The 57,671-nt window shown below is 43.0% G+C and carries 47 protein-coding genes, 3 tRNA genes and 12 pseudogenes (2 of these 62 cut by a window edge); 26 read left to right on the forward strand and 36 right to left on the reverse strand.

Going from position 1 to position 57,671, the window contains the following annotated elements; translation table 11 throughout:
- Together G7Y90_RS16505 and G7Y90_RS16510 are read left to right on the forward strand one after the other, a co-directional pair.
- Nucleotides 1-140, forward strand: the final stretch of a protein-coding gene (locus tag G7Y90_RS16505) for a hypothetical protein (RefSeq protein WP_055125114.1). Its footprint begins 202 nt before the window's first position; 140 of the gene's 342 nt are visible here — the last part of the coding sequence; the start codon falls outside the window, past its left edge; it ends in the stop codon at nucleotides 138-140.
- 326 nt (nucleotides 141-466) lie between these two features.
- Complete coding sequence (locus tag G7Y90_RS16510; protein ID WP_201605054.1) at nucleotides 467-1,201, forward strand: hypothetical protein; 735 nt, start codon at nucleotides 467-469, stop codon at nucleotides 1,199-1,201.
- Nucleotides 1,202-1,321: 120 nt separating this feature from the next.
- Here the strand turns inward: G7Y90_RS16510 and G7Y90_RS16515 are convergent, their stop codons facing one another.
- From G7Y90_RS16515 to G7Y90_RS16540, 6 genes and pseudogenes are all read right to left on the reverse strand, one after another.
- Nucleotides 1,322-1,597: a hypothetical protein gene (locus tag G7Y90_RS16515; protein WP_250162958.1), complete on the reverse strand. Its 276-nt coding sequence runs from the start codon at nucleotides 1,595-1,597 to the stop codon at nucleotides 1,322-1,324.
- A 244-nt stretch (nucleotides 1,598-1,841) separates the two neighbouring features.
- Nucleotides 1,842-2,114, reverse strand: coding sequence for a hypothetical protein (locus tag G7Y90_RS16520; RefSeq protein WP_250162959.1), 273 nt, complete (start codon nucleotides 2,112-2,114; stop codon nucleotides 1,842-1,844).
- Between the two features lie 262 nt (nucleotides 2,115-2,376).
- Nucleotides 2,377-2,467: transfer RNA gene (locus G7Y90_RS16525), tRNA-Ser, on the reverse strand.
- An 83-nt stretch (nucleotides 2,468-2,550) separates the two neighbouring features.
- Nucleotides 2,551-2,641: transfer RNA gene (locus G7Y90_RS16530), tRNA-Ser, on the reverse strand.
- A gap of 162 nt (nucleotides 2,642-2,803) precedes the next feature.
- Nucleotides 2,804-3,994 carry a type I glyceraldehyde-3-phosphate dehydrogenase gene (locus tag G7Y90_RS16535; protein ID WP_250162960.1) on the reverse strand — a complete coding sequence of 397 codons (1,191 nt, stop codon included), beginning with the start codon at nucleotides 3,992-3,994 and terminating at the stop codon, nucleotides 2,804-2,806.
- Nucleotides 3,995-4,169: 175 nt separating this feature from the next.
- Nucleotides 4,170-6,091 (reverse strand): annotated as a pseudogene (locus tag G7Y90_RS16540) (DEAD/DEAH box helicase).
- 290 nt (nucleotides 6,092-6,381) lie between these two features.
- Between G7Y90_RS16540 and exaC the strand changes: the two are divergent.
- From exaC to G7Y90_RS16600, 13 genes and pseudogenes are all read left to right on the forward strand, one after another.
- Nucleotides 6,382-7,904, forward strand: a pseudogene (gene exaC / locus G7Y90_RS16545) (acetaldehyde dehydrogenase ExaC).
- A gap of 97 nt (nucleotides 7,905-8,001) precedes the next feature.
- Nucleotides 8,002-9,030, forward strand: coding sequence for an alcohol dehydrogenase AdhP (gene adhP / locus G7Y90_RS16550; protein ID WP_250162961.1), 1,029 nt, complete (start codon nucleotides 8,002-8,004; stop codon nucleotides 9,028-9,030).
- 206 nt (nucleotides 9,031-9,236) lie between these two features.
- Complete coding sequence (locus tag G7Y90_RS16555) at nucleotides 9,237-9,569, forward strand: DUF779 domain-containing protein (protein ID WP_250162962.1); 333 nt, start codon at nucleotides 9,237-9,239, stop codon at nucleotides 9,567-9,569.
- Between the two features lie 190 nt (nucleotides 9,570-9,759).
- Nucleotides 9,760-11,403 (forward strand): GMC family oxidoreductase, encoded by a 1,644-nt coding sequence (locus G7Y90_RS16560; protein WP_250162963.1) that lies wholly within the window; start codon nucleotides 9,760-9,762, stop codon nucleotides 11,401-11,403.
- A 456-nt stretch (nucleotides 11,404-11,859) separates the two neighbouring features.
- Complete coding sequence (locus tag G7Y90_RS16565; RefSeq protein WP_250162964.1) at nucleotides 11,860-13,128, forward strand: ABC transporter substrate-binding protein; 1,269 nt, start codon at nucleotides 11,860-11,862, stop codon at nucleotides 13,126-13,128.
- A gap of 99 nt (nucleotides 13,129-13,227) precedes the next feature.
- Nucleotides 13,228-13,494: a hypothetical protein gene (locus tag G7Y90_RS16570; RefSeq protein ID WP_250162965.1), complete on the forward strand. Its 267-nt coding sequence runs from the start codon at nucleotides 13,228-13,230 to the stop codon at nucleotides 13,492-13,494.
- A gap of 195 nt (nucleotides 13,495-13,689) precedes the next feature.
- Nucleotides 13,690-14,532: an ABC transporter permease gene (locus G7Y90_RS16575; RefSeq protein WP_284143773.1), complete on the forward strand. Its 843-nt coding sequence runs from the start codon at nucleotides 13,690-13,692 to the stop codon at nucleotides 14,530-14,532.
- Nucleotides 14,498-14,707 carry an ABC transporter permease subunit gene (locus G7Y90_RS19375; protein WP_284143774.1) on the forward strand — a complete coding sequence of 70 codons (210 nt, stop codon included), beginning with the start codon at nucleotides 14,498-14,500 and terminating at the stop codon, nucleotides 14,705-14,707. Before G7Y90_RS16575 ends, G7Y90_RS19375 begins: the two co-directional genes overlap by 35 nt.
- A gap of 142 nt (nucleotides 14,708-14,849) precedes the next feature.
- Complete coding sequence (locus tag G7Y90_RS16580; RefSeq protein WP_087814459.1) at nucleotides 14,850-15,764, forward strand: ABC transporter permease; 915 nt, start codon at nucleotides 14,850-14,852, stop codon at nucleotides 15,762-15,764.
- Between the two features lie 72 nt (nucleotides 15,765-15,836).
- On the forward strand, nucleotides 15,837-16,847 hold the full coding sequence (locus G7Y90_RS16585) for an ABC transporter ATP-binding protein (protein ID WP_250162966.1): 1,011 nt from the start codon (nucleotides 15,837-15,839) through the stop codon (nucleotides 16,845-16,847).
- Nucleotides 16,844-17,512, forward strand: a complete 669-nt coding sequence (locus G7Y90_RS16590) for an ATP-binding cassette domain-containing protein (protein ID WP_284143775.1) — start codon at nucleotides 16,844-16,846, stop codon at nucleotides 17,510-17,512. Before G7Y90_RS16585 ends, G7Y90_RS16590 begins: the two co-directional genes overlap by 4 nt.
- Nucleotides 17,451-17,813 carry an oligopeptide/dipeptide ABC transporter ATP-binding protein gene (locus G7Y90_RS18225; protein ID WP_284143776.1) on the forward strand — a complete coding sequence of 121 codons (363 nt, stop codon included), beginning with the start codon at nucleotides 17,451-17,453 and terminating at the stop codon, nucleotides 17,811-17,813. Before G7Y90_RS16590 ends, G7Y90_RS18225 begins: the two co-directional genes overlap by 62 nt.
- A 10-nt stretch (nucleotides 17,814-17,823) precedes the next feature.
- Nucleotides 17,824-18,774, forward strand: a pseudogene (locus G7Y90_RS16600) (DUF4424 family protein).
- A 170-nt stretch (nucleotides 18,775-18,944) separates the two neighbouring features.
- Here G7Y90_RS16600 and G7Y90_RS16605 read toward each other — a convergent pair.
- The 6 genes and pseudogenes from G7Y90_RS16605 to serS all read right to left on the reverse strand — a co-directional run bounded on the left by G7Y90_RS16605 (nucleotide 18,945) and on the right by serS (nucleotide 24,444).
- Nucleotides 18,945-19,043: a hypothetical protein gene (locus G7Y90_RS16605; protein ID WP_250162968.1), complete on the reverse strand. Its 99-nt coding sequence runs from the start codon at nucleotides 19,041-19,043 to the stop codon at nucleotides 18,945-18,947.
- Nucleotides 19,044-19,223: 180 nt separating this feature from the next.
- Nucleotides 19,224-19,958 carry a nuclease-related domain-containing protein gene (locus tag G7Y90_RS16610; protein ID WP_250162969.1) on the reverse strand — a complete coding sequence of 245 codons (735 nt, stop codon included), beginning with the start codon at nucleotides 19,956-19,958 and terminating at the stop codon, nucleotides 19,224-19,226.
- Nucleotides 19,959-20,092: 134 nt separating this feature from the next.
- A complete protein-coding gene (locus tag G7Y90_RS16615) occupies nucleotides 20,093-20,260 on the reverse strand; it encodes a hypothetical protein (protein ID WP_250162970.1) in 168 nt (55 codons plus the stop codon).
- Nucleotides 20,261-20,310: 50 nt separating this feature from the next.
- Complete coding sequence (locus G7Y90_RS16620; RefSeq protein ID WP_250162971.1) at nucleotides 20,311-20,748, reverse strand: LysE family translocator; 438 nt, start codon at nucleotides 20,746-20,748, stop codon at nucleotides 20,311-20,313.
- Nucleotides 20,749-20,881: 133 nt separating this feature from the next.
- The gene (gene tkt / locus G7Y90_RS16625) at nucleotides 20,882-22,876 is read right to left on the reverse strand and encodes a transketolase (protein ID WP_250162972.1); all 1,995 of its coding nucleotides are present in this window, start codon (nucleotides 22,874-22,876) and stop codon (nucleotides 20,882-20,884) included.
- A gap of 280 nt (nucleotides 22,877-23,156) precedes the next feature.
- Nucleotides 23,157-24,444 (reverse strand): annotated as a pseudogene (serS, locus tag G7Y90_RS19380) (serine--tRNA ligase).
- A gap of 429 nt (nucleotides 24,445-24,873) precedes the next feature.
- Between serS and G7Y90_RS16635 the strand changes: the two are divergent.
- Nucleotides 24,874-25,533, forward strand: coding sequence for a YcxB family protein (locus tag G7Y90_RS16635; protein ID WP_045453124.1), 660 nt, complete (start codon nucleotides 24,874-24,876; stop codon nucleotides 25,531-25,533).
- Nucleotides 25,534-25,897: 364 nt separating this feature from the next.
- On the forward strand, nucleotides 25,898-26,374 hold the full coding sequence (locus G7Y90_RS16640) for a Dps family protein (protein WP_045453127.1): 477 nt from the start codon (nucleotides 25,898-25,900) through the stop codon (nucleotides 26,372-26,374).
- A gap of 37 nt (nucleotides 26,375-26,411) precedes the next feature.
- On the opposite strand, the gene G7Y90_RS16645 is transcribed toward G7Y90_RS16640, so the two are convergent.
- The 3 genes and pseudogenes from G7Y90_RS16645 to G7Y90_RS16660 form a co-directional block, all read right to left on the reverse strand.
- Nucleotides 26,412-27,158, reverse strand: coding sequence for a DUF2057 family protein (locus tag G7Y90_RS16645; protein ID WP_250162973.1), 747 nt, complete (start codon nucleotides 27,156-27,158; stop codon nucleotides 26,412-26,414).
- A 75-nt stretch (nucleotides 27,159-27,233) separates the two neighbouring features.
- A pseudogene (gene hda, locus G7Y90_RS16655) lies at nucleotides 27,234-28,036 on the reverse strand (DnaA regulatory inactivator Hda).
- A gap of 334 nt (nucleotides 28,037-28,370) precedes the next feature.
- Nucleotides 28,371-29,468, reverse strand: a pseudogene (locus tag G7Y90_RS16660) (AI-2E family transporter).
- 341 nt (nucleotides 29,469-29,809) lie between these two features.
- Between G7Y90_RS16660 and purM the strand changes: the two are divergent.
- Together purM and purN are read left to right on the forward strand one after the other, a co-directional pair.
- Nucleotides 29,810-30,858 (forward strand): annotated as a pseudogene (purM, locus tag G7Y90_RS16665) (phosphoribosylformylglycinamidine cyclo-ligase).
- Complete coding sequence (purN, locus tag G7Y90_RS16670) at nucleotides 30,858-31,550, forward strand: phosphoribosylglycinamide formyltransferase (RefSeq protein WP_250162976.1); 693 nt, start codon at nucleotides 30,858-30,860, stop codon at nucleotides 31,548-31,550. Before purM ends, purN begins: the two are co-directional and overlap by 1 nt.
- 150 nt (nucleotides 31,551-31,700) lie before the next feature.
- Here the strand turns inward: purN and G7Y90_RS16675 are convergent, their stop codons facing one another.
- Nucleotides 31,701-33,083, reverse strand: coding sequence for an NAD-dependent succinate-semialdehyde dehydrogenase (locus G7Y90_RS16675; protein WP_250162977.1), 1,383 nt, complete (start codon nucleotides 33,081-33,083; stop codon nucleotides 31,701-31,703).
- A gap of 413 nt (nucleotides 33,084-33,496) precedes the next feature.
- Nucleotides 33,497-34,486, reverse strand: coding sequence for a LysR family transcriptional regulator (locus G7Y90_RS16680; RefSeq protein WP_045444529.1), 990 nt, complete (start codon nucleotides 34,484-34,486; stop codon nucleotides 33,497-33,499).
- Nucleotides 34,487-35,176: 690 nt separating this feature from the next.
- Here G7Y90_RS16680 and G7Y90_RS16685 point away from each other — a divergent pair.
- Nucleotides 35,177-36,762, forward strand: a pseudogene (locus G7Y90_RS16685) (isocitrate lyase).
- Between the two features lie 137 nt (nucleotides 36,763-36,899).
- Here the strand turns inward: G7Y90_RS16685 and G7Y90_RS16690 are convergent.
- Entirely contained in the window at nucleotides 36,900-38,135 is a 1,236-nt protein-coding gene (locus tag G7Y90_RS16690) for a DUF4349 domain-containing protein (protein ID WP_250162978.1), read from the reverse strand.
- 250 nt (nucleotides 38,136-38,385) lie between these two features.
- On the opposite strand from G7Y90_RS16690, the gene G7Y90_RS16695 reads away from it, so the two are divergent.
- The gene (locus tag G7Y90_RS16695) at nucleotides 38,386-39,897 is read left to right on the forward strand and encodes a CYTH and CHAD domain-containing protein (RefSeq protein ID WP_250162979.1); all 1,512 of its coding nucleotides are present in this window, start codon (nucleotides 38,386-38,388) and stop codon (nucleotides 39,895-39,897) included.
- 286 nt (nucleotides 39,898-40,183) lie between these two features.
- On the opposite strand, the gene G7Y90_RS16700 is transcribed toward G7Y90_RS16695, so the two are convergent.
- From G7Y90_RS16700 to G7Y90_RS16705, 3 genes are all read right to left on the reverse strand, one after another.
- Nucleotides 40,184-40,621 (reverse strand): nitroreductase family protein, encoded by a 438-nt coding sequence (locus G7Y90_RS16700; RefSeq protein ID WP_502937376.1) that lies wholly within the window; start codon nucleotides 40,619-40,621, stop codon nucleotides 40,184-40,186.
- Nucleotides 40,539-40,799, reverse strand: a complete 261-nt coding sequence (locus G7Y90_RS19385; protein ID WP_502937377.1) for a nitroreductase family protein — start codon at nucleotides 40,797-40,799, stop codon at nucleotides 40,539-40,541. Before G7Y90_RS19385 ends, G7Y90_RS16700 begins: the two co-directional genes overlap by 83 nt.
- A gap of 213 nt (nucleotides 40,800-41,012) precedes the next feature.
- Nucleotides 41,013-41,552, reverse strand: coding sequence for a L,D-transpeptidase family protein (locus G7Y90_RS16705; protein WP_250162980.1), 540 nt, complete (start codon nucleotides 41,550-41,552; stop codon nucleotides 41,013-41,015).
- A gap of 144 nt (nucleotides 41,553-41,696) precedes the next feature.
- Between G7Y90_RS16705 and G7Y90_RS16710 the strand changes: the two genes are divergently transcribed.
- Nucleotides 41,697-42,995: a hypothetical protein gene (locus tag G7Y90_RS16710; protein ID WP_250162981.1), complete on the forward strand. Its 1,299-nt coding sequence runs from the start codon at nucleotides 41,697-41,699 to the stop codon at nucleotides 42,993-42,995.
- Nucleotides 42,996-43,143: 148 nt separating this feature from the next.
- Here the strand turns inward: G7Y90_RS16710 and G7Y90_RS16715 are convergent, their stop codons facing one another.
- Complete coding sequence (locus G7Y90_RS16715) at nucleotides 43,144-44,382, reverse strand: argininosuccinate synthase (RefSeq protein ID WP_055125142.1); 1,239 nt, start codon at nucleotides 44,380-44,382, stop codon at nucleotides 43,144-43,146.
- A 326-nt stretch (nucleotides 44,383-44,708) separates the two neighbouring features.
- Here G7Y90_RS16715 and pyrC point away from each other — a divergent pair, with 326 nt between their 5' ends.
- From pyrC to G7Y90_RS16735, 4 genes are all read left to right on the forward strand, one after another.
- On the forward strand, nucleotides 44,709-45,779 hold the full coding sequence (gene pyrC / locus G7Y90_RS16720) for a dihydroorotase (protein WP_201581772.1): 1,071 nt from the start codon (nucleotides 44,709-44,711) through the stop codon (nucleotides 45,777-45,779).
- 291 nt (nucleotides 45,780-46,070) lie between these two features.
- A complete protein-coding gene (gene rnt, locus G7Y90_RS16725; protein ID WP_250164023.1) occupies nucleotides 46,071-46,727 on the forward strand; it encodes a ribonuclease T in 657 nt (218 codons plus the stop codon).
- Nucleotides 46,728-47,023: 296 nt separating this feature from the next.
- A complete protein-coding gene (locus G7Y90_RS16730; protein ID WP_250162982.1) occupies nucleotides 47,024-47,257 on the forward strand; it encodes a hypothetical protein in 234 nt (77 codons plus the stop codon).
- Nucleotides 47,258-47,272: 15 nt separating this feature from the next.
- Nucleotides 47,273-47,348: transfer RNA gene (locus G7Y90_RS16735), tRNA-Glu, on the forward strand.
- A gap of 450 nt (nucleotides 47,349-47,798) precedes the next feature.
- Here the strand turns inward: G7Y90_RS16735 and G7Y90_RS16740 are convergent.
- From G7Y90_RS16740 to pyrG, 14 genes and pseudogenes are all read right to left on the reverse strand, one after another.
- Nucleotides 47,799-48,005, reverse strand: a complete 207-nt coding sequence (locus tag G7Y90_RS16740) for a hypothetical protein (RefSeq protein ID WP_250162983.1) — start codon at nucleotides 48,003-48,005, stop codon at nucleotides 47,799-47,801.
- Nucleotides 48,006-48,089: 84 nt separating this feature from the next.
- Nucleotides 48,090-48,308: pseudogene (locus tag G7Y90_RS16745) on the reverse strand (BLUF domain-containing protein); the annotation flags it as partial.
- Nucleotides 48,309-48,753: 445 nt separating this feature from the next.
- Nucleotides 48,754-49,520: pseudogene (ispD, locus tag G7Y90_RS16750) on the reverse strand (2-C-methyl-D-erythritol 4-phosphate cytidylyltransferase).
- Between the two features lie 123 nt (nucleotides 49,521-49,643).
- Nucleotides 49,644-49,952, reverse strand: a complete 309-nt coding sequence (locus G7Y90_RS16755) for an FtsB family cell division protein (RefSeq protein WP_055125147.1) — start codon at nucleotides 49,950-49,952, stop codon at nucleotides 49,644-49,646.
- Between the two features lie 124 nt (nucleotides 49,953-50,076).
- A pseudogene (gene eno / locus G7Y90_RS16760) lies at nucleotides 50,077-51,392 on the reverse strand (phosphopyruvate hydratase).
- Nucleotides 51,393-51,708: 316 nt separating this feature from the next.
- Nucleotides 51,709-52,383, reverse strand: coding sequence for an HAD-IC family P-type ATPase (locus G7Y90_RS19390; protein ID WP_502937378.1), 675 nt, complete (start codon nucleotides 52,381-52,383; stop codon nucleotides 51,709-51,711).
- Nucleotides 52,384-52,397: 14 nt separating this feature from the next.
- Nucleotides 52,398-53,810: an HAD-IC family P-type ATPase gene (locus tag G7Y90_RS19395; protein WP_502937379.1), complete on the reverse strand. Its 1,413-nt coding sequence runs from the start codon at nucleotides 53,808-53,810 to the stop codon at nucleotides 52,398-52,400.
- Nucleotides 53,711-54,065 (reverse strand): annotated as a pseudogene (locus G7Y90_RS19400) (cation transporter). The gene G7Y90_RS19395 and the pseudogene G7Y90_RS19400 overlap by 100 nt, the downstream one beginning before the upstream one ends.
- A gap of 218 nt (nucleotides 54,066-54,283) precedes the next feature.
- The gene (locus G7Y90_RS16770; protein ID WP_011280902.1) at nucleotides 54,284-54,508 is read right to left on the reverse strand and encodes a heavy-metal-associated domain-containing protein; all 225 of its coding nucleotides are present in this window, start codon (nucleotides 54,506-54,508) and stop codon (nucleotides 54,284-54,286) included.
- A 312-nt stretch (nucleotides 54,509-54,820) separates the two neighbouring features.
- Nucleotides 54,821-54,958: a hypothetical protein gene (locus G7Y90_RS16775; RefSeq protein ID WP_250162984.1), complete on the reverse strand. Its 138-nt coding sequence runs from the start codon at nucleotides 54,956-54,958 to the stop codon at nucleotides 54,821-54,823.
- Between the two features lie 175 nt (nucleotides 54,959-55,133).
- Entirely contained in the window at nucleotides 55,134-55,307 is a 174-nt protein-coding gene (locus G7Y90_RS19405) for a hypothetical protein (protein WP_502937446.1), read from the reverse strand.
- A 25-nt stretch (nucleotides 55,308-55,332) separates the two neighbouring features.
- Nucleotides 55,333-55,449: a hypothetical protein gene (locus G7Y90_RS19410; RefSeq protein WP_502937380.1), complete on the reverse strand. Its 117-nt coding sequence runs from the start codon at nucleotides 55,447-55,449 to the stop codon at nucleotides 55,333-55,335.
- A 67-nt stretch (nucleotides 55,450-55,516) separates the two neighbouring features.
- On the reverse strand, nucleotides 55,517-55,762 hold the full coding sequence (locus G7Y90_RS19415) for a hypothetical protein (protein ID WP_502937381.1): 246 nt from the start codon (nucleotides 55,760-55,762) through the stop codon (nucleotides 55,517-55,519).
- 371 nt (nucleotides 55,763-56,133) lie between these two features.
- A protein-coding gene (pyrG, locus tag G7Y90_RS16785) for a CTP synthase (protein ID WP_045444494.1) crosses the window boundary here: on the reverse strand, nucleotides 56,134-57,671 show its 3' portion. It continues 97 nt past the right edge of the window; only the last 1,538 of its 1,635 coding nucleotides appear in the window; its start codon lies beyond the right edge, outside the window; it ends in the stop codon at nucleotides 56,134-56,136.

Consider the following 57,671-nt stretch of genomic DNA (forward strand, 5'->3'; position numbering starts at 1 on the left):
ATGACGAGGTGTTCATCGAAAGCCTGCGTAAACGCGGGGTCAGCCAGCGTATTATTGATGAGGCTATTGTCGTGACCCACAATAATAATATTACTCACTCACTATCTGAGCTGCAAGAAAATGACCAAGCTCATGACTAACTATTCAAACAGTCGTTAGCTGTTACTGCTGTTAATAAAAAAGACTGAGTTTGCTTAACGGCACTCAGTCTTTTTTTTGTGGGCGTAATAAAAATATCTATTGTGAATAAAAATACCGATCATGATTGCTTGTCAGAACTTATTATAAATAGTACGTCTCCTGCCCTTTTTTGCTGTCATATAACAAAAATATGCCTATTTTGCTTGCGATACAGCATTTAGCGATAATTAAACACAACCTTTCATCAAACGAGGTATATTAAGAAAACGCTCATTATTTTGTTGTCATTCTTTATTATCCATAAAGATTTTTAAGGAGGTGTACGATGGCGAGTTTACATCAACGCTTGAATAAAGCTTTGTTATTGACGATTGCCTTAGCGATACTACCAATCGTTTCTGGTTGCTCACAGCCAACCGCGGATCCAACCAAAAAAACCATACCGACCAACTCAGATCAGTGGCAGAAAAAACTCGGCACCACTTTTGAGCAGTTACCTGAATCTGAGCAGCAATTACTCAGCCGCTACATGTTGCGAATGAAACTCAGCGGTGCCTATGAGTCGGGGGCGATGCCGCGTACCACTATCAAGCAAGCCCTTGTGCAACAGCGTGAATACGAACGACTACATCCAAACAATCCAACAGGTAAAAAAAGCCCCATCGTCAGCAGTCAGCCAGCTTATAGTGCCAATGCGCAGAACTATCCTGTCGCTCTACTACCAGTCAAAACCAGCGATAGTGACAGCTTAAATCAAGTAAAACTACAGTTTATGCTCTCTAATCACGGCAAGGTCGCCATTCAAAGCTTTAAGGGCACACTGACCATGCAAGATGCTAACTTGGCGCAGGGCAAAAGCTTTAACGTACCACTAACACAGTTTGACCCGCCTATTAAACCAGAGCAGTCTGGCAAGATCATCATCGAGAGCAGTATTGAAGACATCAACGTTATGCGTGCCATTAAAAACACCAAAGACTTGACCATCATGATCAGTAAAGGCACATTGATATTGGAGAATGGGCAGGAAATTAAGTTTGATGAGTCGCTAATGAAATAAAAAAACGCTACAGAATATTTATAAAATAATAGGATAAATATCCAGCATAAAAAAAGCCCCAATCATCACTGATTGGGATTTTTTAAATACGATCAAAGAGTATTGTTTTTTTTACTGATATTAGCTCCCAAAGGACATACCTATATCTCCACTACCATTGGTAGCACGAAGCAGTAGATTGTTGTCATTATCATCCAATATTGAATTACCTGTTAGAGTTTCTCCAGCAGCAGCACAGTTGATTTGGCCAAAAGTTATAGTGCTTATATAGTATCTTCCTGAAGCAGCTGGTGTGAACTTTCCTATCATATTACAACCTTTGCTATCCACACCATTAAAATTACCATTAGTAGTAAATTTAATGGTTGCAGAAATTATATTCGTTCCACTAGTCACATATAAAGGACCTGCGAATGTTTTATTATCAATCTGGTTAAAGTTATGCTTTTTAAATGATGCTTGATTAAAATTTAAATTATACGCTATTGAGTTTGAAGGTAATTCTATTAATTTGCCGTCGATAACACCTAACTTATAATCTCCACTAACGTTAATATCACGGGAAGGACGACTATCAAAAGAATAATTTTTTGCTGGAACATTAAATTTACTATTACTAATTAATACTGAGTTATTACTTTTAAAAACCTATAGGATTCTCGTCTTTATTTGAATCATCAATTTCTATATATGTAAGCCACAAGTTACTATCGTCATCTACGAGAGCGTCTAAAAGCTCACCTTCATTGTTACTACCTGCATAAAAGCCTGGTATTAACTTAACGCTCGGTGTCGGTGTCGGTGTCGGTGTCGGTGTCGGTGTCGGTGTCGGATTAGAGTTAAACTCAGAATCATCACCGCCGCAACCTAAAAGTAGAGTGCTAGCCAATAAGTATAATGCTATTTTATTCATTAGATTATCCTCAGGTTATTTAGCTACAAGGCGATATTAGGCATATTAAATACAACTTTATTATATTTACTTATTAGAATATATACTATATTTTTTAACTGATGCTTTTCACAATTTTGTAACCACAGAGTATGTCTATCAATATAATCCACTAATTAAAAAGATGATAATCCAACGATAATCAATACAGAAACTATATAAAAATTGCTTTTTGAACATAAAAAAAGCCCCAATCATCACTGATTAGGGCTTTTTTCGAATTTGGAGGAGACGGAGAGATTCGAACTCTCGAAGGGCTACAAACCCTTGTCGGTTTTCAAGACCGGTGCATTCAACCACTCTGCCACGTCTCCATTTGTGCATTATTATAACGATATAAAATAAAAATGCAACAAAAAAAGCCGCAATCATTAATAATGATTGCGGCTTTCGAATTTGGAGGAGACGGAGAGATTCGAACTCTCGAAGGGCTACAAACCCTTGTCGGTTTTCAAGACCGGTGCATTCAACCACTCTGCCACGTCTCCATTTGTGCGTTATTATAGCGATATAACGTAAGAATGCAAGCAATTAATTGCACGAATTTAAATTATTTTGATGCTATCGTTGATTCCGTTTAAAAGAGAGTCAAGGCAACTGCATGCAGAGGTATATGTAATACTTCAAGCAAGGTTAACACGGTCACTCTTTTATAGAGGATTGACGATAGGTTTTTCATAAGAAGCCAGATGTAGACACATATCTAGTAGTCTATTGGCATAACCCCATTCGTTGTCATACCATGCAAAAACCTTGTATTGACTACCCACTTGCATGAGTTGCTGACCATCAATGATCAAAGACTCAGTCTGATGGATAAAATCACTGGATACCAATGGCTCATCCGTATAAGCCATGATGTCACGCAAATGTGCCTGACTGGCAGATTTGAGTGCCTCGCGGACTGCCTCGACAGACACATCGGGCGTATCAAAAACAAAGGTCACATCAATAGCTGCGACATCAATGGTAGGCACTCGTATCGAATGCCCATTTATCTTGCCTACCATAGCAGGTAGCACACGCTCTGTCGCCGCGATACTGCTAGAGGTGGTTGGGATAATATTATAACCAGACGCGCGCGCGCGTCTTGGGTCACGGTGCGCTTGATCAAGCACTGTCTGATCAGCGGTGACCGCATGAATCTCCGTCATCATCGCTGACTTTACCCCAAATGCGGTATCAAGCGTCGCAATCAAGGGAACCAAGGCCTGCGTGGTACAAGAAACGCTCGATATAATCGGCAGCTCACGTGTTAGCTCATCAGTATTAACGCCCATAACGATACAAGCATCGACATCATCGAATGGTGCCGCACCGATAATCACCTGCTGCGCCCCAGCCACTATGTGCAGTTGTGCTTGCTCATAAGAGCGAAAATGTCCGGTACACTCTAGTACCACATCGACACCCAGCGCCTGCCAAGGCAACTGCGCAGGGTTACGTTCTGAGAATAAATTGATACAATAGGTATAATTGTTTTTTGTCAGACAAAGCTGTGTGGCGCTGTCATTGTTACCGTCATCGCTCGCTTCATCGTTGCTACTCGCCACAATATCAGCACTGACCCCAAGGCGACTTAGGCGACCATGCGTGCTGTCAAACTTTAATAAGTGCAACAGAATGTCAGCAGGGGCTAAATCATTGATTGCCACGACATGGATCGCACGGCCTAATACCTCAAAGCGCTCTAGCAATGCCCGCAAAACGTTGCGCCCTATACGTCCAAAACCATTGATAACAACCCTCAGTGGCTGTGTGTCATCACTAGATGCATAAAACGCCGCTGCTGCTACTGGGTCAGACGTTAATTGATAAGTGGCGCTCGAAAAATCAGGCATAAAAAGATATCGCTATAAAGGGATAAAAAATTGAGCACTACAAAGTCAGCGCTACAATGAAACAAAACCAACAAGTTGTTAATCGGCTCTAAGAATTGTTATATAAAAGCTAAATGGCTTTGGTGAATGCTTGAACCCTGAATTGTCATACTCAGTATCAAGACGCCATTCGGCATTAAGGCGTTATAAAAATCAGTGCTAAGCGAATGGTGTTGTAGTCGATACTTTGTTTAAGATAATCAAATATCGGGCGCAGTTTGATACTACCATCATCATTAAAGTCGTTTGGATTATTGGCAACCTTGATGGCGACATAAGCATTACCAACAGCAGTCATCACCTCATCCTCTGGACGCAAGTGATCGCAGGCAAGACTTTGATCTTGTGATTTTAGATCAGCAATATGACGCATAATCGTTGATTGTGAAAGCTGACGGGCTTGCGAGATTTCTGCAATCGACAAGCTTTCCTCTAATAATAATCGCGTCGCAAGCAAGGTACTGTCCGACTTATCTGAAACTTGATTGCCCAGTTTCTGTTTTTTGTCTATTTGCGCCTGTTGTTGCTCGCGGCGCTTTTTTTGCAAAGTGGAGTAAGCGTCAATCACTGACTTACTCAGCGTACCGCCCGATTTTAAAAAATTTCTCATGTGCCTGCGTCATGCTCTTCATCAAGCATTGAATAATTGGCATCAGCCTCATCGGACAGCACCAAAAACCGTTTGTCCGCGCCGCGTGCTAGCGGATCAAGCTGCAAACTCATGTCGTTCATACCCAGCAACTGCAAACCTGCCAGCGACTTTAATCGTGATAATGCCACATAGCCCTGCCCCAACTCAAAAGTACGTGATAAGTCAATCTCAGCAGCTTCAAGCGTCATGCCTTGCGACTTATGAATGGTAATCGCCCAAGCTAGACATAATGGCACTTGCTCATAGCTTGCGAGCACATCGCCCGTCTCATCTTCGATGATCCATTCTTCAGGCTCAGCGACAACTTCACGCCCTGAATTGAGCCGAACCACGGGCATTTTTTGCGTCGTTGGCTTTTTAGATTTTGGTTTTTCTTTTATGGCTTTTTTACTTTTGCCTTTTACATTCTTATCATTCTCACTTTCAGCACTGTCGTCATCGTCTTCGATTAAATCGTCACTACTGTCTTTGCTATCATCGATTTTAACAGCGGCAAAACCAATCAATTCACCCATCGTACCGTTGGACACGCCAAGTTCGGTATTGTTTTTGATAAACATTACCTTGGCACCGACTTTTAATACCAAATCATCTTGGGTACGGACGGTCTTTTTAAGGGTCTCAACCAGTTTACTGTCGCCCGTAGATGTGGCGGTAAAGCGCATCATCTCGCCCTCTAACGCCGCAAGCTCTTTATCATTGATACTATTAACGTTGAGATTGTGGGTATAAAGACGGGTACGTTTGATATCGACATTTTGGTCAAAAGTCGCCTCCAGCGCGGCAATCGATTCAAAAGTGACTTCCTGACGACGAATTTGGTTGAGAATATCGTCCAAATCAAGCCCGCCATTTGCCGCTTCACTAACCTGCCTATGTTGCTCAGACAGATAGCAAATATGGAACTTGGCATCAAGCCACGCTTCAGACATAAAGGCAAATTTTTCACGGTTGGTTTCACCCTTACTACCAATCGGTGGCAGCTGGAAAAAATCGCCCGCCACGACCACTTGAATGCCACCAAAGGCTTTGTCATTTTTGCGGACATGCTTGAGTACTTGGCTGACCAAATTGAGCTGCTTAGCATGCAACATCGATATCTCATCAATGACCAATACCGCGGTATCTTTTAGTCGGTCTGCCAAAAACTGCTTGCGTGATAACGTAGTCAAGTCGCGGTCGCTTAACTCATCTTTGATACCGATGCCGGACCAGCTATGAATCGTTGTGCCATTCATGTGTGTGGCAGCAATACCGGTACTCGCAGTGACGGCGACAGGCACACGGCGCGCGCGCAGGTAGTCGATATATTGATTGAGAGTATAAGTCTTACCTGAACCTGCTGAGCCAGTCAAAAAGACATTTTGACCCGTTTTTAAGATATCAAGAGCAGAAGATTGACGCATATATCTAAACCAATTAAGTTAATAGTAATAAGAAAAACAGCTTAAGAGCAAATAATAAGAGAAAAAGCTGCCAACAATTATAGCAGCTACATCCGTTTCGCGGACGACTTTAACCCTGATAAGCCACATAACTTAAAGTTATACGATACGAAATATATCATTATAAAAAGTCATTATCGCTCATCGCTAAAGCTCAGTACGATAGGGTCATAGCTTGGTCAGGATGGCCAAATATTTATGCTTAAGTCGTTTGTTCTTAACTAGCCATAATACACAACAAGGAGTCGTTAATGTTATACGCCTATCCCAATACTGAAAATAGTCCTGTTCAATTCCGCAAAAAATATGACAACTTCATCAATGGTGAGTGGGTCGCACCAATCGATGGTGAATACTTTGACAACTCAAGTCCAATCGATGGTAAAACCTTCTGTCAGATTGCGCGCTCTAAAGCTGCCGATGTCGAAGCGGCGCTAGATGCGGCTCATGCAGCAAAAGACGCATGGGGCAAAACTAGTGTCACTGATCGCTCTAATATGTTGCTCAAACTTGCTGATGGTATCGAAGCCAATTTAGAGGCAATCGCTATCGCTGAAAGCTATGAAAACGGTAAACCAGTTCGCGAAACCCTTGCCGCTGATATTCCAATCGCCATCGACCATTTACGTTATTTTGCGGGCGTTATCCGCGCACAAGAAGGCGGCATTAGTCAAATTGATGAAGACACCGTTGCCTATCATTTCCATGAGCCTCTAGGCGTCGTCGGTCAAATCATTCCTTGGAACTTCCCTATTCTAATGGCGATTTGGAAAATCGCCCCAGCACTTGCTGCGGGTAACTGTATCGTCCTCAAGCCTGCCGAGCAAACTCCAGCTTCTGTTTTATACATGCTTGACATCATAGGCGCGGCGGATATTTTACCTAAAGGCGTACTAAACGTCATTAACGGTTTTGGCGTAGAAGCCGGTAAACCAATCGCTTCCAACCCGCGTATCGATAAAGTGTCCTTTACTGGTGAAACCACCACTGGTCGCTTAATTATGCAATACGCCAGTGAAAATATCATTCCGGTCACGCTAGAGCTGGGCGGCAAAAGCCCAAATATCTTCTTTGCTGACATTATGGATGAAGACGATGACTTCTTAGATAAAGCGGTTGAAGGCTTAGTGATGTTTGCACTCAACCAAGGTGAAGTCTGTACTTGCCCATCACGCGCCCTCGTACACGAAAGCATCTATGATGAGTTTATGAAACGCTGTATCGCCCGCGTGAAAGCCATCAAAATGGGCAACCCGCTCGATACTGAGACTATGATTGGCGCGCAAGCCAGCTCAGATCAGTTAGAAAAATCCTATCTTATCTTGATATTGGTAAAAAGAAGGCGCAAAAGTCCTTGTAGGCGGTGAACTTGCTAAACATGATGGGGATATGGCAAACGGTTATTATGTGCAGCCAACGATCTTTGAAGGCACTAATGATATGCGCGTGTTCCAAGAAGAAATCTTTGGCCCTGTGCTTGCCGTCACCACTTTTAAAGATGATGAAGAAGCGATGGCGCTCGCCAATGATATTATATGGTCTTGGTGCTGGCGTCTGGACGCGTAACGGCACTCGCGCATATCGTTTCGGTCGTGGCATTAAAGCTGGTCGCGTTTGGACCAACTGTTATCACCTTTATCCTGCGCATTCAGCCTTTGGCGGTTACAAGCAATCTGGTATTGGCCGCGAAAACCATCTGATGATGCTTGATCATTATCAACAAACCAAAAACATGCTGGTCTCTTATAGTCCTAAAGCGATGGGCTTCTTTTAATTCTGTTTTTCAAAGCACTTTATGGCAAAACTGTAAAGTGCGACCTCGATGCTCGCCGAGCATCTTAATGTAAAGAACGATGACAAGGAGTTACAACGTGAGTAATAAAATGAAAGCGGCCGTGCTGCATGAATTCGGACAACCCTTAGAAATTGAAGAAGTAGATATTCCAACCGCAGGTGCTGGTCAAATCGTTGTAAAAATGCAGGCATCAGGTGTCTGTCATACCGATTTGCATGCCATTGAGGGCGATTGGCCAGTGAAACCTAGCCCACCGTTTATCCCAGGTCACGAAGGCGTTGGTCTTATCACCGCCGTTGGTGAAAATGTCCACCATGTCAAAGAAGGCGACCGAGTCGGTATTCCTTGGCTCTACTCTGCTTGTGGACACTGTACCCATTGCTTAGGTGGTTGGGAAACTTTATGCGAAAGCCAACAAAACTCTGGTTACTCTGTAAACGGCAGCTTTGCAGAATATGTACTAGCAGATGCCAACTATGTCGGTATCATCCCTGAAAGCGTTGACTCTACTGAAATTGCACCAGTGTTGTGTGCAGGTGTTACGGTCTACAAAGGTCTTAAAATGACCGATACTAAGCCAGGCGATTGGGTTGTCATTTCAGGCATCGGTGGACTGGGACATATGGCAGTTCAGTATGCCATTGCGATGGGATTGAACGTTGCTGCTGTGGATATTGATGATGAAAAACTGGCATTCGCTAAAAAACTGGGTGCCAAAGTCACTGTCAATGCGAAAAATACTGACCCTGCTGAATATCTACAAAAAGAAATCGGCGGTGCTCACGGTGCGCTCGTGACAGCAGTATCTTCAAAAGCCTTTGATCAAGCATTAGGCATGTTACGACGTGGTGGTACTTTGGTCTGTAATGGTCTACCAACGGGCGAATTCCCAGTATCTATTTTTGATACTGTTTTAAACGGTATTACCATTCGTGGCTCAATCGTTGGTACGCGTCTCGATTTGCAAGAGTCGCTAGACATGGCAGCAGCAGGCAAAGTAAAAGCCACCGTTGCCGCTGAACCACTAGAAAATATCAATGATATCTTTGATCGTATGCGTGATGGCAAAATCGAAGGTCGCATTGTCATTGACTATAGTCTGTAGCAACCATTATCTAGCCACATGTTTTATGACATTTTGAGACTCGTAACACCGTCTCAATGACTGGCTAGAGTAATCATCAGTAAAGGGTCGTATCGTTTTCAACCACATATGATAAATCATGTGAGTGAATATGATGCGACCCTTTATTTTCTACTCAGTATGATTATGAAGGACATCCGTTCGGGTCTAACGATAAGGAAATCATTATGAACGTCACAGCGACAGAGTCCTGCAAAGCATTAATCGACTTACTAAAATCTAAGCACGGTGAGCTGATGTTTCATCAATCAGGCGGCTGCTGCGATGGCAGTTCACCCATGTGTTATCCATTGGGCGAATTTAAAGTAGGCGGACAAGACGTACTCATCGGTGAGCTGGTTGGCTGTCCATTTTATATGGGTAAAGCTCAGCATAAGCTCTGGCAACATACCGATCTAACAATAGATGTGGTCGATGGACGCGGAGCCAGTTTTTCGCTTGAAATACCAGAAGGTAAGCGCTTTATCGTACGTTCAGAGATATGTGCTGTATTAGTTTAAATAGCATCCACCAGCGTTTTAACGACCTAGTATTGTTTTGCCATGCCATATGTTGATCGATAAACACCCCTTAGTCATTTTTATTTTATTATTCCAGCAAAATAATAGATACTGTAATGCGTACCCTATTTCAATAAACGCGTTTTAACGAGCACGTTTTACTCAGCATGGATGCTAGAAGGAATGTAAAATGGAATTTGATAAAAAATTTGATTACGTCATCGTGGGTGGTGGTTCAGCTGGCTGCGTACTTGCTAGCCGATTAACAGAAAACCCAGACATTAGTGTCTGCTTATTAGAATATGGCGGTGAAGGCAAAGACCTTGCTGTCCGTGTCCCTGCTGGACTGATTTTGATGGTGCCAGGCAAGCCGCTGAAACTGAATAATTGGTGCTTTCACACCACGCCGCAAGCGCATCTGAACAACCGCCGTGGCTTCCAACCACGTGGTCAATGCTTAGGCGGTTCATCCGCTATCAATGCCATGATTTATACGCGTGGTAGTGCGCTCGATTATGAACGTTGGGTAGAACAAGGCTGTACTGGCTGGGGGTTTGATGATGTACTGCCCTACTTTATCAAAGCAGAAAATAATATTCATGGTAGCGGCGAGCTACATGGTGATAGCGGACCGCTGCATGTAAGTGACTTACTGAGTCCGCGTGATATCTCCAAAGCATTCGTAGAAGCCGCCATCACCAATGGTTTAGATCATAATCAAGATTTTAATGGCGAAAAGCAAGACGGTACAGGGCTATATCAAGTCACCCACTTTCATGGCGAAAAACAAGGTCAACGCTGCTCTGCGGCAGCGGCTTATCTACATCCAGTACAAAACCGATCAAATCTGACCGTCATCACCCACGCCCAAGCCAACCGCGTCATCTTTGAAGACAAACAAGCCGTTGGCGTCGCTTATGAAAAAGATGGCGTCGAGCATGCGGTTATGGCGCGTCATGAAGTGATATTATCTGGGGGCACTTTTGGCTCACCCAAAGTCCTGATGTTGTCAGGTATTGGACCTGCTGAGCATCTACAATCGCATGGCATCGACGTCGTGGTAGATGCGCCCGATGTTGGTGGTAATCTACAAGATCACTTAGATGTCGTTTTTGATTACGAGGTCAATACCACTGACGTCATCGGTATTGGTATGGCGACAATTTCGACATTGACCAAAAGTATTCGGCAGTGGAGAAAGAATGGTACAGGCCTCTTGTCTACCAACTATGCTGAAGCGGGCGCTTTCTTTAGTGTCGGTGACGACCCAAAAGAGTGGCCAAATACCCAACTGCACTTTGTCATATCCCGCGTGATTGAACACGGTCGTGATCTCAGACGTGGCTTTGCGGTCTCTTGTCACAGTTGCTACCTACGCCCTGACAGCCGCGGTACAGTCAGACTGGACTCCGCCGACCCCTCAGACGCGGTATTGATTGATCCAAACTACCTCTCACACCCAAAAGATGTGGAATATATGATTGCAGGCGCGGAGCGTACGCGCGCCATCATGCAAGAATCACCCATCGCCAAATATATTACTGAAGACTACCCTGCCCCCTATATCGAAAAAGACGGTATGCTCGGCTATATTCGCAACAAGTCAGATACCATTTATCATCCTGTCGGCACTTGCCGTATGGGCTCAGACAGCGATTCAGTGGTTGATTTGCAATTAAAAGTACGCGGCGTAAATGGCTTAAGGGTCATCGATGCCTCAATCATGCCGACTTTAATCAGCGGTAATACCAATGCGCCAACGATTATGATTGCCGAAAAACTCGCAGACCTTATCAAAGCAAATCACGGTCATATCGAACGAGTCACGCCATAAAATATGGGAAGCTAAGCATCTTATAATTAATATTTTTATTTAAGAAGCTTATTTACTGAAACTTTATATTCAATAAAATGAAAATAAGCAGATTGTATAAAAGTTTAACCCATATTTTTTCGTGGTTATTTTAGCAGCATTTCTAAAATAAGGAGAAACTCTAACAAATTCGGCAATAAAGATAGTAAAACAGAACGTTTTCTATCAAATTACCTTACGGATGTCTTGCATTACCACTGTTGAACAGAGTATATTTAAACCACTTATTTATATCGATATTTTTTGCAAATCTGAATAATGGTTAATACAACCTGAAATATTTTTTATTTTGCATATCAAAAACACGATATAAACAATTGCTTTAAAGGGAATTAAAAGCACGCTCATTATATTTATAGGTCAAAAACGATCTTATAAATATATTGGCGACTATTTATCATTACATAGGATGTAATAATGCAAAAATCACTCTTCAAACTGACGATGTTGGCGACAGTTATTCTAGGCATCAGTGCCTGTAGCGGCGACAACAAAACCACCGATGAATCTGCTGCCAGCTCAGATGCTAAAGCAGCCAAAACCTTACTTTATTGCTCAGAAGGTAGTCCGGCTGGATTCGATCCAGCACAATACACTGCAGGTACAGATTTTGATGCGAGCGCCTTTCCCATCTACAACGGCTTAGTAGAATTCAAAAGAGATGGTACTGAGATTCAGCCAGCCTTAGCCGAAAGCTGGGATATTAGTGAAGACGGCAAGACTTATACCTTTAACCTACGTAAAGGGGTTAAATATGGTAAGACCGATTACTTTACGCCAACCCGTGATTTCAACGCAGATGACATTGTCTTTACCCTAGAGCGTATCACCAATCCAGAGTTTGAATTTAATAAAGCCTATCCTGCTGAGTTCCCTTATTCGGTCGGTATGGGGCTACCTGATATTATCTCCAATATCGAAAAAGTTGATGACAATACCGTAAAAATCACCCTAAGCGAAACTAATGCGCCGTTTTTACAGAACCTAGCGATGCCCTTCGCTTATATCGATTCTGCTGAGTATGCAGAAAAGTTAATGGCTTCTGGTAATGCTGCTGATATCAACACCAAACCCGTTGGTACAGGACCTTTCGTCTTTACTTCTTATCAAAAAGACGCGCAAATTCGTTATACCAAAAATCCAGACTACTGGAACAAAGATGATATTCATATTGATAATCTCGTGTTTGTCATCACCAAAGATTCAGCAGTGCGTGCGCAAAAAGTGCAAGCAGGTGAATGTCATGTGTCCGCTTATCCAAAACCTGCCGAAATTGACTCTGTCAAAAAATCTGGTAAGGCCACCGTTCTCGATCAACCCGGCTTTAACGTCGGTTATGTCGGCTATAACGTTGAAAAACCAAAGCTTAGCGACCTTAAAGTTCGCCAAGCATTAGACATGGCAATTAATAAAGACGCTATTATCAATGCGGTTTATCAAAGCGAAGGTCTCAAAGCAACCAATCCAATGCCGCCCACACAATGGGGTTACGACAAATCTATCAAAGATGCGCCTTATGATGTGGAAAAAGCCAAGTCCCTTATCAAAGAAGCAGGCGCGGACAAACTTGCCATTAATCTATGGTATATGCCCGTTCAACGCCCATACAATCCTAATGCCAAACTCATGGCTGAAATGCTACAAGCAGATTGGGCAAAAATTGGTGTCGATACCAAGCGACGATGATGGGGCGAGTATCTAAACCGCGCTGCTAAAGGTGAGCCTGATGTCATTCTAGCGGGCTGGACTGGTGACAATGGGGATCCTGATAACTGGCTTGGTACGTTGCTATCTTGTGATGCGGTCGGTGGCAATAACTACTCACGCTGGTGTAATAAAGACTTTGACACTTTGGTGACTAACGCCCGTCAGATTACCAATCAAGATGAGCGCGTCAACGACTATGTACAAGCTCAGCAGATATTCAAAGAGCAGCTGCCTTGGACAACAATGGCGCATTCGGTGGTCACGGTATTCACCGCACCAAACGTAGTCGATTATAAAATTAGTCCGCTTGGCTCAATACGCTTCGATGGTGTAAAGGTTGAATAACCTGAGCTGATGACGTCCGGTAAGACATGCATGATTGTTTAATTTATATTCGGCTGGGTCAGACACTCTGCTCCAGCCATATTTATATGAGTTAAGCGCCTTATTAAGCATTTTGCCACCGACTCTCTCATCTCTGCCAACATTCTACTCATCGATCTAAAACGATTGAACCACAACTATTGAATTGAGCAGCCCATGCTACTTTATATTTTGCGTCGCATTGCCATTCTAATTCCTGTCTATCTTGGCTTAACGCTATCGACATTCACCCTAATTCGGCTCGTCCCTGGAGATGCTGTCGAGATTATGATGGGTGAGCGTATGGTCGATCCAGAGCTACATGCTCGCGCGTTAGAAAGACTTGGCTTAGACAAACCCCTCATTGTCCAATATTGGGATTACTTAACTGGAATATTGACTGGTGATTTTGGTCAATCCTTTCGTACTCGTACTCCGGTATTACAAGACTTCTTTGCTCATTTTGTACCAACCTTAGAGCTGGCTTTGTGTGCCATTGTTATTGCCAGTGTTGTCGGTGTGAGCTTAGGTATCTTTGCCGCGCTACGACGTGGTACATGGATTGACTACACTTTAATGTCCGGAGCGCTGGCTGGCTACTCTATGCCCATCTATTTATTGGGGCCTATCCTGACTGGTATATTCGCCCATTATCTCGGCCTGTTGCCCGTCGCTGGTGTCATATCTGTCGCGCAGTTTTTAGACGTCAAACCTTTATATGGATCATGGCTACTTGGCTCTTTAACATCAGGAGAACCTGGCGCATTTTGGGATGTGGTCAAACACTTTATCCTACCGTCTATTGCCTTATCGACCATACCACTCGCAATGATTGCACGCATGACACGCTCGGCGATGCTAGAGGTGTTAGATGAGGACTACGTGCGTACAGCGCGCGCCAAAGGCCTATCGCCGCGCCGCGTGATATTGGTACACAGTCATGCGCAATGCCTTGATTACTGTGGTGACTGTGATTGGCTTACAGATGGCGACCTTGCTCGCGGGGGCTATTATCACTGAGACTATCTTTAGTTGGCCAGGTGTTGGTAATTGGCTGCTCGATGGGTTTTTCACTCGTGATTATCCTATCGTGCAAAACGGTATCTTATTAGTCGCCACTGCCCTGATTTTGGTTAGTTTATTTATTGATATTTTGTATGGTCTGATCAATCCGCGTATTCGACATACTTCTTAATTTAACATTGATAAATACTCATATTATAAATAGTGGTTATTGGTGTTTGTATGGTCTTGAGTAAGTTTTAGCACATTTTAAATGATTGCTAGAAATGGAACTCTACATACTTTCAACGCGCTAGCCACTATAGGAACTGCTTATGAAGCCTTCTGTTCTTCCCTCTGATGTCAATCTTATGGCCGCCACACCGCCGTCATCTTGGCAGCTATTTTTATCGACGTTTTGCCGAAATAAAGGCGCGGTGCTTGGTTTTATTGTACTGGCATTGATGGTCATTATTGCCATCCTTGCGCCTGCCATTGCGCCCCATGACCCTTACGAGTTATTTACTGGTCAAGAGCAGTTGCCGCCTGCCTTTCTGGATGGCGGCAATACCATGTTTTGGCTGGGCACGGATGATGCTGGACGAGACACCTTGTCTCGGGTGATGTATGGCGCGCGTTATTCTCTATTTATCGGTCTGAGCGCGACGACTCTTGCCATGTTAGTCGGTGTTTCATTAGGACTTAGTGCTGCATTTTGGCCCAAAGTTTGGGGCAAAGCTGTCATGCTGGTCAATGATATCTTGATGTCTTACCCGAGCTTACTGTTGGCGATCATCATTGCCGCTATCTTAGGGCCTTCTATGACCAATACGATTATTACGATCGCCTTGGTCTGTACGCCACCTTTTATTCGGCTGACTCGTGCTACTGCAATGGTAGAGCTACAGCGTGAGTATTTTATCGCTTCACAAGTGATGGGCGCTGGTGTGCTTAGATTGTTATTTATCACCATTTTGCCCAACTGTATGGCACCGCTCATCGTGCAGGCGACGATGATTTTCTCGTCTGCTATTTTAGAAGCAGGTGCAATTGGTTTCTTAGGCTTTGGTGTTCAGCCACCCGATGCAGAATGGGGCGCGATGCTCGGTACAGCACGTCAGTATATTCAGAGTAATGTTTGGCTCGCTATTTGGCCCGGTGTCGCTATTTTCTTAGCCGCATTGTCGATTAACTTGACTGGTGATGGCCTACGCGATGCGCTAGATCCCAAATTAAAGCAGGTGACCTAAGATGACTGAACCATTAATTAAAACGCCTACCACTCACACTTCTATGAATGACGCATCAAAAAAGAATCACCATTGTTGCTAGATATTGAAAATCTTTCAGTGACTTTCGGGCAAGGTGTGCGCGCTTTTCGTGCAGTCGATGATGTGTCGTTAAAGATTACACAAGGCGAAGTCATCGCAGTCGTGGGTGAATCTGGCTCGGGTAAGTCGGTCACTATGATGGCACTGATGGGGCTACTACCACACTCTGCAACTGTCCGTTCCAAGCGCGTTATGTTCGATGATAAAGACATGCTCAGTATGTCAGCCAAAGAAAAACGCGGCATCATTGGCAAAGATATCTCAATGATCTTTCAAAATGCCATGTCTTGCTTAAATCCAAGCTTTACGGTTGAGATGCAACTGGGCGAAGTCTTACGCAAGCATCTTGGTTTGAGTGGTTCAGCCGTACAGACACGTATCTTAGAGCTGTTAGAGCTGGTCGAGATGCCCGATGCCAAAAATCGACTCAAGGTTTATCCACATCAGTTATCAGGCGGTATGAGTCAGCGGGTCATGATTGCGATGGCAATTGCTTGTGAGCCAAAGCTTCTGATCGCAGATGAGCCAACCACTGCACTGGATGTCACGGTACAAGCGCAAATCATGGACTTGCTAAGCCGATTGCAACGCGAAAAACAAATGGCGATGATACTGATTACCCACGACTTGGGTTTGGTCGCGCAAAACTCGCGTGATGTCGCGGTCATGTATGCCGGACAAATGGTCGAAACCAGTACCGTGCCGGAGATTTTCCAAAACCCTGCTCACCCTTATACTGAGGCGTTGCTACAAGCCATTCCAGAGCTGGCTATCGGTCAAGACCGTCTGAACAGCTTACCCGGTGTCGTACCCAGCCAATACGATCGCCCGAGTGGTTGCTTATTGTCTCCTCGCTGCCCGTACAAAGAGCCTGCCTGTGAAGTGCCGCCGCCCATATTAGATACACCTACTGGCAAAGTGCGCTGTATTCATCCAGAACTACCCAGCTTGCCTTCTCACCTATCTACCTCTCACGCTGCTACCTTGGAGTCACAAGTATGAGTAATAAAGTGGTCCTAAAAGCAGACAATCTACACAAGCACTACCCAGTATCTCAAGGTTTGGGTAAAGCAAAAGCATATGTTAAGGCTTTAAATGGTGTGTCGTTCGAGCTACAAGCTGGCAAGACGCTGGCCGTCGTGGGTGAGTCAGGCTGTGGTAAATCCACCCTTGCCCGCCAGCTAACGCTCATCGAAGAGCCTACTGATGGCGAGCTATTTATCAACGATGAAGCCACCACTGGCTATAGCAGAAAAGCGCTAAAAGAGCTGCGTACAGAAATTCAAATGGTCTTCCAAAACCCTTATGGTAGCTTAAATCCGCGCCATACTATTGGCTATCAGTTGACTGAGCCATTAGATATCCATACCAAACTGTCTAAAGACGACAAGCGTGACAAAATCAACGAGATGATGAGAAATGTTGGTCTACGCCCCGAACATGCTGGCCGCTATCCGCATATGTTTTCAGGGGGTCAGCGCCAACGTATTGCCCTCGCCCGTGCCATGATGCTCAATCCTAAAATCGTCGTCGCTGATGAGCCTACTTCCGCGCTCGATGTATCGATTCAAGCGCAAGTCTTGAACCTATTTATGGATTTGCAGGATGAGTATCGTACTGCTTACGTTTTTCTCACACAATCTGTCGGTCGTACGTCATGTCGCTGATGATGTGATGGTGATGTATTTAGGTCAGGCAGTTGAGCATGGCCCGAAAGAAGCAATTTATAACGCGCCAAAACATCCATATACTATCGCTCTGTTGGCTGCCGCGCCAACGGTAAATGGTCATAAGAATGATTTGACCCTACAAGGTGAGTTACCAAGCCCACTCAATCCACCCAGTGGCTGCGCCCTGCACAAACGCTGCCCATATGCCAAGCAGCAATGTAGTGAGATAGAGCCACAACTGCGCGAATGGGATGGTCGATTGGTGGCTTGTTTACGCTTGGAAGAAATATATGGGTAAGCGCCATCTGATGTTTAGCGGTAAGGTAGCTTGCACTGTAGTACTAGCTGTAACTGCTACCCAAGCCAATGACTCTACTGGCTATATCGGTACGGGCGGTGTTAAATATCTTAAAAATAAAAATATCAGTATGCATAGTGAAGATTTATTATCTCAAAAGATAAAATTCGCGTCAATTATGAGTTTAAAAACTTAAGCAATAAGGATATTACCGAAACGGTTTTATTTCCTATGCCAGCTGTCCCCAGCTCTACAGACTCAGATTTTGCTGATATTAATGCCACTTATGACAACTTTGAAGTTTGGATAAATGGTAAGCCTATCATTCCTAATCAGCATGTCCGTACTTTTATGCGGCCAATTGTCGTCAAAGATGGCGATAGAACCTATGCAGACACCTCTATTGATACGACTGAAATATTTAAATCCTGTGATCTTAACGAGGCTGATATGATGGGACCTTGGACGTATCAAGTTGACACTGAATATGTCAATCAACAGCTTTTAGATTGTAATAATAAGGCACTAGATAGATTCATATATGATAGAGAAAGTCTTTATATACCTTGGGATTCGCAGGTGATCTATAGTTGGGAGCAAAAATTCAAAGCCAATGCGACGACCAAAATCAAGCATTCATATACACCGCTTGTGGGTGGCTCAGTTCATCTAGGTGAAGAACAATTCCCAGATTTTTGCGTAGACAGTTCAACTCAGAGAGGATTTCACAAGGGTGGTGGTCGTCCATCATGCCTTAAGCTATATATTGACTACGGGGGCTAACTGGGCAAAACCGATTAGCAATTTCAAACTTACCGTAGAACGCGATCCTAATGAATTGGTGTCGTTTTGCTGGAAAGGAAAGGGTAAAGTCAAAAAGGTAAGCGCAACGACGTTTGAGATTAAAGAGACTAACTTTGTGCCAACGCACGATTTTGATGTGGCTTTTATTATGAAGTAAAGTTTAGTTTGTAGAGTGTACCCAGCGCATCGATAAAACTTGTTTCGACGGTCATCTTGTCGCTGGGTTTTCGTGAACAAAACCCAGCAAAAAAACAAAATATTAGCCTCAGCATCTGATGCTTTAAAAGTGGGGAAATATGCGAAGCATGCGTCGGTGTTCTTTAAAGGCTAAGCAATATTTACCACACCGCGGCACTTAGGAAATTGACTACAACCAAAAAAGTCTTTCCCTTGGTGCTGGCCTTTTTTTGCAACACGTTTGACCATTGCTGCCTGACATCTTGGACAGGCAGGTACTTGCTCTGTAATAGCTGTATTGGTTTGCTCAACAGCTTTAAGATTAATGCTATTAGACGTGACAATCTCACATTCAGCCGTTTTAAAATCATTGTCCGATAACTCAGCTCCATAACTTCAAACGGTGTAAGGAACACTTTATTAGCAATATCATGCGATATATGGTGTGTTTGTCTGCTGAGTATTCAGATTATCAATTAGTAACTCGCTAGATTCAATCTCAGTCTGACCAGACCATCGCAGCACTTCTCTACTTTTCAGCGTGGCTCGTTTAGCGGTTTCTTTTACTATCGGCTCTGGTTTAGGCTGATTAGCCACTTTAGCAATTGGTTTATTAGTAGCGTTACCGCTAGACTGCTTATTTGTATTCTTGCTTGGATTGCTACGCTTGTCTTTTAGGTAGGCTTTATGCTCTCTATTGGTGCGCCAAGATTTGCTAAATCTGTTGCTATTAATCTGCTCAACGATGGACTTAACCTCGTCTTCAGTCAGTATATCCTGCTTTTTCTTCACATAAGACACCATACCACTCGTCAATACATGTTCGGGCAACTCATCACGGGTTTTCAGCTCACACTCACCGATGAAAGCAATCATCGAATGAAAGTAGCTCAGCTCCAACCCTAATAGATCCGCGAGCGTCTTAATGTGCAGATAATTTTGGCGCAATGGGTTCTGGAATTTGAATTTACTTCCATTCGGGAAAGCTTGTGTCCACTGCTTTTGCTTTTCGCTACCATATATCCAGCCTTTGTAGTTTTTGGTTTCGATGACAAAGATGCCGTATACAGAGACGATAATATGATCGATTTGGGTACTGTCACCATTGGCTCTTGGCAAGGTAATACCGTTTAATCGGTGATAGACATTTTTAGTTTTAACCACATGGCGACATTGATAACGGTCTCGCCTAGAAAGCCTTTGAAAGTGGATTTGAGGGACATGGTTTTTTTCTTGAAAGTGGTTATGAAAAAATAAATAACGTTCAATATCAATATACTAATTACTTTTGGTTAAAATTACCGATCTACAATTGCTTTTCTGACGATAGTTAAACCAATGACGCCAAGCAACGCCCCTGTAACTTTATCGATGTAATAAGCAACTTGGGTAAATTTAGCGCGTACTTTGCGAGTCGACAATAGAAATATGACGGCAGTGTCCCACGCGAATACCACAACAGTCATCCAAATACCTAAGCCCAATTTGAACACAAAACTTATTTCTGGTGTCAATACTACATGAATAAACTGAGATAAAAGAGTAGATTTTTAGGATTAAATATTCCAGACAAAAACCCTGCAGTAAATTCTTTTAAAAAAGTTGTCTTAGGTATATTTGAATGGGGTGATTGGGCTACCTGAAATTGGTCATACGCATCTTTTCGTGCGCGTAACGCCTGTATCCCAAGGTACATTAAAAACAACCCGCCAATGATTTTTAGCGTAATCATAATAGGTGCAGAGGCGGCTAAAATTGAGCCAACACCAATTAGACATAGACCAATGTACACTGCATTAGCAAAGGTGATACCGAGCGCAACCCCAATTGCGTCTTTACTGTCGTTCTTAATCGCACTCTTTACGATCAATACAAAATCCGGTCCAGGACTCAATAGTGCAAGAAAATGCGCCAAGCCGACCGTGATAAAAATACTCAACAAATCCCAGTTCATAATTAGTCCGTACTCTGTTTTTTTTAATTATGGACTAAATACCATTATGAATATACTGATTATTTAGCCAATAAAAAGAGCCACCAGATTTCTCCGGCAGCTCTTTTTTTAAATACTGACTAAGTTAGGTTTATTACACCAAACTATTTACCGCTTCAACCACAGCATCAGTGGTAATACCGAACTCTTTGTATAACTGGTCTGCAGGAGCAGATTCGCCATAAGTGGTCATACCGATGACTTTGCCATCTAGACCAACGAACTTATACCAGTAATCTACATGCGCGGCTTCGACTGCTACACGAGCACGGATATTGGCAGGCAATACCGCTTCACGATAGCTAGCATCTTGCTCAACGAAAATCTCTGCACATGGCATAGAAACGACACGTACGCCAACACCATTTGCGCTTAGTGCTTCATACGCTTCCATCGCTAGGCCAACTTCTGAACCAGTAGCGATGATGATCGCTTGTAGCTCGCCTTGCTCTTTTGCCAGTACATAACCACCTTTAGTGATGTTCGCTACTTGCTCGCTATCACGGGCTTGATGTGGCAAGCTTTGACGAAAAATCAATGCTGATGGATTATGTTCAGACTTAATGGCCTCAACCCAAGCACTTGCAGATTCAGTCGCATCACACGGACGCCATGTACGTAGGTTTGGCGTAGTACGTAGGCTAGTCAATTGCTCAACTGGCTGATGAGTTGGGCCATCTTCACCCAGACCGATAGAGTCATGCGTATAGACATGGATAACACGCTGCTTCATCAATGCGCCCATGCGTACCGCGTTACGTGCGTATTCCATAAACATCAGGAAGGTTGCTACGTAAGGGATAAAGCCGCCATGCAATGCGATACCATTGGCAATCGCGGTCATGCCGAACTCACGTACGCCATAATAGATATAGTTGCCGTCAGCGTCTTTCTCGATACCTTTAGCGCCTTTAAATAGCGTAAGGTTCGAGCCAGCTAAATCCGCTGAACCGCCTAGCAATTCTGGTAATAATGGCTGTAAGGTATTGATAGCGTTTTGACTGGCTTTACGACTGGCAACATCACCACCTGCTTCTTGCGTTTGCTGAATATAAGCTTGTGCTTGGCTATCAAAGTCAGCTGGCAAGTCACCATTTAAACGGCGTAATAGCTCAGACGCCAGTTCAGGATAGGCTTTTTTATACGCGTCAAAGTCAGCTTCCCAGTTTTTCTGTTGTACGTCGCCTTTGGCTTTAGCATCCCACGCTTCATAGATTTCGTCATCTAATTCAAATGGAGCATGCTTCCAAGATAGCGCATCACGGGTCAAGACAATTTCGTCATCACCAAGTGGCGCACCATGGCTAGCCGCTAAGCCTTGCTTGTTTGGACTACCAGCACCGATTGTGGTTTTACAAATCAGAAGACTTGGTTTGGTAGTTTCTTTAAGCGCTTGTTCAGTTGCCTGCGTGATCGCATCCGCATCATGACCATCTACTTTGATCACTTGCCAGCCGTAAGACTCAAAACGCGCTTGCGTATCATCTGTGAACCAACCTTCGACATTACCGTCGATAGAGATGCCATTGTCATCATAAAAGAAGATCAGCTTACCAAGACCTAACGTGCCAGCCAGTGAACAAACTTCATGGCTGATACCTTCCATCAAGCAACCATCGCCTAGGAATGCATAGGTATGATGATCGACGATGTTATGACCATCACGATTAAACTGTGCGGCTAAGGTTTTTTCAGCGATAGCAAAACCAACGGCATTAGCGATACCCTGTCCTAGTGGACCTGTCGTCGTTTCAATACCGGGGGTATAGCCAAGCTCAGGGTGACCTGGGGTTTTCGAATGCAATTGACGGAAACCTTTCAGATCATCAACGCTGACATCATAACCAGATAAATGTAGCAATGAGTAAATAAGCATTGAGCCATGACCGTTCGATAAGACAAAGCGATCACGGTTGTGCCACTGTGGATCGGTTGGGTTGTGCTTCAAAAACTTGCGCCACAAAACTTCGGCAATATCGGCCATACCCATTGGCGCGCCTGGATGTCCAGAGTTGGCTTTTTGAACCGCATCAAACGACAGTACACGGATGGCATTGGCTAATTTACGTTCGCTAATTGGAGCTGGCATAGAGTGTCCTAGTATTGGGCTAGAGGAGAGTTTACTCAAAGGAGTATAAGCATAAGGACGCCAAATGCGCCCCTAAGTTATAGACTATAAAATCAAAGTGTAATATTAACATATTTGCTATGAGGCTAGCTAAGAATGCGGTGACAAGACCGTTTATATTTAGCAATGACTCACATCAGTTTTGTTAAACTATAAGCAGTGATAGGCTTTGATTTAAGTGATAAGTAACAAGCTGCGAGCGACCTAAACGGCAAGCAGCTCATTACCTACAGAACATTTATTAAACTAAAATAGTCTCAGCACCGCCCATAAACGGACGCAATACTTCTGGAATCGTGATACTACCGTCAGCGTTTTGATGATTTTCCATGACGGCTAGCAACGTACGACCAACTGCCAAACCTGAACCATTTAGCGTGTGTGCTAGGCTGGTTTGTTTGCCGTCTTTGACACGTGTGCCCATACGGCGCGCTTGGAAGTCACCGCAGTTAGAGCAGCTAGAGATTTCGCGATAGGTATCTTGGCTCGGTAACCATACTTCGATGTCATAGGTCTTTTGTGCTGCAAAGCCCATATCACCCGTACATAACTGAACGGTGCGGTATGGTAGGTTCAACTGCTGCAGATATATTCGGCTTGACCTGTCATTGCCTCTAGTAGGTCATCAGACTGATCGCTAGTCGCAATATTGACCATCTCAACTTTTTCAAACTGATGCTGACGAATCAGACCACGAGTATCACGACCATGAGAGCCCGCTTCACTACGGAAACAAGGCGTGTGCGCAGTAAACTTAAGTGGCAGCTCGCTAATATCTAAACGCTCGCCGCGTACCAAGTTGGTCATTGGCACTTCAGCAGTAGGAATGAGATAAAAGTCCATGTCTTCATTGTTTGTGTGATTTTTGAGCTTAAACAAATCATCTTCAAACTTAGGCAACTGTCCTGTACCTTTTAGGCTGTCTGAATTCACAATATAAGGCACGTACGTTTCAAGATAGCCGTACTTCATGGTATGGGTATTGAGCATAATATATTGAATCGGGCGCGATGCATTTGTGCCAACTGTCCTTTTAGTACATTAAAGCGGCTGCCAGTCAGCTTGGTCGCGGCTTCAAAGTCGAGCATACCAAGTGTCTCGCCAATATAAGTGTGATCTTGAATTTCAAAATCAAACGTACGAGGCGTGCCCCACTTGCGCACTTCTACGTTATCCTCTTCTGACGTACCCACTGGCACATCGGCTGCTGGAATATTTGGAATTTGCATAGCAGCTTTGTTGATACGCTCTTGTAGAGTGCGCAGCTCGTCTTCGGCTGTTTTAATCTCACCACTGACATTCTGCATCTCAGCCAATAGCTCACTGGCATCTTCGCCTGATTTTTTCAAAGCACCCACTTGCTTAGCACCCGCATTACGGCTCGACTGCAACTCTTCGGTTTTGATCTGCAAAGATTTACGTTCTGACTCAACCGTTTGCCAAAAATCTATGTCAAGTGCATAACCACGAGTGGCCAGTTGCTGTTGTAAATCGCTTAAATCGCCGCGTAAGAGTTTTGGATCAATCATAATAGTTGCCTGTAACGCTAGAAGTGAGGAAGAGGTTCGAAAGTGTTTTTAAAGATACTGTTTTTAAAGGGGCTGATTTTATCAAAATAAGTGTTAGCCGCTATAATACCAAGACACAGCAGATTTGACCATGTTTTGACCTCTGCTGATTGAATTTTCATTTATTACTTTCATTATCCGTAGCCAGTTATATTTGCTTTAAATGCATCTCTCAAAGTTCAGCTTACCTCAATAAGCCTCGCCCATCTTTGTTAAAACCATTAATATCACCTCTATCAACGAACAGAGCGGCTTATATGTTTCATTTAGGGGTACTTTTCGGTAAGATAAGCGCATACCTTTTATTCGACTTCTAGCCAAGTACGACGTAGCTGCTACGTTTTGTCGATTTAAACCCAACACTTCAATACAAGTATTTGAGAAACCTTTATGGCCTTGTACCCCTATACGCTACAACCTGTCGCCTTAAACCTAACTGAGGCAGAATTTCACCAAGCACAATACGAGCTATTTGCCAGTGCCAGCCCTTCTTTCGGTCTAAAAAGTATCAAAACGAAAGAATGGATCATTATGGCGGTAACCGTGGTACTAGCGATCGCAGGGTTGGTTTTTGTGACAGGCTACTCAACCATTATCTTTTGGCTGATGCTAGTTTCAGTCGTCATTTATTTACTGGTTCGTACCCTTGGCTTTAAATGGTATGTGAAAAGAGAGTTTGACAAGCAAGTGGCGGATCAAGAAATGCCAGACGAGATGCGTCAGATGAAATTGGGCGTACAAAAGCATGGCCTCGTCATGGCGATGCCAGTGAATCAGCCTGACACATTTAATAACAACCAAATGCGCGGCATGCAAATGCGAGCAGGCACGACCCAGCAAGCCGTCATTCCATGGTCAGCTGTCAAAAGCTGGGATGAGACGGACGACTATATCTTTATGATGTTTGAGATGAAAGGTCAACAAGGCAGCCAAATTGTGCCAAAACGCTTAGAAGCACAGAAGTTCCCGATCGATACGGTACGTCAGCATTTGCAAGAAGTTATCCCCGTTAAAGGCTTAAATCCTGAAAACTTACAGCCGCCAGCATAAAACAGTAGAAGACTTCTTTATCGCTTATTATATGAGCGATAAAGAAATGAGCAATAAAAAACACTTTTTACAAAACCAATCATAATTATAAATTTATTGAAATTAACTTATCGATGGTGCTCTGCTATTATAATAGCTATCAGAAGAAAGGTGATTGCTCTATATGAATGTATAGTTATGATTTTAGCTTAAGCTGACGCCATTCTATATGGCAGTTTTATCATACTATTTTCTAAGATTGTTACTTTTTAAGGCTGAAAAGCGTTATATTAAAGAGCATAGTAATGCAGCACACGAGTTGCTACACTTCTCATCTTCTTCATTTAATGTTTTATATCAACACTCAAACTATAAGGATAATATTATGAGTAACGCTACTAATCAAATCGGTCTAGAAAAAGCTGACATGAGCGAAGTCATTGCACAACTAAACAATTTATTGTCAACTTATCACGTATTTTATTTAAACGTCCGTGGCTATCACTGGAATGTAAAAGGTGAGCATTTTTTCACCTTGCATCCAAAATTTGAAGAATTGTATACTGCGCTACAATTACAAATTGATGAAATTGCTGAGCGTATCTTAACTTTGGGCGGCACACCGCTGCATGCTTATAGCGATTTTACTCAGCATACTAGCATTCAAGAAGATAAAAACGTCAAAGATGGCAATGCTTGTGTGAAAGGCGTGGTAACTGGTTTACAAGCTTTGATTACAGAGCAGCGTAAAGTATCTGCTCTAGCAGCAGACAGCGAAGATCAAGGGACAGCTGATCTCGTAGATGCCTATGTACAAGAGCAAGAAAAGCTCATCTGGATGTATAACGCCTTTTTGGGTTAATCATTACTAAAGAAACAGTACATCACTAAAATCTAGATCATAAAAAAGCACCTACTTTAGGTGCTTTTTTTGTGCTTGCTGTTGCTAATGAAACCTTATTTTTGCATCCATTGACGCATTTTTCGCGCTCAGCAGGCGTGGCTTGTAACCAAATTTGCATAAATTGATCTAAGGTATTAGCAGATGAATTAACGCTAGTGGTTTGCTTAGTAGTCGCTACCGTACCCGTATTCACATTTGGTTGATCTAATGCGGCAATCGCACGCTGATTCTGTAGCTCTGCATCATCTGCCCCACCAAATACACCGCCGAATGCCTTGCCTAAACCTGACAACAAGCCACCTTGATTACCAGCGATACCTTGCTGACTTGCAACCACAGTATTGTTTTTCTCTACTGCCAGTATCGGACGCTTGGCATATTCTTTAGCTGCTGCATACTCTTCTGGCTGATTCGGCATGATCAGACGATAGGTTTGATTGTCCGCCAATTCTGCCGTCACGCTCACATTACCCGAACGTAAATAATCATGCTCATCACGGCGCAAATCGTATAAGCGATCGTATTTTGCAGTAATCGCATGTTGACCCGGCTGAAGCGTGAACTTTTTAGTCAATGGTTGAAAAGCGCTCTGCTGCACTTCTTGCCCATTAATAGCCGTGACTTTGATATGGTCATCAACCAGTAGCGTTACTTCAGCATGCGACAGCATAGAGACAGAGCCTGCACCAATAAGCAACGTGCTGATGGTCAGTTTTTTTAGCAAAGAAGCATTGGATTTCATAAGTGATTCCATTAATAGTGAAAACGTTTTGGCAATAGTAAAAGCGCTTTGGATAAAAGACTTTAGTTTTTAATGCTAAAAATCGAGTGGCATCGTATGTTGATCTTGTTCCGCTGAATCGTTATCTACTTGTGTCTCTTGCGCAATATCAGCAAGCTCTGCTGCTAGTGTCTGCTCATCAATGGTACGCAATGCGTCAGTGATGACTGCTTTGGATATATTGCTACGCCCAAGGTTCGAAAACATCGGCTGAATATAATTGAGTACTTCCATCATCGCACCGATGCGATGTGGTCCCTCAGTAAGCAAATAATCATAATTCGATCATCAAACTGCCAACCACGTCGACGCAAGATAGATTGTAATAAAGCCTGACGGTCAGCTAAGTCATGACCATTGGGTACTTTAAACGTAGGTGCTTGTGCCAAACGAGTCAGCAAATCCCTCAATTGAAAGGGCAAATCACCAGCAGGCTTATTGGCTGCAAACAACAATTGACGCTGACCTTCACGACTGCGGTTAATCAAATGAAATAAGGCTTCTTGCCATTGACTGCTTTGCTCCAGCACCTCTAAATCATCGATCGCAATTAGATCGAAGTTTTCTAGAGAGGAGAGGACGTGCACATCGGTATGAATCAACTCATTGAGTGACAAACAAATCGCTGACTTGTCCATCTCAATAAATGACTCACAGATAGCAGATAATAAATGCGACTTGCCCGTAGCAGGACTGCCAAATAGGTACAGCTGACCGATCAGGCCGACATGTAGTTGCCGCACTGCATCAATAATTGACATCCAACCAGGACCGGCGAAGTCACTTAGACTTGCATCATGCTTAATGTCCAGATTGAGACTTAGCTGTGCTTCTGCCATGAATCATCAACTCGTTTTGCGTAATGCAATAAATAAAAGGATAAATTATTAATAACTGTCTTTGAGATGCTCTTATACTACCTGATATAAACTTGCTGCGTTAGCATCTAGTTGTTTTAATCGAGAGTATATCTGAGAATTACCTAATCAAAAGTCATCTTGTTAACGACCAACTGGATAACGGCTGATACTGTCAATACTGCGCCTATATATAACTATTTGCAAAATGACTGACAAGTCTTTTACCTATTAAGCCTTATCAATCACCATTTATTATCCGTCATCAATTTTACTATCCAATTATGATGACCTCGTTACTCTAACGATAAAATACTTATCTCTTCTCAAACAAAGCCAATTGCTTACGACCTTTAAAAATCAGTCGAACGATAGTAGATGTATAAATGGCGAAACAGTACATTAAGCACGGCAGAAACTGGCAGTGCGATGAGCATACCAACGAAACCCAATAAGCTTGCGCCTGCCAATACGGCAAAAATCACCCAAAGCGGCGATAGACCTATCTTATCACCCAATAGTAACGGCTGTAGAATATAACCTTCTGCGGCTTGCCCAACTAAAAACGCTCCGACGATCAGCGACAAATACGTCCAATTTAGCCCAAACTGGAACAGGCAGGCTATAATGGCAGCGATAAAACCAATGCCAAAACCCAAATAAGGAACAAAGCTGGCAATACCAGCAACCATACCAATAATAAGCCCTAGCTCAAGCCCAATAAGCTGTAATTGCACCGCATAAATAGCGCCCAATAAGACCATCACCAATAGCTGACCTTTGATAAATCAATGCAAGGTCACACTCTCGAGCAATCTGAATGACTTTTTCGCTATACGCAGCGGGAATCGCCGTTCCATGTTTGCAGACGCTGATCCCAATTAAATAAGAAATAAAAGGTAAGAATCGGTACTAGCACAATGAGTCCAGCATTATTGATGAAGTTCATGCTCGACACCAATATTTGGTTCATCATGGTACTGGCATCTTCAAACTTATAATTGGTCTGCATATATTCAACCAATGTCTCAGAAAACCCTTTAGACTCCAACTCTGGCAGATTAATACGACTGTTGTTAACGAACCATTCACGTACGACTTCATTATACCAAGTTAAGACCTTAGGCAGATACTCCCACGCCGCTTGCAACTGATGCCACAAAGTCGGTATCAACCACCAAAGCAGTAACACCATTCCTAAAGTGATGGTGGAGTAGACAATGATAATCGCCACCCAGCGTTTGATATACTTCGATAAGCGTTTGACCAGCGGATTGAACAAGTAAGCCAGTACGAAAGCAAAGACAAACGGTATAATGACTGGCATCATCAAATACAGTAACAATATACCCACCACCATCGCAACGACAATAAATAAGCGCCGAAAAAAAGGATCTATTGGTTGGTTCATCATGACAAGGAATCCTATGATTAGGCTGATTTAAGATGGAAGTATAATTGAAAAAAATGATACGTCTTATCGTACAATAACGGTGTAATAGCGAACTGTTATCGACAATAAATTTAGCGTTCCATTATCGCAGAGTACAGTAAAAAATCCGTCATTTTTTGTTTCTTAACTTTTTATTTACCACTTAAAGTCAGTCTTCGTGAAATATCCACCAAATATCCGCAAGTTGCTTTGCGAGTAAGGGTCATTTTGGGTATAATGCGCCCACTATATTCAGAATTAACACGACCAACTCGATTTTCTACTGACAGACCTTCATTCCCTATAAAATTTGTGAGATGACCATGAGTAACAAGCCTTCTTTAAGCTACAAAGATGCTGGTGTTGATATTGATGCTGGCGATGCGTTGGTACAGCGTATTAAATCAGTGGCAAAAGCCACCTCTCGTCCTGAGGTTGTGGGCGGACTTGGCGGCTTTGGAGCGCTTTGTCGTATACCAACTGGTTACACCTCTCCTCTACTCGTGTCGGGCACTGACGGCGTCGGTACTAAGCTCAAGCTGGCATTACAGCTAAACCGTCACGACACGATCGGTATCGACTTGGTCGCCATGTGCGTCAACGATTTATTGGTTTGCGGTGCTGAGCCTTTATTTTTCTTAGACTATTATGCAACTGGCAAGCTTGATATTGATGTAGCAGCGACTGTGGTCACTGGTATTGGTGAAGGCTGTAAGCTATCAAACTGTGCTCTGATCGGCGGTGAAACGGCTGAGATGCCAGGTATGTATCAAGACGACGATTATGACTTGGCAGGCTTTTGTGTCGGTGTGGTTGAAGAAGCGGAAGTCATCACTGGCGAAAACGTCGCGGAAGGCGATGTATTGATCGCTCTTGCTTCAAGTGGTGCACACTCAAACGGTTATTCATTGGTACGTAAGTCATCGAAGTCAGCGGCATTGATGTGACTACTAGCGATGAGCAATTAGACGGTCAGCCTATCCAAGACGCGTTAATGGCTCCTACTCGCATCTATGTTAAAGCGATTAAAGCGCTACAAGATACTCTTGGTAGCTCAGCGCTGCATGCAATGTCACACATCACCGGTGGCGGCTTAACCGATAATTTACCACGTGTATTACCAGAGAATTTAGCTGCTAGTATTGATACGGCTAGCTGGCAGTTCTCAGAGTTATTCACTTGGTTACAAACCCAAGGAAATATTGAACAAAGCGAAATGTACCGCACCTTTAACTGCGGCGTTGGTTTTGTCATTGTCGTGCCTAAAGATAAAGCAGATGCGGCCATTAGCACTTTAAATGAGGCTGGTGAAAAAGCTTGGCAATTAGGCGAAATGGTGAAGCGTGAAGCGGACGCAGTGGTGTACCGTTAATGTTAGACAGTCAAAAAAAAATTGATAATAACCCTTTACGGATTGCTGTACTGGTCTCTGGTAGTGGTAGTAACTTGCAAGTACTGGTAGATGCGATGCAAGCTGGCGCACTGCCAATTGAGATTGTTGGCGTCATTAGCAACCGCGAGGATGCTTATGCCGTCACCCGTGCAAAAGACGCTAACATTCCAGTGGCAGTATTGTCACATGTTGCTAGCGGCAAACGCATGGGAATCAAGACTTTTGAGAGTCATGCCAGCGAGCAATTAAGCGCATGGCAGCCAGATCTCATTGTGTTAGCTGGTTTTATGCGTGTCTTGAGTGCAGATTTTATCGATAATGCACCAGCGCCGATGATTAATTTGCACCCCTCTTTGCTACCTGTCTATAAAGGCCTTGACACCCATCAGCGTGCCATACAAGCGGGCGAGCGTCATCATGGCTGTAGTATTCATGTGGTCACCGCTGAGCTGGATGCGGGTACTGTTTTGACCCAAGCGCTGTTAGAGATACATCAAAAAGACACTGCCGATAGCTTGCAAGCACGCGTGCAAAAGCTTGAGCATCAATTGCTCCCTTGGACGATTTTATTATTGGCCAAAGGCGCACTCTCGCTAGATCATGCTCAAGCATCCAATCAACAAAGTATGTCTTTACCAACGCTACCGTTAAAACTATATTTGAACGACTGAGTAAATAGCGACAGTCACAAATTATCAGGCACCAACTGTCAAACTTAAACTCTTTGCATAAAAAAGCCCAGTCACTCAATGAATGACTGGGCTTTCTAATAGCTACCTTTAAAATCTTCTAAAGCATATTAATCCCGAAGACGTTAGCTATTATTGACTTTTATGAACATGTAGCCCTTTAATATTTACAAATTCTTTGATACCAAAACCGCCATGCTCGCGACCATGACCTGAGTTTTTCACTCCACCAAATGGCAACGCTGGATTTGCAAGACCATAACCATTGATATAGACCATGCCCGTATCAAACTCTTCACGCGCTAGGCGAATGGCTTTGTCTTCGTCTTTAGAGAAGATAGCACCGCCCAAACCGTAGCGACTGTCATTGGCAATGCGTAATGCATCATCTTGGTCTTTGGCTCGTATTAATGAGGCGACAGGACCAAATAATTCGTCATCATAGGCAGGTTGTCCTTTTTCGACATTCTCCAAGATAGTGGCTGGATAAAAACTGCCTTTACCTTCTGGCAATTGACCACCAACAGCAATCGTTGCGCCTTTTGCCACACTGTCTTCTACTTGCTCATGCAATTTTTCTTGTAAATCTTTACGGGCTAATGGACCAAGATCAGAGGCATCATCCATCGGATCACCAGATTTAGCGTCTGCAAATTTTTTGACAATGCGTTCACGGAAATCATCGTATAAGCTATCAACGACGATAAAGCGCTTAGCGGCGACACAAGTTTCACCATTATTAATGAGACGCGCTTGGGTACAAGTTTCTACCGCTAACTCTACATCAGCATCTTCTAAGACAATAAAGGCATCGTTTGAGCCTAATTCTAGCACCACCTTTTTAATGGCTTTTGCTGCTTGCTGACCCACAATGCTACCAGCGCCGTCGCTACCTGTCAGTGTGACACCGCGCACTTTGTCATGACCGATTAATGCTTCTGATTGGTCGTGATCGATTAAAATCGTACGGAACAAATCGTTTGGTAACTCTGACTCATGGAAGATTTTTTCGATTAACAAGCCTGAACCAGTCACGTTTGACGCGTGCTTGAGTAAAATACTATTACCTGCCATCAGATTTGCGATGGTATAACGGAATACTTGGTAAGCAGGAAAGTTCCATGGCTGCATACCATAAATGACACCGATAGGCTGATAAGTCACAATACCTTTCTTCAAGCCTTCAATATCACGTTCATCGTCAACAAGTGCAGTCACCCCTTTTTCTGCGGTATAGTCGCAAATTGCTTTACACAAATCTATTTCTTGCAAACTCTGACTATAGAGCTTACCACGCTCCTCGGTCATAAGCTTAGACAACTCTTCTTTATACTTGAGCAATGTCTCACCGATAGAATTGATGACTTTTGCACGCGCTTCGTGGCTGGTTTTACGCCACTCAGTAAATGCTTGGTGCGAGGATTCAACAATCTTGTTCACCTCATCATTACTCATGTAATTATATTCTTTGATCGCTTCACCCGTTGCTGGGTTTATAGTAGTAATATCTGCCATGATTATTATCCTTATTTATTAAACTATTTTATTGGTTTAAAATTGATCGCTTCAATATCTGAAACCTTAGAAACACATAAACCTTAGAAACACATAAACCAAGAATGGTCATTTTTATAAACGCATCTGGTTAGATTGAACAACTTCATCAACGATCTTATGAAATCCGATACTGTCGTATAACTTAACAATAGGCTATGTATTTGTCTTTTTTCTTAAGTGGGATTTATCATAGCAAATGTACAACGAGTAGTTTTACAAGTTATAAAGAAGTGTTCGTAAGATGTTAAGAATGTGACTGACCGATTTATTAGGTCAAAATCTTGGACGAGATTTTTCAGTAAAACGCCAATAAAAAACCAGCGCTTGGGCTGGTTTAATAAATAAGCAATCGATAACCAAAAACAAATGGCTTAAAACAAATGATTCATCACAGGAATTTCTTGGGGTGGATTCTCTTCTTCGTCAACAATTTGACGAGCCACATGCATGATAAGCTGACGCAACCAACGATGGGCGGGATGATGCTGCAACAAAGGCGACCACGCCATCGTTAGCTCAAATTCAGGGATAAAAAATGGTGGCTCGACCATCATGATACTATCGTTATTAGCCTGCATTTTTGCCACACGCGTAGGCAAAGTTGCGACCAAATCTTTATTGGCTGCGAGCATGGCTGGCATTTGATAGTGGCGGGTAAAAACACTGATTTGACGTTTTTGACCTAAACGTTGCAGTGCTTGATCAATTGAACCTAGGCCACCAGATTTTTCTGGATTGACACCAAATCCCACACCCATACCAGTTTTAGACACCCAAACGTGCTGCGCCTTAAGATAATTTTTTAGATTAAAGCGATGAGCATAGGGACTGTCAGAGGACAGTAGGCAGCTAAAGGTATCACGCCAGACCAAAACTTGGTGGAAACTTTGCGGAATTTCATTAAAGCGGTTGATCGCCAAATCCACTCGCCCCTGCTCCATATCACGATATGAGACGTCCGATGGCGTTAAGAAGTCCAAGATGACATTTGGTGCCTCTGAGCGCAATGCTTTGACCAATTTTGGTACCAATGTCGCTTCAGCATAGTCTGAGGTCATGATACGAAAAACGCGCGAGGTACTATAAGGGCGAAACTCGGTACGTGGCTCAAGCACTTGCGTCAAATCTGCCAGTATCTCACGAATGCGTGGTTGCAGCTCAAGCGCACGCTCAGTTGGCGTCATGCCTTCGGATGAGCGTACCAGCAATGGATCATTAAATAGCTTACGTAGCCGGCGCAAAATATTACTCATCGCAGGTTGGGTAATGCCAAGCTGCTCAGCTGCACGAGTGACGTTTTTTTCTCGTAACAACACATCTAGATGTACCAATAAATTTAAATCTACCCGCTGCAAATTCATATATGTCTCTTTACCTTAAAATAAATACCACTACAAACGCGGCGTTTTTTGCCCTGTTATTAGTATAAATCATCTATAACAGCATGAAATAAGGACAATTTTATATTAATTATTTTGATATACGCTTATTATAACTGAAATAATTCACCATAAGTCATTGTTTTATATATACTATCATAAAATTAAATACCCAAGATAATAATCATAAACTAGATAAATCAAGGCAACCTAGCTATAGTGGCTAGCAAGCGCTTAATCAGTCCTTGTCTTTAATGTTAGGCAGTCGCCGTGCGTTTTGATGGATTGACGACCACAGGTATTTTATCGCATTTTCATGCGGAAATACGGACATAACATTTATTACGCAAACTTAATTTTTTGCTCTCATTTATTTTTAAGCTTGAATTAGTAGTTGGCACTTTTTAAGGCAATAAGCACTTTAACAGTTAAAAAGACTTATAAAAAAGCGCATTCAACCTAAAACGGAAGACCTAATAATAAAAGCTGACCAATTCGACAGGTTTTATTTGCTTTTATCATAATTTTCTTATAGTTTAGTAGAGATTGCTAACGCATAAGGTTTATATTTTAGATTTTCACTTCTGCCAGCATCTTTCTACATATATCAAAATTACCTCAATACTTGTAATTTTCTAAGTTACTAATTTTCACCACCCCAAGGAGACATAGATGTCAACTGCATATAAATCAGCGATCGACTTAGTACGTGAATTAAAGCAAAAGCACGGTAACTGGCAGAATATCAGCGAAACCGATGCGGCACGTATGATGTCACAAAACCGTTTTAAAACGGGCTTAGATATCGCCAAATATACTGCAAAAATCATGCGTCAAGACATGGAAGACTATGACAATGATACGTCTCAGTACACGCAGTCTTTAGGTGCATGGCATGGTTTTGTGGCTCAACAAACCATGTACGCTAAGAAAAAATATTTCGGTACAACAGCTAAAACTTACATCTACCTATCAGGTTGGATGGTTGCAGCCCTTCGCTCTGAGTTTGGTCCTCTTCCTGACCAATCTATGCACGAAAAAACCTCTGTACCTAAGCTAATCGAAGAAATCTACACCTTCTTACGTCAAGCTGATGCTAAAGTATTGAACGACTACTTCCGTGAGCTAAACGCTGCAGAAGAAGCGGGTAAAGATACCTCAGCCATCCTAGAAAAATCGAAAACTTTGATTCACATGTTGTGCCAATCATTGCTGACATCGATGCAGGTTTCGGTAACGAAGAAGCCACTTACTTGCTAACTAAGCAAATGATCGAAGCTGGTGCTTGTGCTATTCAGGTTGAAAACCAAGTATCTGACGCGAAGCAATGTGGTCACCAAGCGGGTAAAGTCACTGTACCGCATGAAGACTATATCGCAAAAATCAACGCTATTCGTTATGCATTCTTAGAGCTTGGTGTTGAAGACGGCGTTATCGTTGCTCGTACTGACTCTGAAGGCGCGTCACTAACGCAAAAAATCCCAGTATCAAATGAGCCAGGCGACCTTGCTTCTCAGTACATCGATTTTATCGAGATGGAAGAAGTCACGCTAGAAAACGCCAAAGAGAACGACAGCTTGCTTAAGCATAACGGCAAACTAGTACGTCCAGTTCGTCTTCAAAATGGTCTATATCAATTCCGTGAAGAAACGAACATCGACCGTGTCGTACTTGACTGTGTAACGGCTCTAGAAAATGGCGCGGATCTACTATGGATCGAAACACCGACTCCAGACGTCGCACACATCAAAATGATGGTTGATCGTATTAAAGAGCAACAGCCAAAAGCCAAGCTTGTATACAACAACAGCCCATCATTCAACTGGACACTGAACTTCCGTAAGCAAATCATCGCTCAGTGGGAAGAAGAAGGCAAAGACCTATCTGCCTACAATAAAGATGACTTGATGAGTGCTGATTACGATGGTACTGAACTTGATACCGCAGCTGACGAAGCGGCTAGAAACTTCCAACGTGATGCGTCACGTGAAGCAGGTGTATTCCATCACTTAATCACGCTACCTACTTATCACACCACTGCGCTTAGCGTGCATGAGCTTGCTAAAGGCTACTTCGGTGAAGATGGTATGCTTGCTTATGCTGCTGGCGTACAACGTAAAGAAATCCGTGAAGGCATCGCTTGTGTGAAGCACCAAGCAATGGCTGGTTCTGACCTTGGCGATGATCACAAAGAGATCTTCTCTGGTGAAAATGCCCTTAAAGCTGGCGGCGGCAAGAACACAATGAACCAGTTCTAATAACCGACCACTTATAAGTATATCTCGTAAGTACCAGTTATAGAGAAAGCCGTCCTATCTTGTAGGGCGGCTTTTTTATGTCTGCTTATTTGCACTCTATTATTGTAAGATTTTGAGCATTGTGAGCTTGTTAATTCTTAATTTGAGTGGTTATTATCCTTACTATCAACCTCTTTCATATTATTGCTATTATCCTCTTCCTGACTACTCTTTATACCGACTGAATCGTGACTTTTTGGATTTTCACCCATCAGCTCACGCTTCATATTTTTTATACGGGGATCATGTTTAAAAAATCTACGATAGATTGCTTTTATCATTCTGTAAATTAGATAAAAAATACCGCCAAGTATAAGCAGCCACCACAGTTGTATTAATCCAAGCGCTACTGATCTAAGTATCTCCCAGCCATCTTTAAATGCTTGACTCACTTGACTACTAAAACTTGGCTGCTCAGCTTCTAATAGCACATCTAGATTTTGTGTGGTTTCTTTATAACTGATATCTGGCTGCATAAAGGTCAGGTTAATGGTGCTATATTGAACTTTATCAGCGATAGCCAGTTGCTCAAGCTTGGCAAGCTCTTGCTGACGACGCGCCGCATAAGTTGCGGTAATAGCATCAACATTGCTGCCTTGGTCTTTATCATTTTTACTACTCAGGCGTTCTTGGCTAAGCTCGCTTGCCATATCACTATTTAGCTGGCTCGCTAGCTGTTCACGATAAATATCTAATGTCACATCTTGAGCACTAAACTGCTGCCCATTTAAAAATGCGACTTGCTGTTGTAATTGCGCTAGGAACTTACTGACATTGGCGCGAGGAATACGAACCGTCATGTCAGCTTGACGAGTGTAGGTTGTAATCGTGATATCTTTATTGCCTTGTACAAAGGTTCGACTATCACGTGGATGATTGCTAATATTGCTAAGTGCCACATAACCAGCCTGTTGCCGTGTCAAACTCTCAATAGCATCACTAGTTTTGACAACATCTTCAACTTTAAAATCAGCACTGGCAGTTATCAATAGCGCTTTGCCAGCAATTTTAATGTCTGCTGCCTGACTACCAAGGGTCTGTTCACTAGTGCTCGATAGGTTTGCAACCTCTAAGCCATTGGATGCATTGTCGACTGCGGCATCTGACATGATGCCAGCCATCTCCCCTTCTGTAGCGTCTGCAACTTCTTCGGTTGCCACTGCTGTCAGATCTGCGCTGCTTTCTGCATATTCAGAAGAGCTATCGCAGCCGCCTATCAATAACACAGACCCAAGCATTATTGGTAGACATAAAACTGATGGAAACAAGGCTTTAGGCAGTAATATCGAATGAGACTGCTGAGTGTCATACTTCTTTTGATTGCATTGCGTCATTATTTTATAATCCGGCATTTTATGAGATATGGTAAACATATTGGATAAAAATATTTTAGCTTTTATTATAAAGCCAACCACTTTATCCTACTTTTGTTTAATAATTAACGTTAATTATAATGATTACTTACTAAAAGTATATCTCTAATATTGGCTCAAATTATTTATAGAAAAAATTTTGCTTGTTATTCGCCGATAGCTTTCATACGATGGTAGTCATTCAAATTTATTAAAATAATCGGGAGCCATCATGCAAGAGATAGAGCTAAAGTTTTTGGTACCAGAGTCGCGACTGAAAGGTTTAATGCGCCAAGTACGAGTCAAGTCTTCTGAGGTGACACAACTGGCTGCCCATTATTATGATACTCCAGACCAACAGCTTGCAGAGGCAGGCATTGGCTTGCGTATCCGTAAAGAAGGCGATGCTTGGGTACAGACCATCAAAGCGGGCGGCGATGGCATTGCAGCACGCCTAGAGCATAATGCGGTACTGGATAATGAACAAGTACAAGCGATGCTCGATAATAATACGCTCATGCCTGATTTAACCATTTATAAAAACACCTCTGTCGCCCCTGCCCTGGCTGAATTTAAGCTAAAAAAACTGGCTAAAAATCTCACACGGTTATATGTGACCGATGTAGAGCGCACCACACGATTGCTAGTGGATGATAGTGGCAGTGATGGTGATGCAAATAACCATGTCGAGATGGCGTACGATTATGGAGAAATTATTCACGGTAATGATGATACTCAGCGTGATGCTATTCAAGAGATTGAGTTTGAGCTGATATCAGGAGATATCGATTTTTTATTTGCAACCGCCAAAACTTGGTGTAAGCGCTACAAGCTTTGTTTGTCTACGGTGACAAAAGCTGAGCGCGGTGGTTTACTCATCACAGAACAGCAGCATAGTCCAGCTGTCCACGCTGTCCTTGACCAGCTAAATATCGATAAAAAAATCAGCATGCCTGCTTTTGTGCGCGCAGCGGTACATAACTGTCTTTTGCAAATACTGCCCAATAGCAGCGCTATCGTCGCTGGCAGCGAAGAGGACGACCATGCATTACAACTATACATTGGTATTACCCGCTTGCAAGCTGCCCTACAAGCATTTGCCAGCTATTCTGACGAAATCAATCCAGACTGGCTGCCAATACTAAAACAAACAGCCACGTTATTGAATGAATATCGAGAGCTTGCCCATCTTGCCTCACATATAGAGCCTAACTTACAGCAGCATGGTGCACCTACTGTCGATTGGGCAACAGATATGGATGCGCTGAAGATTACTCCGAAAGATGCCATCAGTGCCAACGATTTTCAGATGACCTTACTTGAGCTGATCGCCTTTACCATGAGCGACCCAAGCCTTGAACCGCAAGCTAATCAACTCGCCATCGATAAACTGGCAAAAACCTTATCCAAACAGCAGGCAAAGCTTGGCAAGGCAGTACAAGAGCTACAGAGTAAAAAAGACGTTGGCTCAGATAACATTAATATAGAAAGCAATGATTTAAAAGATGATGATTTACAAAGTGTTGACTTAGACGATAGTGACTTAGAAAACGTAGATTCAAAAAGTGATGATATAGAAAATATTGATCTAGACGATAATAATGCAGAGCATGAGCTGCATGAGCTGCATGAGCTGCATGAGCAGTTAACCCCCTTACTTTATATCAGTGAGTTTGCTACGCCATTATTAGATAAGAAAAAGTCAAAAAAAAAAAATCCAAGAAGGAAAGTAAACGCTGGCTAAAATACTTAGCAAAAACGCAAAAGACTTTGAATAAATACCATAATCATAAAATGTACCAACAGCGCTATCAGTTAAAATCAGAGACAGATAGCAGTGCGTTGTATGGCGCTGGGTGGTTTGCAGCCATGCTAACAAGAGATCATAAGCGCACAGAAAAACGCTTGGCGAAAGTGATAGATAGCTCGATATTTTAGTAGAAATACTAATATCATCATGAACCAAGCCAAGCCTAGGATAAAAAAGACAGCTCATTTTATGAGCTGTCTTTTTTATAAACTTAGCACTTTTATAAACCTAACACTTTCATACGCTCACTAACTGGCTGATACGTTTTCTCGCCAGCAGGCGCAACAATGTTGCCAAATGGCATTTGTGCCACCAATTCCCAACTATCTGGGATAGCATAAGCCTTAGCGGCATCTTCATCCACAAGCGGATTGTAGTGCTGTAGGTTGGCACCAACATTTAAAGTACGTAGCTCTGTCCACATCGCATACTGATGCATGGCTGAGGTTTGCTGAGCCCAAACTGGAAATCTATCTGCATATAACGCAAACTGCTCTTGCAATGACTCAGTCACGTTTTTATCTTCATAAAACAGCACTGTACCCGCTGCCGCACGGAAGCCGTCTAACTTTTGCTTAGTCCCAGAAAAGTCGCCATCGCCGACGGCTGCACGCAGTTTTTTCTTCAGCGATATCCCACAATTTCTGGTGCTCGGCACCAAACAGTACGACCAATCGCGAAGATTGTGAATTAAAAGCAGAAGGCGTATGCAATAAAACACGCTCTGCCATATTGACAATCGCTTGTGGCTCTACTGGTAGCTCGTTGCCCAATGCATATATTGAACGGCGTTCATCAAAGGCTTGTTGTAAAGTGACTAGGCTTTCTTTAGACATCAATATTATCCTTATAATTATCATAAAATATAGGTCAAACGAGCCATACTAGGCATGACAAGTTGATCATTCATAAGCAAACTATTATATCAATATACTAAATAATATCTAGACTCTATAAAGTTTTATTTATCAATTACTCTATGAATTATTCTGTTTTACTTAGGACGTGTCCTGATCCTGAACAAAAGTACCTAAATGGGCTAAGAATGGTTAATGAGCAACAATCGTCACCGATATGCCCTCTGCAATTTGGTCGAACAATTCAATAATATCCTCATTACGCATACGTATACAGCCATGCGAGAGTGGCACACCCATCGGTTCACTGTCTGGCGTACCATGAATATAAATATAACGCTGATAAGTATCACAGCCACCTTGACTATTACTGCCTTTATTAAAGCCCTCTTCCACACCACTTAGCCAAAGAATACGGCTTAATATCCAATCGCGTTCAGAATGTCGTTCACCAAGCTCAGCACTATATCTCTCGCCCGTAGGGACGCGTCCAATGAACACGGCATTTATGGGTTCATTTGCGCCAATTTTTTTGGCGATAAAGTGTTTGCCAAGAGGTGTGCAGCCGCTATCTTGCTGACTACCTATGCCATTTTTGGCGGTAGATACCGTATATTGAGTAATTTCTTTATCGTGTTGGTAGAGCGTTAATGTTTGCTTAGCAATATTAACCACCAACTGCACATCAGAACTTTCGTTATTTTTCTCGTTATAGCTTTCGTGATTTTTCATAGAATGTTTCCAACGGTCATTTACCCAGTAGATATCATTATTGACCGCGTGATAAGTAAGTGGATTGTTTTTCTATTATTAAGGGATTGTATCAAGGCTTTTGGCACCGTAATATAGGGGCACACTTTTTGATGCTAGCAGATTATGACGACTATTTCACCGACACGTGTGTCGATGTATGATTTTCTCTATCAAGATACCAAGCCAATGGTATCTTTATTGGCAGATGCCGCCAAGCTTTCATTACCACAAGCTCGATTGGCAATGGATGCCAGTTTGCAGGCCATTATCAGTGCATTGCTTGCTTACCAGCAGCACAATGACGGACAAGCTGTGAGCAAAAAGCTATTTAGTCGCGGCGCTGTTAAAGAGCTACGCCAATATAATTCGATGAATTTTTCGACCATGAATGCGACGTTATATCATCGCCATGAAGCGGCGGATGCGATATTTTATGATAATGCTCGCGTGATTAAAGCGAGTGACTATATTGCTCAGCAGATTGACGCAACAACGCAGCAAGTACAGATACTCCTCACGTCCTTATGCGTGATTGTCTTACGTGAACTGGCTATTTTAGCCGACTATAGCCAACTTGATAATGACGAGATGGATAAGTGGTTCGCTTTACAGCCACAGTTTTTATCAGCTGCTCGCTTTGCCATGAATGAGCCAGCGTCTGTCTCTGTTAAATTCAATGGGGTAAATGAAGATAACAGTCTAGTCGCAATATCAGAGGTCAATTTAGACTCGACAGTAAAAACAAAGGCAGCCGCCAAATCCGAAAACAATCCTAATACAGAACGTGCCTTATTAAGTACAGAGCAGCTCGCTGACACCCCACCAGCGTTCAATCCTTACTGGCATGAATTGACAACATTCAAGCCTGAAAATCAACAGCCTGTGCAAGATATGCAATTGGCAACTGGTAATTATTTAAAAGCCATTGGGCGCTCCCCTGATAACCTGCAGCAAGGTCGCCATAACGACATGCTAGTCTTTACAGAAATGCAAGCCATTGCCCTGCCACACCAACGCTGGCTATTACAGCTCGCAAAAATCTCAGATATCTACCTCAGTCGTAATCGCCTACGTATTACCTCCGAACCTGCCAGCGCACCCAAACCGCCTTTGGTAAGCTTAGGTTTAGTTGGTGGTAATAACGACAATACGCCGACCACCACCAGCGAAAAGCCCATTGAATACGAGGCATCAATACCCCTCTGGAAAAATCCGGTTATCCTGATTATTATTGCTGTTATCAGTGTACTTGGCGGGCTTGCAGCGCTCAAGTATCAAAGCCAAAAATCTGACGGTGTGTTACTGGCGACAGAAGAGGTCATAGAACAAGATATTATCGAAGAGCGTCAACAGCAGGATGTGGCTATTGTCATGGTGGACGATGATGAGTCTGATGATAAAGAAACAAAAGCGTCTCAATAATAAATAAAAGCTCTGAATACAGAACTTTTTGACTAGCAAAAAATCATCGAACAAACCTTCAAAAAATCCACAAAAAAAAGGCGCTTTATAGCGCCTTTTCTTCTATTCATATTACATGCTTTATCTAGCACAGTCTATTAAGACCGGCTTACTTCGATAAATCACGACCACGACTGGCTTCAATCGCCAAACGTAGACCATTTAGACGGATGAAACCTTCTGCGTCTTTTTGATCGTAAGCGCCCGCATCATCTTCAAAAGTCGCGATTTTTTCGTCAAACAACGAATCATCTGACTTACGACCAACAACGCTCACAGCACCTTTGTATAACTTCACACGTACTGTGCCATTGACATATTCTTGTGACTTGTCAATCAATGCTTGTAGCATCATACGCTCAGGACTGAACCAATAACCGTTATAAATCGTTTTGGCGTAGCGTGGCATCAGCTCATCTTTTAAATGCGCCGCTTCACGATCGAGTGTAAGTGACTCAATACCGCGATGCGCTTTTAGCATAATGGTACCCGCTGGCGTCTCATAGCAACCGCGTGATTTCATGCCAACATAACGGTTTTCTACGATATCTAGGCGTCCGATACCATGCTGACCGCCAATCTCATTTAGCTTAATCATCACTTCATACGGCTTAAGTGCTTCACCATCGATGGCAACGATGTCGCCTTTTTTGTATTCTAGTTCTAGATATTGTGCTTCGTCAGGCGCTTCTTCTGGGCTGACTGACCAGCGCCACATATCATCTTCTGCTTCGGCGTAAGGGTCTTCTAAAATACCGCCTTCATAAGAGATGTGTAGTAAGTTGGCGTCCATTGAGTACGGAGATTTTTTCTTATTGCCCGCATAATCAATCGCAATGTTATGCTCTTTGGCATATTCCATCAAGCTCTCACGGCTAGACAAGTCCCACTCACGCCAAGGGGCAATGGTAACCACGTCAGGCGATAAAGCAACGGCGCCAAGCTCAAAACGGACTTGGTCATTCCCTTTACCAGTCGCGCCATGACTGATCGCATCGGCATTGTGTTCTTTAGCAATCTCAACCAAGCGCTTGGCGATTAACGGACGGGCGATAGAAGTCCCTAGCAGATACTCGCCTTCATAGATGGCATTGGCACGGAACATCGGGAATACATAATCACGGGCAAATTCTTCACGTAAGTCTTCAATATGGATATGTTTGATGCCCATGGCTTCAGCTTTGGCGCGGGCTGGCTCAACTTCTTCGCCTTGACCGATATCAGCAGTAAAGGTAATCACTTCTGCATCATAAGTCTCTTGCAGCCATTTAGCGATGATGGAGGTATCAAGACCACCTGAATAGGCCAAGACGATTTTATTAATATTTTTTGGATCAAGTTGAGCCATGAAGAACTCCTATTGTGAGCATTTAGTGTTAGGAAAAGCGCTAATATTCAATCAAAAGATAAATTACTTGCTCAGTGTACATCATATTTACTATAGGCAAAAGTGCAACTGCCCCATGGCATAAGCTTTTGATTTAAATTTTGGGTCAATAAATTTCAATTATTCACATATAGGTGACAGTTGATTGCCGCAAATTAAAAACAACCCATGTATTATGTACAGATATTTAGCCGCATATTTAGTCAAGTAGGCAAATCTGTTATGATAGCGGTACAGTATCCCTTCCTTTTATTTCCGTATATGACGATATAGAGCGCGACGACATTATGACTGATTCGATTAGAGAATTGACCATCCTTCAGCCAGACGATTGGCATATCCATTTGCGTGATGGCAAAGCATTGAGCACTACTGTATCGCACGCAGCAAACAGCTTTAACCGTGTCATATGTATGCCAAACTTAGTGCCTCCTGTTAAGAACACTGACGATGCGCGCGCCTATCGCGACCGTATCATGGCGCACTTAGTAGCCAGTGAGCTGAGTGCTGAGCGCAAAACTGCATTCGATCCACGTATGACTTTATATCTCACTGACAAAACCACTGCCCAAGATATCGAGATGGCAGCACAATCAGGTATCGTCCAAGCGGTCAAGCTTTATCCTGCTGGCGCGACTACCAATTCGGCTGATGGTGTCACCAATATTAACGCCTGTGTCGATGTTTTTGAAGCACTGGAAAAATACAATCTACCCTTATTGATACATGGTGAAGTAACACAAGACCATGTGGATATTTTTGACCGAGAAAAACGTTTTTTAGACGAAGTATTGGCGCAAATCATTGTCAAATTCCCTACATTAAAGATTGTTGTCGAGCATATTACTACCAGTGATGCGGCAGACTTTGTCTTAGCACAAGGCAATCACATTGCCGCCACTATTACCCCGCAGCATTTAATGTTTAACCGCAATCATCTATTGGTTGGCGGTATCAAGCCACATTTTTATTGCTTGCCTATTTTGAAGCGTGAAAGCCATCAAAGAGTATTATTAGATGTGGCAACCAGTGGCAATCCTAAGTTTTTCTTAGGCACAGACTCAGCTCCGCATGCGACGGATAAAAAAGAAGCCGCTTGTGGCTGTGCTGGCTGCTATAGCGCCGCAACTGCCTTGCCATTGTATGCCACCGCTTTCGATAGCGTGGGAAAAATAGACAAGTTAGAAGGCTTTGCCAGTCGTTTTGGGGCTCAGTTCTATGGACTGCCAGTCAATGACAGCACGATTACGCTTGTCAATACGCCTATGCAAGTGCCAGCAGCCTATCCTTACTTTGATGGCTCATCATTGACCCCGCTTATGGCAGGCGAGACACTGCCTTGGTCTATCAAAGCATAAAACGCACTAAGCAAAACCATCTGTATTCTATTTTAACTTGAGAAGTTTAACCCTATGATAAGAATGACATCTGCTAACCAGCGGTGTGATTTGTATCATAGGTTATTTATTTTTCATTTAATGTCTTAATTCAATATAACAATACGACTGATAAAAGCGATTTAACCAGATATGACCACTCCAAACGATGCCGCCTTACCCAACGAAAACCCATCAAACCCTGTAGATAATAGCATTAAGCGCCCAGCAAATAGTCACACAGAAGATACCGCAGCAGACGAGCTAGCACCCATGCGTCTAAAAGACCGATTTCGTAAGTTTCTGCCTGTCGTCGTTGATGTGGAAACTGCCGGCTTTAATGCGCAAACCGATGCTTTACTAGAGATTGCCTGCATTCCTGTACTACTGAATGAGCAAGGTGTGTTTTATCCTGGGGAAGCATTCAATGCTCATATCGAACCCTTTGAAGGCGCGAATCTTGAGCCAAGTGCCCTTGCCTTCACTGGCATTGATCCCAACAATCCAATGCGTAAAGCCATTGCCGAAGACGAAAAAACAGCACTACGCCGTATCTTCAAAGGGTTAAAAGAAGTACGCCGTACTGAGGACTGCCGCCAGTGCGTCTTAATTGGGCACAACGCCCATTTTGACTTAGCGTTTTTGAATGCGGCAGTGCTGCGTACCAATAACAAAAGTCACAACCCGTTTCATAACTTTTCAGTTTTTGACACAGTGACTTTCGCGCTGGCATTTGGTCAGACAGTACTAGCACGGGCTTGCAAGGCAGCGGGGCTTGATTTCGATGGTAATGATGCACATTCTGCCCTATACGATACACAAAAGACTGCTGAGCTGTTTTGTCATATCCTAAACCATTATCCTATGCTGGCTAATGCGATGCATACTGAAGAAAATAAAGAGGATTCGACTGAGAGTAGTCACAAATAATCCATTTATCACATATCCTATATTGCCAACTACCCATAATAGTGCTATTTGTAATACTTGATGACTTTAACATCTTGGTTTTACAATCAATAGGGATATGATTGATATCACAATAAATCAGCAACTTGTCTAACCGTTGAATATCATATTGTGTAAAACAATTCAAAAACAGATAAGTTGTTGTAATTACAACATTAGAACGTCTCGTTATATCCTATAGATGGTTTAAGTTGCCCACATTGTCTCGATAGCCCGTACGATTCATGCTATCGAGGCGTAATAGGAGGGACTCTATTATGGATCCACAGCTTAAGTTATGGGGAACCATCCTCGGTTATATGCTGCTCGCATTGACTATTAGTGCTTGTACTTCTCTATGGATTCGCTATCATTTAAAGCGTAATGACTTACATCCTCGCCGTGCGATCAAAAAAAGATACTTAATTTTAAAAAGAAGAAGAAAAAGGCTTGACAGCAAGCACAGACGCTTAGAATACGCACCACTTCAGCATAAAGGTGAAAGCAGCTGAGGTGTTGTGTTACTAGTCCCCATCGTCTAGAGGCCTAGGACACCGCCCTTTCACGGCGGTAACGGGGGTTCGAATCCCCCTGGGGACGCCACTATTTGGCGTCACTTGTTAGCAAGTTCGCTGCAAAGCATCTGATAAGACTAATAAGCGTACCACCAAAAAGCCCAATCACACACTATTGTGATTGGGCTTTTTTTATGCTTTTTTTATATCATGAGGTTCTTGATACCTTAGCACTCAGTTCGTCATCGCCGATTTACTTCATAAATGAAGCCTAATTAATTTTATAGATAAGTTTCGTTATTAAGTTCGCTCAAGATATTAAGGTATATTTACTAAGCGTCGCTATCCATAGTTTCTACTTAGCTTGATATTTTGTTTATTTATTGAACTCTTCACCATAAATTTAAGCAAAAAAATCCAGCATTGAATACTGGATTTTTAAATCAAACAGTCTATTTTTACAAAAACCACCAAATCTTATCTGATAGCATTAGCCACAACAATGTCATCACGATCATGATACCGAGTACCGTTTGAATCAAGAAGAATGCTTGATGCTGACCAACACCTTACTTAACGTCAACCCTAACGTGCTGTATTTGATAGGTGGCGTGTCAATATTGCCAGTTCTTGCTTGTTCCTCATAATACCCTTGTAAGATATCTAAAAATTCGCGCCATGCGTTAGAGCCCCAATCATAGGGTTTAAATGGCATGAGTTTTTTCAGCTCAGGCTCTTTGGTCATCCAACGTTCAAGTGTAATGGAGCGTAGAGACCAGTTCGAAAAACGGCGTTCGGTAATTTCTGAAAAATCTAAGATTTTTAATTCTTTATGTCGATCGTCTAATAATAAGCGATTCTTTAGATTGGTTAAATCTTGTTCTGACCCTTCTGCACATTGAAAAAAGTAGCCATTGCCATAGCAAAGAATACCCGTAACATTATCGGCTTGGTTACGCTCAATCGCGACCTCTGAGATGTCGTTAAGCGTGCTGGGGCTTGAAAGACCAGTCGAAGTAATTTGGCTTATATATAAGCTGGCAGAGATCTGTCGTCACTGGATTTGTCGAATCGTTGATTGTTGACAATCAGCTTCTCCCTATTTTTAGGTAAATGTAGCTAAGACAACCATACTAAATTTAGAAAAAACATAGAAACAAGATCTTTGAAAATATCAAATAGGCTTGGATATTATTGATTTTATAAATGTTTATATTAATTGTATTAAGTTGGTTACATCATAGGCTAGTTTAGTCATCAAAGCAATATATGTTTATCTTATATCATTAATTGAAAAAACCAAACAATAATTCGCAATTATTTATATTGAGAACTTGCACTGTGGTTTATGGGCAGCGATAGGACAAATAGGTAATATGGGAGGGGAAAGTGATGATAAAAATCGTCACCAATGAGCGATAAGACCACTGGCTCATTAATGAGATTGATACAGACTGATGACTATTGCGAGTGTTTAATTATTTTTTGTCTACTCAGAACTGAGCGGTAATAATCGCTGCGAGCAAGATAGCATCATCAGGATAGGTGAGCTTGATATTCTGGCGACTGCCAGTCACGAGGCGAATGGGTAGGTCTAAATATTCAAATGCACTGGCTTCATCAGTAATGGTGAGCTCGTGTTCAGCGACATAAGTTAATACTTTTTGCAGCTGACCTAAGCGAAACACTTGCGGCGTTTGTGCTTGCCACATATGACGGCGATCGATAGTACGTTTAGCGTAAGAATGTGGGCTGCTACTCACTGTCAGGTTAACTACAGGCGTCTCACCTACAAGCTCAGATTGAGCGGTAGACTGCGGATAGGATTCCTTTAAAGTATCAGCCACCGGTGTCGCTAAGATAGCACCATAGGGCTCTAGCATCGCCGCTTCGATGACTTGTTCAATATCATGACTGGGAACCGCAGGACGCGCCGCATCATGAATAATAACCAAATCTGAATCGTCAGCTCCCGCCTCAATAATCGCCTTTACCCCTGCCTGTACAGACTGCCAGCGCTCAGCGCCGCCCATGGCATATGTATGGGTAGCGCAAAATTCAATGTTTGTGCCGTACTGTCATCTGCTGCGACGACTAATAAACATGTATCAATATAAGCACTACTAGCAAGCCGTGCCACACTATGCTGTAGCAAAGTCTGACCTTGCAGCATCGTATATTGCTTGGCAATAGAGGCACCAAAACGACTACCGCGACCCGCAGCAACGATCATGGCATGTACATTAGGTGTGATGTTCATAAGGCAATATTCATAAAGTAGTATTCATGGTTAGAACCCATGACAGTATTGCTAGGGATAGACTAGGAATAAGATTTCTATTATAGACAATAGAAGATCATAATTTTAGACAGTTAAGGGGAATTAATAACGACTATGCGTCGTGGGCGCCGTAGATACTTGTACAAAGGTCTCGTTCGGCTTAATCAAACCCAAGTCTAAACGAGCGTGCTCTTCTACTGCCTCAAGACCAGTTTTTAAGTCATGTACATCAGTACGCAATAAGTTATTTGCAGCCACTTGGTTTTCGTTTAAGCGTTGTTGTTCTTCGATTTGAGTCAGCAATTTATTATGCTCAAAGCGACCATTTTCGCCCAGCCAATACTGATATTGCAATCCCAAAAGGACGGCAACGGCTAGAGCAAGTAGCATAAACTGGCTAAAGTATTTCATAAGATAATAACGCCGAACAACATAGAGACAATAATAAAAATAAAAAACCAGCTAAGCTTGCTAAGCGATATATCACCATATTAATGATGACATATCGCCTAGCTGTAGCAAGAAATCTGGCTTGTTAACCACGTAGACCGATGAACTCTTCACGACCACGATAGCTTGCACGTACTTGTTGCTCGATACGTAGCAGCTGATTGTATTTCGCCACACGGTCTGAACGACATAGTGAGCCAGTTTTAATCTGACCAGCAGCAGTACCAACGGCTAAATCTGCAATGGTGCTGTCTTCAGTTTCACCTGAACGATGTGAGATAATCGTTGCATAGCCATTTTTCTTCGCTAGATAGATCGCATCTAGCGTTTCTGATAAAGTACCGATTTGGTTAAACTTAATCAAAATTGCATTGGCAATATGCTTATCAATACCCTCTTGCAAGATAGCAGGATTGGTCACAAACAAATCATCACCAACCAACTGAACTTTATCACCAATCTGCTCAGTTAAGTACTTCCAACCATCCCAATCAGACTCATCAAGCCCGTCTTCGATAGAGATAATAGGATATTGACGCGCCAAGCCGACTAGATAATCTGAGAATCCTTGGCTATCAAAGGCTTTGTTGCCCTCGCCTGCCAAGATATATTGACCATCTTTATAAAACTCACTAGCCGCACAGTCTAACGCCAAATGAATGTCTTCGCCCGCTTTATAGCCGACTTGCTCAATCGCTTGCATAATAACGGTGATGGCTTCTTCATTGCTACGCAGGTTTGGCGCAAAACCGCCTTCATCACCAACCGCAGTATTTAAACCTTGTGATTTCAACACAGATTTCAAGCTGTGGAAAATTTCTGTACCAGCACGCAATGCTTCTGAGAAGCTGGTGAAACCAACAGGCTCAATCATGAACTCTTGGATATCAACCGTGTTATCCGCATGCTCACCACCGTTTAAGATATTCATCATCGGTACAGGCATCGTCAGCGACGTCTGATTGCGCAAGTTTGCAATATATTGATGTAATGGCAGATTTTGTGACTTGGCAGCGGCTTTTGCAGTGGCAAGAGACACCGCTAGCATGGCATTAGCACCAAGGCTGTCTTTGTTTTCTGTGCCATCTAGCGCAATCATTGCATCATCAATGCCTTGCTGTTCGGTGACGTCTTTATCCATCAACGCGCTGCGAATTTGGCTATTGACGTTAGCAACGGCTTTCTTAACACCTTTACCCATATAGCGACTTTGGTCACCATCACGTAGCTCAAGCGCTTCGCGTGAACCAGTTGATGCACCACTTGGGGCACAGCACGGCCGATAGTGCCATCAGCTAAGATTACATCAGCTTCGATGGTTGGGTTACCACGCGAGTCTAAAATCTCACGGGCGCGAATGTCTTTAATTGCGGTGACGTTGGTGGTTTCTTCAGCGTACATAATGTCTGTTAATTCCTTTGGTCATGCCAAGTTTGTGGGATAAATAACGGCAACTAGAATACAAAAATAAAGCAAATATCGTATAGTGCTATGCTCAAACCAGCTTTGCTTATCTATATAGTCAGCAAGTTTTGAGCAGGATTAAAGGTAGTTTTAATACTTTAACCGTTAGCTATAGTGCTTGGCATCATAGCATAAATTTTGCCAAACTTCCCTTATCTTGCACCGACTGGCGCTGATAAAATCACACTTAGATAAACAAATTACCAATTATGGATTTGTCTCAGCACCTATAATATTAAGAGCCATATGACTCTTATGCTTTTGTTAGACGTTCTGTTTTAGCGTGGGAGCCAGATACTGTGTTATCCAGCTCAACCTTTGTTTTAAATTGGGTCAATCGTAAGGCATTCATTAATACTGAAATAGAGCTAAGCGCCATCGCAGCGGCGGCAATCATAGGGTTTAAGAAACCAAAAGCGGCCAGCGGAATACCAAGGCAATTATAAATAAAAGCAAAAAACAGATTTTGCTTGATGTTGCGCACTGTTGCATTAGCTATTTTTTGCGCGGCATCAATATGCATCAGCGACTCACCCATCAAGCGGGCTGACGCACTATGCTGGGCGACGTCTGTGCCTTCAAACATGGCAAAGCTTGCATCGGCAGTTGCCATCGCTGGCGCATCGTTGACACCATCGCCTGCCATTGCAACTTTATGACCAGCCGTTTGCAACAAGGCAATTTGACTGGCCTTATCGCGTGGGCTCATTTTACCATAAGCTTGCTCAATGCCCAGCTGCCCTGCCACATGATCGACCACAGACTGCTTATCACCACTCATCAAAATGACATTGATACCTGCGTCTTGCAGCGCAGTAATAGCCTTCGGAGTATCTACTTTTAAGTCGTCAGCTAGAGCAAAAGCACCCAAAGCTTCATCATTAATACTAACGGCAACGGTACTGGCAATTTGCCATACCTTTGGCATCAGCTTAGGCAGTGTTAAATTAGCAAACTCTGCAGTACCAACTTTACCACACCCAAACCTTCAATATTGGCTTGTATACCAGCGCCTTTAATGACACTAATATCAGTCACATTCATCAACGGCAAATTTCGCTCAATAGCCGCGTTAACCAATGCTGTTGCTAGTGGATGACTGGCATGTGCTTCAACGCTTGCGGCAATTTGTAACACATCATCGACTGCGATCGATTTATCCACCATCACATGGTCCACGATAGTCGGCTTACCGATGGTTAATGTGCCCGTTTTATCGAGCACCACCGTATCGATATTGCCTGCCGCTTCAAGGCTTTGTGCGTCTTTGAACCAGACACCATGACGAGCAGCAACGCCCATACCAGCCATGATAGCGGCTGGCGTTGCCAAACCTAAAGCACAAGGACATGCAATGACCAACACCGAGACGGCATGCATCAAGGCAGTATCCATCATCCCAGTCAGCCACCACGTCACCCCAAAGGTGATAAGCGCAATGGCAACGACGACTGGTACGAATACTGCCGTCACTCTATCGGCAAGACGGGCTAAATTGGCTTTTGAGCCTTGGGCATCGCTGAGCGCCTGTACCATATCACCAAGCTTTGTATCACTACCTTTAGCACTGACGCGGTATAATAAGCTGCCATTTTCAACCAACGCCCCTGCCAATAATTTATCTCTCACTTCTTTTTTAAGCGGTACCGACTCACCCGTTAAATGACTCTCGACACACCAGCCAGCACCATCGATAACCACCCCATCGGTTGCAACTCGGCTGCCTTGCTTGGCACGCAAAATATCACCAACTTGCACGTCTTTAAGAGCAACATTATGAAAATCACCATTAGGCTGCTGCTGTTCGACTTCATCGGGCGTTAAGGACAATAATAAATCGATACTATTGAGGCTGTGTTTTTTGGTGCGCTCTTCTAGATACTTACCCGTACGTACAAAAGCAATGACCATGACGCCTGCTTCAAAATACACCGCAGGACTGCCATCCGCACCGTGACCACCAGCATGACCACTTTGCAGCAAACTGTTTAAAGTGCCATCGCCATGGGTCAGCCACAGATATGTTGAATACGCCCAAATAGTCACGGTACCAATGACGACTAGCACGTCCATATTGGCAAGACCACCTTTGATAGACGCCCAAGCGCTTTTGTAAAATGGCAAGGCAAATCCAAACTGTACAATGGTCGCTAATATAAATTGAATCCAAATCGGCGGCATCCACGCCATACCCTGCCCAACGAGCATACCTGCCATACCAACTAAAAACGGCACCAAACAAACCCATAACCCAATCAAGCGCCATGGGTACTGAGTCGCGATATCTTCGTCTGTTTTTGCAAACAAACTATCGGCCGCCTGCAAATTGGCAACGAAGCCTGTTTTTTTACCCATTCTGTCACTTGTTCAGGCGTTGTCTGCGTTGGGTCATAATCAACATTGGCAGTTTCGCCAGCGAAGTTTACACTCACCTCGTATACCGACGGCTTTTTTGAGCACCTTCTCAATTCGCGAGGCGCAAGCTTGACATGTCATCCCCTCAATTGCTAGCTGCAAATGTGCACGCTGCGGCGCGAGCGGCGTATTGGATTGAATGTCAGTTTTTACATCGTAGGCATCATGATTGTCGGTTTGGGTAGTATCATTCATAAATAAAACTCGGTATGGCGTTTATGCGTTATGGCGTTATAAAGTCGTCTGAGCTAGGACAGCAACTCAGTGGATGGAATATCTAAGTCAAACAAATAGCACACTTTTAAATTTAATATTGGTATGGTCGCACTGAATAATAAGTACGCTACTATTAATAATTTTTAACCATTAAAAAACCAGCCTTTATAGCCGGTTTTTTAATACAAACGGAGTAGTTAAGCATTGGCAACAGTGGCATCAAAGCCTGCATCGTCGATAGCAGCAGCAATTGTCTCTACACTGGTTTTGCTATCATCAAAAGTAACCGTCGCTTGATTATCTGCCAGCTCAATGCTGATATCATCTAAGCCATCGATATCGGCAGTGGCGTTATGCACACTGGCCACACAGCCACCGCAAGTCATGCCATCAATTTTGATAATACGTGTTTGGTTTGCCATGAGAGGCTCCTTATTTTTGTAACTGAGTTTTTATAGGTAAATACTTTTATTAAAGAATTGCTTTTATAACTGTTTTTTTAAGACGGCTATCTTTTAAGACCTTATAAAAATAGCGCTTAACCAGCTTAAGCCCTATCACGGTTAACAACAAGGCTCTTGATTATCACTTTATTAATAGAACCGTAAATAATGGAACTGTAAATAATAGAACCGTGAATTTATGCCTAAGTGGCAGACAATAGCGCTTATTTTAGAATAACGTCTAATCATCATGACGTGGGTTTTGCGGTGCATCAAGAGGAAATGGCTGAGTCACATAATCGACCGTACTGATTGCCGCGCGTAAACGCATGGATACTGGTGTGTCTCTTCATAACGTATGGTGGCAACATTATTATCAGGATCAAGCTCGATGGCCGTCACCCCTGTGATATTTTTCAGCGCTGTCATCACACTCTTTACCCTTCATCATCATCGATATTTTCGATACTGACTGTTGCTGTTTGCATCGCCATAATCTCAGCCTTTTATTGTCTGTGAATACATTAATGGGTATCTAACACCTCAAAGCCTTTGACCAAGTCATCAATTTGCTTCAACTGACGCAAAAACGGCTCTAACTGGCTCATACGTAGCGCACACGGACCATCGCATTTTGCAGTTCTGGGCTTGGATGCGCTTCTAGAAACAACCCTGCCAGTCCTGTCGCCATCCCTGCTCGTGCCAATGTTGTGATTTGTTCACGGCGTCCGCCTGCACTATCGCTACGGCCGCCTGGCTGCTGTAAGCTATGCGACATCAAAAAATACGGGGATATCCATCTGTCATGGTATCAAACCAAGCATATCAACGACCAAATTATTGTAACCAAAAGCACTGCCGCGCTCACAAAGGATCAAATCGTTACCACCTTCAAGGCATTTGTTAACGATATGACGCATCTCATGCGGCGCTAAAAACTGTGCTTTTTGATGTTAATAATCGCATCTGTCTTCGCCATAGCGTGTACTAAATCTGTCTGACGCGATAAGAATGTGGTAATTGAATGATATCTGCGACTTCAGCGACGGGTGCCGCTGATAAGGTTGGGGACATCCGTGATAATAGGGACTTGGAATTTTCTTTAATTTGACCCAGCCAATCAATACCTTGCTCTAATCCAGGACCTCGATATGAGTGCAGGCTTGAACGGTTGGCTTTATCAAAACTGGCTTTGAAGACATAGCCATGCCAAACGCTGACATATTTCGACATATTGCTCTGCAATCTCGAAGGCCAATTCCTTTGATTCTAAGAATTCATACCACCGAACAACACGAATGGCTGGTCGTTACGATATTAAGAGTATTGCCATTTGGCGTAGTAAGTTTGATATGTGATTGCGCGTTGATAAATGTTGCATGAAGTCGTTGCCCTCTTTATTGTTATTAATATTTCTCTCCCATATTGTAACCGATAGACTCAGAAAAAAGGGGTTAAGCGTAATTGCTGACCAACCATTAAAAAAATTGTCATGTATTGCTTAAAAAAAATCTATTCATAGCCACAGTCATAAAATTAAATGCAAAAAAAAGACCAATCCGAAGATCAGTCTTTTTATACATGTAATTTTTATACGTTAACGATTATTTGCTTTCGTTATAGTTCTTAGCCGCTTTTACAAAGCTGTTGAACAGTGGATGACCACCGCGTGGCGAGCTGGTAAATTCAGGATGGAACTGTACGGCGACAAACCAAGGATGATCAGCAATCTCGACCGATTCTACTAGATGCTGCTTGGCAGAATAACCAGATATGGTCATGCCTGCTTGCTCTAATGGCTCGATATAGCGATTGTTCATCTCATAACGATGGCGATGACGCTCAGTGATATTTTTGGCGCCATAGATTTGGCTAAGCTTGCTGCCAGCAACCAATTCGGCTTGCTGCGCGCCTAGACGCATGGTGCCACCAAGGTCAGAGTCATCGCTACGAATCTGTAATTCGCCGCGCTCATCTAACCACTCAGTGATGAGACCAATGATAGGCTCTGCCGTTTTGCGATCAAACTCAGAAGAATTGGCATCGATTTTGAGTACATTACGCGCGTATTCAATCACTGCTAACTGCATACCAAGGCAAATACCTAAATATGGCACGTTGTTTTCACGAGCATAAGTGATGGCTTTTATCTTACCATTGGTACCACGCTCACCAAAACCACCCGGTACTAGGATGGCATCAGCATTGTGTAGCTGCGCCAATAAGCTGTCATCGTCTTCTAGACGCTCAGCATCAACATAGTCAATTTTGACATCGGCTTTATGAGTGATACCAGCATGCAGCAGTGCTTCGTTGATCGACTTATAAGCATCAGGTAACTCGACGTATTTACCAACCATCGCTACCGTAAGGCTCATTTCAGGATTAAGCTGCGCTTCAACCACTTTGTCCCAATCACTCAAATCTGCTTCTGGTACATCTAAGCCAAAACGCTCACAGATCAAATCATCAAGATCCTGCTCATGAAGCGTGCGTGGTATTTGATAAATACTTTGCGCATCTTCACACATAATAACCGCACGCTCTTCCACATTAGTGAACAACGCTATTTTGCGACGGTTGTCTTGCGAGATGTGGTGATCAGAGCGGCAAATCAATATGTCAGGCTGCAAGCCGATAGAACGTAGCTCTTTTACTGAATGCTGCGTTGGTTTGGTTTTGGTTTCGCCTGCACTAGCAATGTAAGGAACTAGCGTCAAATGCATCAGCATAGCTCTATTGCGACCAAGCTCCACTTGCATTTGGCGGACGGCTTCCATAAATGGTAACGATTCGATGTCACCAACGGTACCGCCAATCTCAATAATAGCGATATCATAACCTTCACCACTGGCTAAAATTTTACTCTTAATTTCATCAGTGATATGTGGAATAACTTGTACTGTACCACCAAGATATTCACCACGGCGTTCTTTATTTAGCACGTTTTGATAGATACGACCACTAGTGAAGTTATTGCTCTTACTCATTTTTGAATGGCGTAAGAAGCGCTCGTAGTAACCCAAATCTAAATCAGTCTCTGCACCATCTTCGGTGACGAATACTTCGCCATGCTGGAATGGGCTCATCGTACCTGGATCAACGTTGATGTACGGATCCATCTTGGTCATCGTGACGGTCA

The sequence above is a fragment of the Psychrobacter sp. WY6 genome, from assembly GCF_018448495.1.
Classification (GTDB): domain Bacteria; phylum Pseudomonadota; class Gammaproteobacteria; order Pseudomonadales; family Moraxellaceae; genus Psychrobacter.

Excerpts from the sequence above, each read along its gene's own strand:
- G7Y90_RS16615 (WP_250162970.1), bottom strand. The coding sequence starts at position 20,260 with ATGACTGTTGTGGTATTCGCGTGGGACACTGCCGTCATATTTCTATTG.
- G7Y90_RS16705 (WP_250162980.1), bottom strand. The coding sequence starts at position 41,552 with ATGAAAAATCACGAAAGCTATAACGAGAAAAATAACGAAAGTTCTGAT.
- purN (WP_250162976.1), top strand. The coding sequence starts at position 30,858 with ATGTTAGACAGTCAAAAAAAAATTGATAATAACCCTTTACGGATTGCT.
- pyrC (WP_201581772.1), top strand. The coding sequence starts at position 44,709 with ATGACTGATTCGATTAGAGAATTGACCATCCTTCAGCCAGACGATTGG.
- G7Y90_RS18225 (WP_284143776.1), top strand. The coding sequence starts at position 17,451 with ATGAGTATCGTACTGCTTACGTTTTTCTCACACAATCTGTCGGTCGTA.
- G7Y90_RS16730 (WP_250162982.1), top strand. The coding sequence starts at position 47,024 with ATGGATCCACAGCTTAAGTTATGGGGAACCATCCTCGGTTATATGCTG.
- G7Y90_RS19405 (WP_502937446.1), bottom strand. The coding sequence starts at position 55,307 with ATGTCGCATAGCTTACAGCAGCCAGGCGGCCGTAGCGATAGTGCAGGC.
- G7Y90_RS16690 (WP_250162978.1), bottom strand. The coding sequence starts at position 38,135 with ATGACGCAATGCAATCAAAAGAAGTATGACACTCAGCAGTCTCATTCG.
- G7Y90_RS16580 (WP_087814459.1), top strand. The coding sequence starts at position 14,850 with ATGAAGCCTTCTGTTCTTCCCTCTGATGTCAATCTTATGGCCGCCACA.
- G7Y90_RS16675 (WP_250162977.1), bottom strand. The coding sequence starts at position 33,083 with ATGGCAGATATTACTACTATAAACCCAGCAACGGGTGAAGCGATCAAA.
- G7Y90_RS19415 (WP_502937381.1), bottom strand. The coding sequence starts at position 55,762 with ATGTCGAAATATGTCAGCGTTTGGCATGGCTATGTCTTCAAAGCCAGT.
- G7Y90_RS16635 (WP_045453124.1), top strand. The coding sequence starts at position 24,874 with ATGGCCTTGTACCCCTATACGCTACAACCTGTCGCCTTAAACCTAACT.
- G7Y90_RS16770 (WP_011280902.1), bottom strand. The coding sequence starts at position 54,508 with ATGGCAAACCAAACACGTATTATCAAAATTGATGGCATGACTTGCGGT.
- G7Y90_RS16680 (WP_045444529.1), bottom strand. The coding sequence starts at position 34,486 with ATGAATTTGCAGCGGGTAGATTTAAATTTATTGGTACATCTAGATGTG.
- G7Y90_RS16555 (WP_250162962.1), top strand. The coding sequence starts at position 9,237 with ATGAACGTCACAGCGACAGAGTCCTGCAAAGCATTAATCGACTTACTA.
- G7Y90_RS16560 (WP_250162963.1), top strand. The coding sequence starts at position 9,760 with ATGGAATTTGATAAAAAATTTGATTACGTCATCGTGGGTGGTGGTTCA.
- G7Y90_RS19410 (WP_502937380.1), bottom strand. The coding sequence starts at position 55,449 with ATGCGTCATATCGTTAACAAATGCCTTGAAGGTGGTAACGATTTGATC.
- G7Y90_RS16755 (WP_055125147.1), bottom strand. The coding sequence starts at position 49,952 with ATGAAATACTTTAGCCAGTTTATGCTACTTGCTCTAGCCGTTGCCGTC.
- G7Y90_RS16535 (WP_250162960.1), bottom strand. The coding sequence starts at position 3,994 with ATGCCTGATTTTTCGAGCGCCACTTATCAATTAACGTCTGACCCAGTA.
- G7Y90_RS16715 (WP_055125142.1), bottom strand. The coding sequence starts at position 44,382 with ATGGCTCAACTTGATCCAAAAAATATTAATAAAATCGTCTTGGCCTAT.
- G7Y90_RS16775 (WP_250162984.1), bottom strand. The coding sequence starts at position 54,958 with ATGACAGCGCTGAAAAATATCACAGGGGTGACGGCCATCGAGCTTGAT.
- G7Y90_RS16645 (WP_250162973.1), bottom strand. The coding sequence starts at position 27,158 with ATGAAATCCAATGCTTCTTTGCTAAAAAAACTGACCATCAGCACGTTG.
- G7Y90_RS16565 (WP_250162964.1), top strand. The coding sequence starts at position 11,860 with ATGCAAAAATCACTCTTCAAACTGACGATGTTGGCGACAGTTATTCTA.
- G7Y90_RS16605 (WP_250162968.1), bottom strand. The coding sequence starts at position 19,043 with ATGGTCAAACGTGTTGCAAAAAAAGGCCAGCACCAAGGGAAAGACTTT.
- G7Y90_RS19375 (WP_284143774.1), top strand. The coding sequence starts at position 14,498 with ATGGCGACCTTGCTCGCGGGGGCTATTATCACTGAGACTATCTTTAGT.
- G7Y90_RS16510 (WP_201605054.1), top strand. The coding sequence starts at position 467 with ATGGCGAGTTTACATCAACGCTTGAATAAAGCTTTGTTATTGACGATT.
- G7Y90_RS16590 (WP_284143775.1), top strand. The coding sequence starts at position 16,844 with ATGAGTAATAAAGTGGTCCTAAAAGCAGACAATCTACACAAGCACTAC.
- G7Y90_RS16695 (WP_250162979.1), top strand. The coding sequence starts at position 38,386 with ATGCAAGAGATAGAGCTAAAGTTTTTGGTACCAGAGTCGCGACTGAAA.
- G7Y90_RS16740 (WP_250162983.1), bottom strand. The coding sequence starts at position 48,005 with ATGACCAAAGAGCCTGAGCTGAAAAAACTCATGCCATTTAAACCCTAT.
- G7Y90_RS19395 (WP_502937379.1), bottom strand. The coding sequence starts at position 53,810 with ATGGGTAAAAAAACAGGCTTCGTTGCCAATTTGCAGGCGGCCGATAGT.
- tkt (WP_250162972.1), bottom strand. The coding sequence starts at position 22,876 with ATGCCAGCTCCAATTAGCGAACGTAAATTAGCCAATGCCATCCGTGTA.
- G7Y90_RS16575 (WP_284143773.1), top strand. The coding sequence starts at position 13,690 with ATGCTACTTTATATTTTGCGTCGCATTGCCATTCTAATTCCTGTCTAT.
- G7Y90_RS19390 (WP_502937378.1), bottom strand. The coding sequence starts at position 52,383 with ATGCCAAAGGTATGGCAAATTGCCAGTACCGTTGCCGTTAGTATTAAT.
- G7Y90_RS16620 (WP_250162971.1), bottom strand. The coding sequence starts at position 20,748 with ATGAACTGGGATTTGTTGAGTATTTTTATCACGGTCGGCTTGGCGCAT.
- G7Y90_RS19385 (WP_502937377.1), bottom strand. The coding sequence starts at position 40,799 with ATGTCTAAAGAAAGCCTAGTCACTTTACAACAAGCCTTTGATGAACGC.
- rnt (WP_250164023.1), top strand. The coding sequence starts at position 46,071 with ATGCGTCTAAAAGACCGATTTCGTAAGTTTCTGCCTGTCGTCGTTGAT.
- G7Y90_RS16710 (WP_250162981.1), top strand. The coding sequence starts at position 41,697 with ATGACGACTATTTCACCGACACGTGTGTCGATGTATGATTTTCTCTAT.
- G7Y90_RS16640 (WP_045453127.1), top strand. The coding sequence starts at position 25,898 with ATGAGTAACGCTACTAATCAAATCGGTCTAGAAAAAGCTGACATGAGC.
- G7Y90_RS16520 (WP_250162959.1), bottom strand. The coding sequence starts at position 2,114 with ATGAATAAAATAGCATTATACTTATTGGCTAGCACTCTACTTTTAGGT.